58 protein-coding genes and 1 pseudogene (1 of these 59 only partly in view) are annotated in these 54,987 nt (G+C 58.0%); 37 read left to right on the top strand and 22 right to left on the bottom strand.

Translation table 11 applies throughout. The annotated features are described in order from the left end of the window. Positions 1 to 220, bottom strand: the 5' portion of a protein-coding gene (locus FKV68_RS23695; protein WP_180942046.1) for an iron-sulfur cluster assembly accessory protein. 101 nt of this gene lie to the left of the window's left edge; only the first 220 of its 321 coding nucleotides appear in the window; its start codon is at positions 218 to 220; its stop codon lies off the left edge, out of view. Between the two features lie 701 nt (positions 221 to 921). Beyond that, entirely contained in the window at positions 922 to 1,467 is a 546-nt protein-coding gene (locus FKV68_RS23690) for a hypothetical protein (RefSeq protein WP_180942045.1), read from the bottom strand. Positions 1,468 to 1,901: 434 nt separating this feature from the next. Here FKV68_RS23690 and FKV68_RS23685 point away from each other — a divergent pair, with 434 nt between their 5' ends. Then, positions 1,902 to 2,597, top strand: a complete 696-nt coding sequence (locus tag FKV68_RS23685; protein ID WP_180942044.1) for a nitrogen fixation protein NifQ — start codon at positions 1,902 to 1,904, stop codon at positions 2,595 to 2,597. 45 nt (positions 2,598 to 2,642) lie between these two features. Here the strand turns inward: FKV68_RS23685 and rpoN are convergent, their stop codons facing one another. Together rpoN and FKV68_RS23675 are read right to left on the bottom strand one after the other, a co-directional pair. Then, a complete protein-coding gene (gene rpoN / locus FKV68_RS23680; protein ID WP_180942043.1) occupies positions 2,643 to 4,082 on the bottom strand; it encodes an RNA polymerase factor sigma-54 in 1,440 nt (479 codons plus the stop codon). Between the two features lie 74 nt (positions 4,083 to 4,156). Continuing rightward, on the bottom strand, positions 4,157 to 4,696 hold the full coding sequence (locus FKV68_RS23675; protein ID WP_180942042.1) for a peroxiredoxin: 540 nt from the start codon (positions 4,694 to 4,696) through the stop codon (positions 4,157 to 4,159). Positions 4,697 to 5,348: 652 nt separating this feature from the next. Between FKV68_RS23675 and FKV68_RS23670 the strand changes: the two genes are divergently transcribed. The 3 genes from FKV68_RS23670 (at position 5,349) to asnB (ending at position 8,539) form a co-directional block, all read left to right on the top strand. Next, positions 5,349 to 5,495 (top strand): hypothetical protein, encoded by a 147-nt coding sequence (locus FKV68_RS23670; RefSeq protein WP_180942041.1) that lies wholly within the window; start codon positions 5,349 to 5,351, stop codon positions 5,493 to 5,495. Between the two features lie 192 nt (positions 5,496 to 5,687). Continuing rightward, positions 5,688 to 6,614: a class I SAM-dependent methyltransferase gene (locus tag FKV68_RS23665; protein WP_180942040.1), complete on the top strand. Its 927-nt coding sequence runs from the start codon at positions 5,688 to 5,690 to the stop codon at positions 6,612 to 6,614. 2 nt (positions 6,615 to 6,616) lie between these two features. Next, positions 6,617 to 8,539: an asparagine synthase (glutamine-hydrolyzing) gene (gene asnB / locus FKV68_RS23660; RefSeq protein WP_342454817.1), complete on the top strand. Its 1,923-nt coding sequence runs from the start codon at positions 6,617 to 6,619 to the stop codon at positions 8,537 to 8,539. 39 nt (positions 8,540 to 8,578) lie between these two features. Here the strand turns inward: asnB and FKV68_RS23655 are convergent, their stop codons facing one another. Beyond that, a complete protein-coding gene (locus FKV68_RS23655) occupies positions 8,579 to 8,773 on the bottom strand; it encodes a hypothetical protein (RefSeq protein WP_180942039.1) in 195 nt (64 codons plus the stop codon). A gap of 653 nt (positions 8,774 to 9,426) precedes the next feature. Between FKV68_RS23655 and FKV68_RS23650 the strand changes: the two genes are divergently transcribed. The 3 genes from FKV68_RS23650 (at position 9,427) to FKV68_RS23640 (ending at position 12,575) form a co-directional block, all read left to right on the top strand. Then, positions 9,427 to 10,038 carry a CDP-alcohol phosphatidyltransferase family protein gene (locus FKV68_RS23650; RefSeq protein ID WP_180942038.1) on the top strand — a complete coding sequence of 204 codons (612 nt, stop codon included), beginning with the start codon at positions 9,427 to 9,429 and terminating at the stop codon, positions 10,036 to 10,038. 21 nt (positions 10,039 to 10,059) lie between these two features. Beyond that, positions 10,060 to 10,968, top strand: a complete 909-nt coding sequence (locus tag FKV68_RS23645; protein WP_180942037.1) for a class I SAM-dependent methyltransferase — start codon at positions 10,060 to 10,062, stop codon at positions 10,966 to 10,968. 347 nt (positions 10,969 to 11,315) lie between these two features. Further along, a complete protein-coding gene (locus tag FKV68_RS23640) occupies positions 11,316 to 12,575 on the top strand; it encodes a sialidase family protein (RefSeq protein WP_180942036.1) in 1,260 nt (419 codons plus the stop codon). Between the two features lie 180 nt (positions 12,576 to 12,755). Here FKV68_RS23640 and FKV68_RS23635 read toward each other — a convergent pair whose 3' ends face one another. Together FKV68_RS23635 and FKV68_RS23630 are read right to left on the bottom strand one after the other, a co-directional pair. Beyond that, positions 12,756 to 13,547, bottom strand: coding sequence for a 3-deoxy-manno-octulosonate cytidylyltransferase (locus tag FKV68_RS23635; protein WP_209647282.1), 792 nt, complete (start codon positions 13,545 to 13,547; stop codon positions 12,756 to 12,758). Between the two features lie 100 nt (positions 13,548 to 13,647). Then, positions 13,648 to 13,905, bottom strand: a complete 258-nt coding sequence (locus tag FKV68_RS23630) for an acyl-CoA dehydrogenase family protein (RefSeq protein WP_246452693.1) — start codon at positions 13,903 to 13,905, stop codon at positions 13,648 to 13,650. A 452-nt stretch (positions 13,906 to 14,357) separates the two neighbouring features. Between FKV68_RS23630 and FKV68_RS23620 the strand changes: the two genes are divergently transcribed. The 17 genes from FKV68_RS23620 to FKV68_RS23540 all read left to right on the top strand — a co-directional run bounded on the left by FKV68_RS23620 (position 14,358) and on the right by FKV68_RS23540 (position 30,887). Further along, positions 14,358 to 14,690, top strand: a complete 333-nt coding sequence (locus tag FKV68_RS23620) for a hypothetical protein (protein ID WP_180942033.1) — start codon at positions 14,358 to 14,360, stop codon at positions 14,688 to 14,690. A 261-nt stretch (positions 14,691 to 14,951) separates the two neighbouring features. Then, positions 14,952 to 15,866, top strand: coding sequence for an ABC transporter permease (locus tag FKV68_RS23615; protein ID WP_180942032.1), 915 nt, complete (start codon positions 14,952 to 14,954; stop codon positions 15,864 to 15,866). Beyond that, positions 15,866 to 16,768 carry an ABC transporter permease gene (locus tag FKV68_RS23610; RefSeq protein WP_180942031.1) on the top strand — a complete coding sequence of 301 codons (903 nt, stop codon included), beginning with the start codon at positions 15,866 to 15,868 and terminating at the stop codon, positions 16,766 to 16,768. The genes FKV68_RS23615 and FKV68_RS23610 overlap by 1 nt, the downstream gene beginning before the upstream one ends. Before the next feature lie 62 nt (positions 16,769 to 16,830). Then, positions 16,831 to 18,342 (top strand): ABC transporter substrate-binding protein, encoded by a 1,512-nt coding sequence (locus FKV68_RS23605; protein ID WP_245181553.1) that lies wholly within the window; start codon positions 16,831 to 16,833, stop codon positions 18,340 to 18,342. A gap of 38 nt (positions 18,343 to 18,380) precedes the next feature. Beyond that, the gene (locus FKV68_RS23600; protein WP_180942314.1) at positions 18,381 to 19,394 is read left to right on the top strand and encodes an ABC transporter ATP-binding protein; all 1,014 of its coding nucleotides are present in this window, start codon (positions 18,381 to 18,383) and stop codon (positions 19,392 to 19,394) included. Then, positions 19,391 to 20,437 (top strand): ABC transporter ATP-binding protein, encoded by a 1,047-nt coding sequence (locus FKV68_RS23595; protein ID WP_180942030.1) that lies wholly within the window; start codon positions 19,391 to 19,393, stop codon positions 20,435 to 20,437. Before FKV68_RS23600 ends, FKV68_RS23595 begins: the two co-directional genes overlap by 4 nt. A 34-nt stretch (positions 20,438 to 20,471) precedes the next feature. Further along, positions 20,472 to 21,674, top strand: coding sequence for an alkaline phosphatase family protein (locus FKV68_RS23590; protein WP_245181583.1), 1,203 nt, complete (start codon positions 20,472 to 20,474; stop codon positions 21,672 to 21,674). Further along, positions 21,628 to 22,440, top strand: coding sequence for a phosphonate metabolism transcriptional regulator PhnF (phnF, locus tag FKV68_RS23585; RefSeq protein WP_180942028.1), 813 nt, complete (start codon positions 21,628 to 21,630; stop codon positions 22,438 to 22,440). The genes FKV68_RS23590 and phnF overlap by 47 nt, the downstream gene beginning before the upstream one ends. Positions 22,441 to 22,639: 199 nt before the next feature. After that, the gene (gene phnG, locus FKV68_RS23580; protein WP_269808459.1) at positions 22,640 to 23,101 is read left to right on the top strand and encodes a phosphonate C-P lyase system protein PhnG; all 462 of its coding nucleotides are present in this window, start codon (positions 22,640 to 22,642) and stop codon (positions 23,099 to 23,101) included. After that, entirely contained in the window at positions 23,098 to 23,703 is a 606-nt protein-coding gene (phnH, locus tag FKV68_RS23575) for a phosphonate C-P lyase system protein PhnH (protein ID WP_180942026.1), read from the top strand. Before phnG ends, phnH begins: the two co-directional genes overlap by 4 nt. Continuing rightward, the gene (locus tag FKV68_RS23570) at positions 23,704 to 24,810 is read left to right on the top strand and encodes a carbon-phosphorus lyase complex subunit (RefSeq protein ID WP_180942025.1); all 1,107 of its coding nucleotides are present in this window, start codon (positions 23,704 to 23,706) and stop codon (positions 24,808 to 24,810) included. Beyond that, positions 24,807 to 25,736, top strand: coding sequence for an alpha-D-ribose 1-methylphosphonate 5-phosphate C-P-lyase PhnJ (locus FKV68_RS23565; RefSeq protein ID WP_180942024.1), 930 nt, complete (start codon positions 24,807 to 24,809; stop codon positions 25,734 to 25,736). The genes FKV68_RS23570 and FKV68_RS23565 overlap by 4 nt, the downstream gene beginning before the upstream one ends. Before the next feature lie 14 nt (positions 25,737 to 25,750). Next, positions 25,751 to 26,548: a phosphonate C-P lyase system protein PhnK gene (phnK, locus tag FKV68_RS23560; protein ID WP_180942023.1), complete on the top strand. Its 798-nt coding sequence runs from the start codon at positions 25,751 to 25,753 to the stop codon at positions 26,546 to 26,548. Between the two features lie 48 nt (positions 26,549 to 26,596). Next, the gene (phnM, locus tag FKV68_RS23555; protein WP_427915998.1) at positions 26,597 to 27,754 is read left to right on the top strand and encodes a phosphonate metabolism protein PhnM; all 1,158 of its coding nucleotides are present in this window, start codon (positions 26,597 to 26,599) and stop codon (positions 27,752 to 27,754) included. Positions 27,755 to 27,808: 54 nt separating this feature from the next. Further along, positions 27,809 to 28,546 (top strand): phosphonate C-P lyase system protein PhnL, encoded by a 738-nt coding sequence (phnL, locus tag FKV68_RS23550; protein ID WP_180942021.1) that lies wholly within the window; start codon positions 27,809 to 27,811, stop codon positions 28,544 to 28,546. Beyond that, complete coding sequence (locus tag FKV68_RS23545) at positions 28,537 to 29,262, top strand: DUF1045 domain-containing protein (protein ID WP_245181549.1); 726 nt, start codon at positions 28,537 to 28,539, stop codon at positions 29,260 to 29,262. The genes phnL and FKV68_RS23545 overlap by 10 nt, the downstream gene beginning before the upstream one ends. A gap of 836 nt (positions 29,263 to 30,098) precedes the next feature. Continuing rightward, positions 30,099 to 30,887, top strand: coding sequence for a class I SAM-dependent methyltransferase (locus FKV68_RS23540; RefSeq protein WP_180942020.1), 789 nt, complete (start codon positions 30,099 to 30,101; stop codon positions 30,885 to 30,887). A gap of 449 nt (positions 30,888 to 31,336) precedes the next feature. Here the strand turns inward: FKV68_RS23540 and FKV68_RS23535 are convergent, their stop codons facing one another. Genes FKV68_RS23535 through aepX form a run of 3 tightly spaced genes read right to left on the bottom strand, consistent with a single transcriptional unit; the run spans position 31,337 to position 34,319 of the window. Continuing rightward, on the bottom strand, positions 31,337 to 32,113 hold the full coding sequence (locus FKV68_RS23535; protein ID WP_180942019.1) for a phosphocholine cytidylyltransferase family protein: 777 nt from the start codon (positions 32,111 to 32,113) through the stop codon (positions 31,337 to 31,339). A gap of 40 nt (positions 32,114 to 32,153) precedes the next feature. Further along, positions 32,154 to 33,344: an aminotransferase class I/II-fold pyridoxal phosphate-dependent enzyme gene (locus tag FKV68_RS23530; protein ID WP_180942018.1), complete on the bottom strand. Its 1,191-nt coding sequence runs from the start codon at positions 33,342 to 33,344 to the stop codon at positions 32,154 to 32,156. Positions 33,345 to 33,404: 60 nt separating this feature from the next. Then, complete coding sequence (aepX, locus tag FKV68_RS23525) at positions 33,405 to 34,319, bottom strand: phosphoenolpyruvate mutase (RefSeq protein ID WP_180942017.1); 915 nt, start codon at positions 34,317 to 34,319, stop codon at positions 33,405 to 33,407. A gap of 343 nt (positions 34,320 to 34,662) precedes the next feature. On the opposite strand from aepX, the gene FKV68_RS23520 reads away from it, so the two are divergent. After that, positions 34,663 to 35,382 carry a GntR family transcriptional regulator gene (locus FKV68_RS23520; protein WP_180942016.1) on the top strand — a complete coding sequence of 240 codons (720 nt, stop codon included), beginning with the start codon at positions 34,663 to 34,665 and terminating at the stop codon, positions 35,380 to 35,382. A 386-nt stretch (positions 35,383 to 35,768) separates the two neighbouring features. Here FKV68_RS23520 and FKV68_RS23515 read toward each other — a convergent pair whose 3' ends face one another. Further along, positions 35,769 to 36,521, bottom strand: a complete 753-nt coding sequence (locus FKV68_RS23515) for a sulfite exporter TauE/SafE family protein (protein WP_342454811.1) — start codon at positions 36,519 to 36,521, stop codon at positions 35,769 to 35,771. A 20-nt stretch (positions 36,522 to 36,541) separates the two neighbouring features. Further along, a pseudogene (locus tag FKV68_RS23510) lies at positions 36,542 to 36,789 on the bottom strand (aminotransferase class V-fold PLP-dependent enzyme); the annotation flags it as partial. 64 nt (positions 36,790 to 36,853) lie between these two features. Here FKV68_RS23510 and FKV68_RS23505 point away from each other — a divergent pair. Next, positions 36,854 to 37,033 (top strand): site-specific integrase, encoded by a 180-nt coding sequence (locus FKV68_RS23505; protein WP_245181607.1) that lies wholly within the window; start codon positions 36,854 to 36,856, stop codon positions 37,031 to 37,033. Positions 37,034 to 37,195: 162 nt separating this feature from the next. Here the strand turns inward: FKV68_RS23505 and FKV68_RS23500 are convergent, their stop codons facing one another. Next, positions 37,196 to 38,014 (bottom strand): calcium-binding protein, encoded by an 819-nt coding sequence (locus FKV68_RS23500; RefSeq protein WP_180942015.1) that lies wholly within the window; start codon positions 38,012 to 38,014, stop codon positions 37,196 to 37,198. Between the two features lie 778 nt (positions 38,015 to 38,792). Between FKV68_RS23500 and FKV68_RS23495 the strand changes: the two genes are divergently transcribed. The 8 genes from FKV68_RS23495 (at position 38,793) to groL (ending at position 47,660) form a co-directional block, all read left to right on the top strand. Continuing rightward, positions 38,793 to 39,971, top strand: coding sequence for a cytochrome P450 (locus FKV68_RS23495; RefSeq protein WP_180942311.1), 1,179 nt, complete (start codon positions 38,793 to 38,795; stop codon positions 39,969 to 39,971). Between the two features lie 35 nt (positions 39,972 to 40,006). Beyond that, positions 40,007 to 40,258: a ferredoxin gene (locus FKV68_RS23490; protein WP_180942014.1), complete on the top strand. Its 252-nt coding sequence runs from the start codon at positions 40,007 to 40,009 to the stop codon at positions 40,256 to 40,258. A gap of 220 nt (positions 40,259 to 40,478) precedes the next feature. Continuing rightward, the gene (locus FKV68_RS23485) at positions 40,479 to 41,024 is read left to right on the top strand and encodes a nuclear transport factor 2 family protein (RefSeq protein ID WP_180942013.1); all 546 of its coding nucleotides are present in this window, start codon (positions 40,479 to 40,481) and stop codon (positions 41,022 to 41,024) included. 130 nt (positions 41,025 to 41,154) lie between these two features. Next, positions 41,155 to 42,771, top strand: coding sequence for an SDR family oxidoreductase (locus FKV68_RS23480; protein WP_180942012.1), 1,617 nt, complete (start codon positions 41,155 to 41,157; stop codon positions 42,769 to 42,771). 173 nt (positions 42,772 to 42,944) lie between these two features. Next, positions 42,945 to 44,048 (top strand): LLM class flavin-dependent oxidoreductase, encoded by a 1,104-nt coding sequence (locus FKV68_RS23475; protein ID WP_180942011.1) that lies wholly within the window; start codon positions 42,945 to 42,947, stop codon positions 44,046 to 44,048. A gap of 243 nt (positions 44,049 to 44,291) precedes the next feature. Beyond that, on the top strand, positions 44,292 to 45,251 hold the full coding sequence (nodD2, locus tag FKV68_RS23470) for a transcriptional regulator NodD2 (protein WP_180942010.1): 960 nt from the start codon (positions 44,292 to 44,294) through the stop codon (positions 45,249 to 45,251). A gap of 426 nt (positions 45,252 to 45,677) precedes the next feature. Further along, positions 45,678 to 45,992 (top strand): co-chaperone GroES, encoded by a 315-nt coding sequence (gene groES, locus FKV68_RS23465; RefSeq protein ID WP_180942009.1) that lies wholly within the window; start codon positions 45,678 to 45,680, stop codon positions 45,990 to 45,992. Between the two features lie 39 nt (positions 45,993 to 46,031). Continuing rightward, positions 46,032 to 47,660, top strand: coding sequence for a chaperonin GroEL (gene groL, locus FKV68_RS23460; protein WP_180942008.1), 1,629 nt, complete (start codon positions 46,032 to 46,034; stop codon positions 47,658 to 47,660). Between the two features lie 1,119 nt (positions 47,661 to 48,779). On the opposite strand, the gene FKV68_RS23455 is transcribed toward groL, so the two are convergent. From FKV68_RS23455 to FKV68_RS23425, 7 genes are all read right to left on the bottom strand, one after another. After that, on the bottom strand, positions 48,780 to 49,238 hold the full coding sequence (locus FKV68_RS23455) for a type II toxin-antitoxin system HicB family antitoxin (RefSeq protein ID WP_245181545.1): 459 nt from the start codon (positions 49,236 to 49,238) through the stop codon (positions 48,780 to 48,782). Between the two features lies 1 nt (position 49,239). Continuing rightward, positions 49,240 to 49,428, bottom strand: coding sequence for a type II toxin-antitoxin system HicA family toxin (locus FKV68_RS23450; protein ID WP_180942007.1), 189 nt, complete (start codon positions 49,426 to 49,428; stop codon positions 49,240 to 49,242). Positions 49,429 to 49,890: 462 nt separating this feature from the next. Continuing rightward, positions 49,891 to 50,643 carry a carbonic anhydrase gene (locus tag FKV68_RS23445; RefSeq protein ID WP_180942006.1) on the bottom strand — a complete coding sequence of 251 codons (753 nt, stop codon included), beginning with the start codon at positions 50,641 to 50,643 and terminating at the stop codon, positions 49,891 to 49,893. Positions 50,644 to 51,237: 594 nt separating this feature from the next. Next, complete coding sequence (locus tag FKV68_RS23440; RefSeq protein WP_180942005.1) at positions 51,238 to 51,744, bottom strand: thermonuclease family protein; 507 nt, start codon at positions 51,742 to 51,744, stop codon at positions 51,238 to 51,240. After that, positions 51,741 to 52,454: an SOS response-associated peptidase gene (locus FKV68_RS23435; protein ID WP_180942004.1), complete on the bottom strand. Its 714-nt coding sequence runs from the start codon at positions 52,452 to 52,454 to the stop codon at positions 51,741 to 51,743. The genes FKV68_RS23440 and FKV68_RS23435 overlap by 4 nt, the downstream gene beginning before the upstream one ends. A gap of 45 nt (positions 52,455 to 52,499) precedes the next feature. Next, on the bottom strand, positions 52,500 to 52,670 hold the full coding sequence (locus FKV68_RS23430) for a hypothetical protein (protein ID WP_180942003.1): 171 nt from the start codon (positions 52,668 to 52,670) through the stop codon (positions 52,500 to 52,502). 30 nt (positions 52,671 to 52,700) lie between these two features. Further along, positions 52,701 to 53,150: a hypothetical protein gene (locus tag FKV68_RS23425; RefSeq protein WP_180942002.1), complete on the bottom strand. Its 450-nt coding sequence runs from the start codon at positions 53,148 to 53,150 to the stop codon at positions 52,701 to 52,703. A 225-nt stretch (positions 53,151 to 53,375) separates the two neighbouring features. Between FKV68_RS23425 and FKV68_RS33340 the strand changes: the two genes are divergently transcribed. Next, entirely contained in the window at positions 53,376 to 53,699 is a 324-nt protein-coding gene (locus FKV68_RS33340; protein ID WP_245181544.1) for a sunset domain-containing protein, read from the top strand. After that, a complete protein-coding gene (locus FKV68_RS23420) occupies positions 53,666 to 53,983 on the top strand; it encodes a hypothetical protein (RefSeq protein ID WP_180942001.1) in 318 nt (105 codons plus the stop codon). Before FKV68_RS33340 ends, FKV68_RS23420 begins: the two co-directional genes overlap by 34 nt. On the opposite strand, the gene FKV68_RS23415 is transcribed toward FKV68_RS23420, so the two are convergent. After that, positions 53,970 to 54,185, bottom strand: a complete 216-nt coding sequence (locus FKV68_RS23415) for a hypothetical protein (RefSeq protein WP_180942000.1) — start codon at positions 54,183 to 54,185, stop codon at positions 53,970 to 53,972. The two genes, FKV68_RS23420 and FKV68_RS23415, sit on opposite strands and share 14 nt — an antisense overlap. A 136-nt stretch (positions 54,186 to 54,321) precedes the next feature. Here FKV68_RS23415 and FKV68_RS23410 point away from each other — a divergent pair, with 136 nt between their 5' ends. Then, positions 54,322 to 54,675 (top strand): hypothetical protein, encoded by a 354-nt coding sequence (locus tag FKV68_RS23410; RefSeq protein WP_180941999.1) that lies wholly within the window; start codon positions 54,322 to 54,324, stop codon positions 54,673 to 54,675. Between the two features lie 46 nt (positions 54,676 to 54,721). On the opposite strand, the gene FKV68_RS23405 is transcribed toward FKV68_RS23410, so the two are convergent. After that, positions 54,722 to 54,928, bottom strand: a complete 207-nt coding sequence (locus FKV68_RS23405) for a hypothetical protein (protein WP_180941998.1) — start codon at positions 54,926 to 54,928, stop codon at positions 54,722 to 54,724. Positions 54,929 to 54,987 lie beyond the last annotated feature (59 nt).

Genomic DNA, 54,987 nt, shown 5'->3' with positions numbered 1-54,987 from the left:
CGGCTATTTGGGGTTGCGAACCTGCGTCCACGAACACCGTAACCCCATCTGTCTCGATGACCACGTCGCCCTCACGCGCCAAGCTTTCCATTCCCATCATGTATTTGAAGCCCGCGCAGCCGCCTGCCTGGACCATGATGCGAAAACCTTCCGCCGGCTCGGGGGCTCGCGAAAGCGCAGCTTTCATGCCTGCGACGGCATTCTCAGTGAGCGTGATCATGCGATGGTTTCTCCTCATTCCGAAGGGCTTTAGCGGGGTAGCCGAGCAACCACCGTGCCAAGGAGAAAAACATGTATAAACAACATCATGCTCTAACGCGCTTGTGTCCCGTGTCCGACATCGTCGAACATGGGACAATAGGGGGGTGCGGAGGCCGGCCAATTCGCTTTGAAGCCCGTACCGTCGTGTGGTTTGCCTAAACATCCTGGTCCTCGCCTCGCCCTGGCGTTGCGCAGCGCTGTCAGGTCATCATTGGTCGGACGCTGAAGGTTGCTGACCGACCTCGTGACAATGTTGTCACGCGAGCGCTTGCGACAGGCTGACGTGCGAATACCTTTGTCGATCCACCCGGCGTGAGATCATGATCGCCTTTCAGCGAGATCGCCTGAAATGCTGCTGTGCGTGCGCCGCGCTCGCTTGCATGCTCGGATATGGTTTTTGTTTCCCGCCTGCTGCTCTCCCAGCGCCGGCGGAACGGCGGCATGCAGGGGCAAGAGTCTGCTGTGGACATTTCCTTTGGCGCCAGCCAACATTTCATTGTCTTGTTGAGGCGGGCGGAAGAACGCCTCGGTCTACGGGTGCGGGTCACTCCCGTCCATGTCGGTGCGGACATGCGCGAAGGGGCCGTCAGGTGCGGCGGGTGTTTGACAATTAACGTAGACCTTGTGTGCCGTAAGGTTCGGCCTTGCGCGTCGACCTCCTCACTCGGCCGAGTCCAGCGTCTCGAAGTGAAACGGGCCGCGTACGCCGGTAGAAAAACGCTCAGCCGCATTGAGAGCTATCGCTAACCTTTCGCGAGGCGGAGAGTGGGAGCGGGCAAAAAGCGCGCCCAGTGCTATTTCTTGTCCGCATCCACAGGCGTCAAAGCCATCGACGGCTTCGCCAACCTGATAGTCCCAACCGATTTTGAAGAGCCGTCCGGCATAGCCGACGAGGAACGTGCCACCACGCTCGGCTTCGTAGTGCCGCTGTGCGTAGCCGCCATCTCGCAGGCATTGGCGGAGCCCGTTCACAAAGTCGGTCACCATAAAGGCGTAGACATCAGTATCGGCATGCCTTTTTGGCAGCTCGAAGGAATGCGCCAACAGCTGGCCCATCCTGAACGAGGTCGTAAAACCGAAGATGAAGTCCTGCTTGCGGAAGATCTTCCGATCGGCCCGGATGGTAATGGAATGGCCGGCCACACCAGCGCTGTCGCCGCCAATGTGAACTGACCCGTTGTCGATTAAACCGACAATGCACGTCATCCGCTGTGCTCCTCATATGGGCTATTCCAGCCTTCTAGACGTTGATTGTCGCGGCGATCAGCTCGACTGAAGCCACAGCGCTTGCGTCTGCCTTGAGTGTCAGTTGCAAGGAATATACCAAGCAGCGCCCAGGTTTCCGCGATCGAAAGCGCGCTCGGGAAGCCCCGTCCGTGTTCGGATGCCGACAGTCCTCTTCTAGACGTTCGTATTCGGTGCAAGAGGACGCGGCGCTGTCGACTTTTGTCGATTCCGAGACATCGTATTCGATCCATTTTCTGCTGCATGCTCATTTAAGTTGTTGAATACATCTCGGAAAATCAGTTCCGAGAGCTTTGCCGCGCAGCTGGCACGAGATTTGAAGGTCCCCTGTGACAAGGCGGCGGGAGCTGCCGACCGATATGACATCGGTCGATGGGAATGGAAGGACAAGCACCATGTCAGATCCGCGGCAGATCCGCATTTTATGGGGACCGGGCGTCACTCGTGGAGTACGCTTGTCCTATCTGCCCCGCCGCGCACGACACTCACAATCGCCCGGCGCCAGCCGATGGCCGCGGATGGATGTGGAGATGGATTTCGACGATTATGTACTTGCCTGTGTCCTTTCGCGTGCGCTCGAGGAAGTCGATGCCGGCGAGGCGACGGCGACGGAGGCAACCGGTCTTTCACGCGCCGAGCTACAGGATATCCTGACCCGTAATTTCCCCTCCAGTTTCATCCACTCATTCTCATTGGGAGACGTGAGCGATCCCGAGATTGGTATGGAGGAAGACCTTCTGCGCGGACTGCTGCTAACCCATGCCCGGCCGGGCGATTCCACGAGCGCCCGCTTCGCCAAGATCATCGCCCGGCGTGCCTTGCGCAATGATCATCTGTGGCAGGACCTCGGCCTCTTCGACCGATCCGAGCTCAGCCGCTTGCTTGCCACGCACTTCCCGAACCTGGCGGCCGGCAACACCGGAAACATGAAATGGAAGAAGTATCTCTACTACAAGCTTTGCGAGGCTGAGGGTTTTGCGCTTTGTGCGGCGCCCAGTTGCCGGGAATGCCACGAGTTCAGGAGTTGTTTTGGCCCGGAGGAAGGCGAAAGCCGTCTTGCACCGGTCAAGAACGGGACCGATTTGGACTAGAGCCGCGTTCGCCGGCGGTCGGAGGCCGCCAGGGCTTGATCGCCATTAGAGTCCCAGCCGCTTTTCCCGGCGGCGTTGCACGGAGGTGGGTATGTTCATCGCTTCTCGATATTTTGTGACGGTCCGGCGCGCGATGTCGATACCGGTTTTCCTGAGGCGGGCCGCGATCTCCTCGTCTGAAAATACATGATCGAGCGTTTCTGCGGTGATCATTGCCTTGATGCTATGGCGGACAGCTTCGGCGGAGTGTGCCTCGCCGCCTTGGGAGGAGGCGATTGCGACTGTGAAAAAATACTTTAGTTCGAAGACGCCGCGCGGAGTGAGCATGTACTTGTTCGATGTCACCCGACTTACAGTCGACTCGTGCATGTCAATCGCGTCAGCGACGGTCTTAAGATTGAGAGGCCGAAGATGGGCAATGCCATGTTCCAAAAACACATCCTGCTGGCGGACGATTTCAGTTGCTACCTTGAGAATGGTCTTGGCGCGCTGATCGAGGCTGCGAACCAGCCAGCTTGCGTTTTGGAAGCACTCGTTGAGGAATGCCTGATCTTCTGAATTGTGTGCCGTCAGCCGAGAGACTTCGGCAAAATAGGTCTGGTTGATCAGCACTTTGGGCAGCATGTCCGGATTAAGCTCGATTTGCCATCCACCTCCGGGCGACGGCAGGACCCAGACGTCGGGTATGATATAGTCCGGACCTCCGGATTGGTATCGGTTGCCAGGCTTGGGATCGAGGGTACGGATTTCATGCAACATGTCGAGAATGTCGTCCTCGTCGACACGACATTGCCGCTTCAGCGCCTGAAAATCGCGTTGAGCCAGCATCTCAAGATTGGCAACCAACGCCGCCATCGCGGGATCGAAACGGTCTCGCTGGCGCAGTTGTATCTCGAGGCATTCGCTGAGAGTTCGTGCGAATATTCCCGGTGGATCAAAGAGCTGCAAGGTTCCGAGAACCCGCTCTACATCAGCCTCTCCGACATTCAGCCTGCGGGCCAGCTCCAAAAGGTCTACATGAATATACCCAGTGTCTTCCAGATGATCGGTAAGCTGGCTAGCGATCATCCGCTCCTGCGGGGTGAATGCGGTAAGGGCCACCTGACGAGCGACATGGTCGTGCAATGTTTCCGTTGAGGCGGCAAACTCTTCGAGGGCAGGCCTATCCCCCGCGGCAACATTGGCTGTGTCGCGGATTGATTTCCATTGCCTGAGCAGTTCCGAGGTCTCCGCCCTCATCGGCCCATCACCATCGTTTTCGCGCGCGCCGATGTTCGGGTCTCCCCCCGAAACCGGCGATAGATCGCCAGACGTCGCACTGTCGTCTGACGCCAACTCGAGGAACGGGTTCTTCTCTATTTCCTGCTCGACGAACTGATGCAGTTCGGCATGCGCCAGTTGCAACAAACGTATCGACGCGATGAGTTGCGGCGTCATTACCAGCGATTGCTGCTGGCGTTGAAGAAGGCTTACAACGGACTCCATGTAGAGCGAAACTCCTGTCGAGCGACGCACTGCGCGGTGCGTAATGGTAGCTGCGATATGGTGGCTCCTTTAGGTCATGCGGCGGCCGGGGCCTTTAGCCTCTCAAGAATGTTCTGCGGAGAAGAGACGCCATAGGGATCGGTTTCGCAGTTGTCGGAGAAACCTTCCTCCTCGAACCACTGCTCGATGACGCCGTCATTGATTACGGCAGCGTAGCGCCAGGAGCGCATTCCGAATCCGAGATTGTCCTTGGCGACTAGCATGCCCATCTTGCGTGTGAATTCTCCCGAGCCGTCGGGAATGAGCTTTACCTTTTTCAGCCCCTGGGCCCTGCTCCAGGCGTTCATCACGAATGCATCGTTGACGGAGAGACAGTAGATTTCATCAATGCGCTCCTTCTGGAACTCGGTGTAAAGATCCTCGAAATCGGGCAGTTGATAAGTGGAGCAGGTCGGGGTGAAGGCGCCTGGCAGCGAGAACAGGATAACGCGCTTGCCCTTGAAATAGTCGTCGGATGTCTTGTCTTCCCACCGGTATGGGTTTGGCCCTGCGATAGAATCATCGCGAACACGCGTGCGAAAGGTGACGAAGGGAACCTTCTTTTTCACAGTCATCAATATTGCTCCTCTAGTAGAAAAACGGACGCATGGCTCTCCATTGCGCCTGATGCGTGCAGACCCTCGACCGACATGCATGTCCTGCAAGTGCCATGCCATTTTATTGAAAGCAGCAAGCACACTGCTCTTGTCCGGAGCAGCCTCGCGTTGACCTACGACTTCACGGAGTTCCCGGGAGACTGGTCAACGGCTCGTCATCGAGAAAAGCCTCCGTCGGAAGCCGAGCTGCTGCACCAACGAGCGTACCGCCGCCAAGCACTGCACCTGGGGGAAGTCTTTGTCCGCGCGGTGTTCGGGCGTGTGCAGTTACGGTGATCTGCGGAGACACTCTTCTCGCGGCACTGACGTTGCGCGCTTGTGTGGCTACACTTGAGCATATCTCGATTAGGATCGGTGCCACTACCCAGCGGTTCAGCAAGCCGCCTATCGGTCCATTCGCGGTGAGAACCGAATCCCGCTCGATTCGCGGTGTTTTGATGCTTGAGAACTCCCTGTGTGTGCTCTATCGGCAAACCTTTTTGTGCCTAAAGCTGGACAAGAATGTCGGAAACCCGACCAAGGGCGCCAGGTCCGCGCCGACGCTACGGACAGGTAGTGCAGCGCAAGCGGCGCGCAAATACGGCATGCAACTTGCTTCAATGAGTTAGTCATGGCGGACGGCAAGGGCAAATCTGCGAATGGTTCGCAGAGCGGTGCGCGATGGCACAGCGAAGAACGCTTCACCGCATTCCGCTTGGAGCGCGCGCGCGAGCAAGCACCCATCGGTGAAGATGTTCTAGCCAGCATCTTAGCCTGATCTGGAGCCTTCCAATCGGCGTTCTCATGTTTGGGTGAAGCGAACGGCGCTAATGATGTCTGGTTGTATCCTACTGGCTCGGCGCGTCACTTTCATTCAAGCGTTCTCCCTCGTCTGATACCGCGACAGCTTTGAATGAGAACAAATAGATGCGCTCAAAATGCAACCAGTACTAAACAGGAGGTAACGACCATGAATGCTTTCGAAGCCGCCACTCGCAAGGTCTTTGATGCACATCACCGGCTGCAGGATTGTGACGAGCACATCTTCCACCGACTAACGACATTGATCACCGAAGAATACTTTGGGCTTCCAGCAGGCGCGTTTCGGGATATGTCAATCCTCGACGCCGGCTGTGGTTCGAACGCGAACGCCTCGTATGCGTTTCTGTCGCACGGAGCAAAACGAGTCACGTCGCTTGAGCTTGGGGAGGAATGGCTTCCATGCGCGACAGCTAGATTGGTAAAGTTTGGAGATCGATCCAGACTAGTCGGCGGTAGCGTGCTGGACTTGCCCTTCGAGACAGGAACTTTTGACCTGGTACACTGTGCGGGCGTTCTCCACCATACCGAAGACCCGCGACGCGGGTTCGCCGAACTGGCTCGCGTCACTAAGCCCGGCGGGTGCTTATTCCTGACTATTATGGCGACCGGTAGCGGTGCGCTGTATCAATGCATAAACCGGCTGCGGGAAGTTTACGCACAGAATCAAGAGTTTCGCAGCATTATTGATGACATGTCCATCGAGTCGGTCGAAGCAGGGTTGGATTGGCTTTTCAGCGTCAAGAACGCCACAGAGGCGGAACTCATCCCAGGTGAAGAAAGTTTCATTCGAAGCCTCTTCGATAAAGACCTGCTTTTAACAATAAAGGATCGGCTACAGGCGCCAACTTACCACAGCTTTGACTTCACGGAGACACAAGTCCAGGAGTGGTTCCTGACCGAGGGGTTCGTCGAACCTCGCCGGATTTCGCGCTACACAAAGGGCTTCGAGAACCTGCGGCGGTTTTTTGCCCCGATGTATCTCCAGTATGAGCATCCTGTCGCGAGATTCTGGTTTGGTGACGGTTATGTGCAAATGATCGCGCGACGGAGCGTCGGAGCCCCGTCCCCACGCTAAGCATTCTTCAACGTACAAAGCCGCGGGAGACTACCATTTGTGGAATTTTTGGAATCGTCGGCGCAACCGGACAAGAGAACTACGATCAGCGCTCGGTCTTGGGGTGTATTCGCAGGCTCTCACATCGCGGTCCGGATGCGCTCAACGTGCAAATAGGTCGTGGCTTCGCATTTGCGCACGCTCGTCTTTCGATCATCGATCTCGGACCTCAATCCGATCAACCGTTCAGCGACGAGGCAACTGGTGTGACGGTTACCTACAACGGCGAGATCTTTAATTATCGGGAACTGCGCAAGCAACTATGTCAGCTGGGTCATCGGTTTCGGACCAAATCCGACACGGAGGTTTTGGTTAGGGCCTACATCGAGTGGGAGCTCAATGGTCTGAATCGTTTAGACGGGATGTTCGCCTTTGGTTTGTATGACCCGAGGAACCGGATGACGATTCTCGTTCGTGATCGCGTCGGCATTAAGCCACTTTATTTTGCGGATCTTTCAGACGGCGTCGCCTTTGCCTCTCAGCCATCCGCGCTGTTGCAATGGCCGAGTTGTCCGAGGCGCCCGGATCCTATTGGCGTGTCGAGCTTTCTTTCGTGCCGAGCAGCCCTCGGACAGAAGACGCTATTCAGCGGCATAAAGAAGCTCGAACCTGGATGCCTAGCCGTCATCAGTGGTGGCCGCGTGACCGTGCGACGATGGTGGACATGGGACCGCAACCCTGCGCCAGTTGACTCACGTGAGCTGACGTCACTTATTAGCTCGGCAGTTGAGCGGCAGCTAGTGGCCGACGCCCCAGTTGCGATGCTTCTATCGGGCGGGCTGGATTCGAGCATTCTAGCCTATGAGGTCGCGAAGCAGGCTTCCCCTGGCGTGGTCTGCTTCACGGGATCGGTGCGCGGCAGGGACTACGATGAGGCTCCATACGCCTCGCTGGTTGCCGAGACATTCCGTTTGCCGCATCGAATTGTCGCTATTCCTCCCGATCCCTCGGTCGATCTCGTCAAAAAAATTGTGATGCTGCGTTCGCATCCGATGGGAATGCACAACGAAGTCGCCATGTATCACCTGGCGCGATCGGTCGCCGAGGATCACAAGGTCGTTCTGACTGGCGAGGGAGCCGATGAACTCTTCGCTGGTTACGGAAAGATTTTCAGGCTCCCATTTGATCACCAGAGAAGCCAGATCATTCGCCATCTACCGCCTCGTCTCCAGCGTTTCATACGCGGTTCGCTGGGGCTGCCGCAACGTGGGGTCTCGGCGCTTGACCTGTTCCTCGAGCGATACTCCTATTTTCCGCTTCCGCTCAAAGAACAGCTGGCGACGGCCCAATGGTTGGGCGACTTGGATGGTGATGCAGCACTTAGGGAGCATTTCGGTTTACTGTGGCACGAGTGCGGCGGGACCGTTTTCGACCGAGTTTCGCATTTTTTTGTCCGATCGCACCTGCCGGCGCTGCTCGAAATGGTAGACAACACGACAATGGCGGTCGGGCTTGAGGCTCGAGTACCGTTTGTGGACCACGCGCTAACGTCCGTTGCTCTGAACATGCCGGCAAGAGCGAGATTGAAGTGGAATAGCACGGCAGCTTTTCTTTCCGCGGCAGTCCAGCCTATCTCTCTGTTCTCTGAACGAGCCGATACGTCGAAAGTCGCGCTTCGTGAAGCGTACGGACATGTTCTTCCGGCAGCTATTTTGAAACGCAGGAAGCTAGGGTTTCCAGTACCGTTGGGTCAATGGGCAGCCGGTACGGCCTCGGCTCCCTTTCGGCGCCTGCTGCTAGACAGCAATTCCGCCATTGTCTCGTATCTTGACGGGTCCCGGTTGAGATCATGGCTGGGCGCCAACCGGCCGATCTCGGATGATTTTGGGAAGCAGGTTTGGATGCTGTGCAACCTGGAAATATTCCTTAGGGAGCACTTCGCGTAGGTGCGTTCCGCCAAAGAAATTCTATTCGCGGGAATGCGTTCATTTGCGAGCCACATGGTACCCGCGCGGTTTAGGGTCCATTTTGCGCTGATCTATGATGAAGGCATTGGCCAGGACCAGGAGCTTCGGCAGAGTGGCAGCGATGGCGACTTTGGCATGTTTGCCGGCGCGGCGCAGGCTATCGTATTTATCCTGGAGTGGTGGGTTGAAGCGGATGGCGATGAAGGCGGACATGTAAAGTGCCTGCCCGAGCATCGGGCCTGACAAACGTCCGGCTATTGGCGAAAGCCGCGATCGGATCGTTGAAGGGTTGAAGGTCATCGCACCGAATCGAGAGAATCGGCATCCGCACGCTCGGACGGCAAATCCAAAGTCTGAGCGTCTGTCTGGATTAACATCACCCGGCTCGGGGGCTCCGACCTCTGCTTGACGATTTCAAGGAGTAACCGGCGGCACGGCTCTTCAGTCCCGACCCGCTCGTGCGAGTTGGTCGGGCCTAATTCTGCATCCGATATCGCGACAATGTCTCCCGAAACCCGGACCCCCGAACTCGACGGTCCTCAGCCCCAATGGAGATTGTCGGAAACCTGACAGAATTGCGTCGTCGCAAACCGACAGAATCGGAGGCGAAAAGCTAACCTACGGAACTGAAACCACTTTTAAGGTGGCATAGCTCTTGCGTTGTGAACTGTGACGTCCACCGAGGAGTTCCTTGCACACTGATCGGCAAACGCGACCTCCAGTAGCGGCCGCACGCTGCGACGATCTCTGACCATTCGAAATCGACGGTAAAAAAGACCGCGCGCGGCTGAGAGTGCTTTAGCGCCTTGACCGGCCACTGAATAATGGCGGCAGGCCTCTCGCGGCCGCTACTGGGGAGTAGGATGATGATCCGTTATCTCTTTGATGCTGCGAATGCCATTACCGCTCTCGGGCTGACCTTCGCCGTGACAGCCATCTATTTTGCTTTGGTCGGACGCTTCGAAGTTGGCATTTGTTTCGCGTTATGCGCTCTTTTGGCCGATCACGCTGATGGTATGGTCGCCAACAGTTCCGCCAATCGATCAGCATTCACGGCGCAGGTTGGGAGTTTATTCGACGGGCTAGCAGATCTGGTGAACTTGGCCGTCTTTCCAGCGGTTCTGATTTTATCTTTCAACGCGTTCTCGGTTGCCGCGTTGTCAGCCGCGATCTGCCTTGTCGTGTCTGGGGCTTTCCGTCTCAGCTACTTAAAAACGATCGGCCTCGACGCTGACGGATTCACCAGAGGTCTCCCGTTGAACACCGACCCCTTCGTATTGGCGCTTCTTTTTGCCACCAAACGGTACTTGCCGGCCCAGACCCTTGGCACGTTGTTGATTGGGGCGGCGTTTCTTCTGACGGTGCTGCATCTTTCAACCTTCAAATTTCCGGGCACCGGCAATGCGCTACGCCTGACCCACCTCGCACTCGCGGCGGTCGGTTTGATCGCTTTGTTGACGGACGAATTCGGGTCCTGACGGATCGAGGGAGAAGAACCTATGGACACGGCTTTCGAAAGTGAAACACGTGCAGTCTTCGATCGCTATCAACGAGAGCAGGAGAATAACGAACATATCTTCACCCGATTGGTCTCGCTAATCGATGAAGAATACTTCGGGTTCAATCCGGGAGGCTTCGCGGGACTCAATGTCCTGGACGCCGGCTGTGGTTCGAACGCGAATGCATCCTATGCTTTTCTCGAAAAAGGTGCCGCCAAGGTCACCTCGCTTGAGCTCGGGGAGGAGTGGATGGATTGTGCCGCTCGACGCCTTTCGAAATTCGGCAGGAAATCGGAATTGATCGGTGGGAGCGTTCTGAACTTGCCATTCGGAGATGGAAGTTTCGACTTCGTGCACTGCGCGGGTGTCCTGCCCCACACTGCGAATCCGCGCAAAGGGTTCGACGAACTGGCGAGGGTGACACGGCCGGGTGGGCATTTGTTTATCACCATCATCGGAACCGGAAACGGGATCTTCTATCGCTGCATCAACCATCTTCGTGAACTGTATGCTTCCGACGCTCAGTTCCGGCAGGCGATCGACAATCTGGATGGCCGAACGGCAAAAGAAGCGCTTGACTGGTTGTTGGCTGTTAAGAGTCAGAACGAACCTCCATTCCTTAAAGGAGAGGATGGTTTCTTTCGAAGCCTGTTTGATGATGACCTGTTCGTCACGCTTCGTGACCGCTTCCAGGCCCCCACCTATCACGAATTCGCTTTCACCGAGCAACAAATTCGCAATTGGTACGCCGAAAACGGATTTATCGATATTCGGCGAGTGTCACGATACACGAAAGGATTCGAGAACCTTCGACGTTTCCTTGCACCCCTGTACCTACACTACGACCATCCGCTCGCGCGATTTTGGTTCGGAGATGGCTGCATTCAGATGATTGGAGCCCGGAACTAGATTCCCGAGCGTTCTCTATCTCAGAAGACCGTTTCGGAAGCGATTTCTGTTTTTCAAGTCGAATGGCGGCCAGCGTCGCGACATATTATGAAGGCTCAGTGGAGGCTACTTGCGTTGCAACATCCGGCCGTTGAATGTGCAGAAACGGGCTCACCACAATTTCTAGGCAGGCCTCTCTCTTGATGGGGCTTACGGTTCTTCCGCCAGTACGACAGGATCAGGAAAGGCTTGTGGGCCTCGTATCCCGCAAGAATGTCGTGAGTGATGACAGCTCGTGGTGATCATCGTTCAAGGAACGATTTGCAAGCTTGCTCGGCCGGACTGTCGATCACAGGAGGATTTCGTTGATGCGTGCCTTAGCGGACGATTTCGAGCTCGTTTATCGCTCGGAGCGGCCACAAAATGTCCATTGCTACACACCGGGCATTGTCGTGACCGCTAGCCGCAGGCTGATAGCTACCTTCGATCTCGGCGGTGATGGGGTCAGAGATCTCCCCGGGCCGAAGGGATCTCGCGCACGCGGTATGCGCTTCGGAATGGGCAAGGTCTATGTCTCGGACGATGGTGGCTCTTCCTGGGCTGAGCGCTGTACTTTTCCATTCTGGCACGCTCGGCCGTTTATAGCTGCCGGACGACTCTATATTCTTGGTCATGCTGGCGATCTCATGATCATCGCTTCTGACGATAGAGGGGAGACATGGAGCGTGCCGGTCGCGCTAACCGCGAATATGAAATGGCACGGGTCTTCCTGTAATGTGCTTCACGCCGATCCTTACGTCTATCTCGCCCTGGACGAACGGCGAGATCTTGCCGTCAAGGGATGGAACGTAGCCGGTCTGGCACCGAGGCTGTTGCGCGCAAGAATTGACCAGGATCTCCTGGACCCCAATAGCTGGACTATTTCGGAGTCGTTTTCATTCAACGAGATAGTCTCGCCAAGCGATCTCGATCTATTTGGCGTCCCGTTCTATAGCACGCTAGTACGAGCTCCGGCCGAACTCGGATCGGGACGCCTATGTGCACCGATGGGCTGGCTCGAACCGAATATTGTTCAATTCCACGATCCCGCGCATCTGTGGCACGATCCGGCTGGACGCACAGTACACCTCTTTTTGCGCACTAACACAGGCGGAACGGGCTATGCTGCATTGGTCAAGGTTGTTGAGCAGGATGACGGCCGTCTGTTCACCTCATTGCAATCCACGCCATCTGGGAAAAAGGCTCTCTTTATTCCATTTCCGGGAGGTCATCTGAAATTCTTCTTGCATTATGATGACGGAACGCAGCTCTACTGGCTGTTGAGCTCACAAGCAACCGACTCAATGGTGCGGCTTACGCACATGCCGCGGGCGCGCTACAACTTGCCTAACAATGAACGCCATAGGCTACAGCTGCACTTCTCCAGAAACTGCATCGATTGGTGCTTTGCCGGACTTGTCGCAGCGGGTCAGACAGAGCGTCACGCACGGAACTACGCGAGCATGGCCGTCGATGGCGATGATCTTCTCGTGTTGTGCCGGTCAGGGGACGAGGAGGGCAGAGATCCTCAATATACAAACCTGATCACGCTCCATCGCGTCAAGGAGTTCCGCAAACTCGTCTATTGATATTTGCTATATGAGAGAAGGGGAAACATGCCTAGCACACAGTCACTATCATCATTCCGGCCCGATACGGCTCGACCGTTATTCCATCTAAACGCATGGTCAACGGGTGGGGAGGCCACGCACCAACAAAAAACGCGATCAGCTCGGAAGATAGGTCGACTTTACAAAGCCGAAGCTTGGCTACGCGGTGGGCTTTGGGAGAGTTCTTTCGAGGTGGGAAACGTCTTCTGGGTTATTGAGTTCCCAAAACTCGGTCCCGTCATCGTGCTCTTGAAGCACGTACATGCAGAGCCCGTTCTCCAAAAAGCGCAACTGTTCAAGTTTCTCGGCTTGCTCGAGCGGTCCAATGGGCAACTCGCCGAAGCCTTTTAGGCAGCTTACCCGATATCCGTAGAGTCCGACGTGGTGGTATACGGGCAGTTCTGCAAGCGTCTCTGCAGAAGTGCCGCTAGGGACGAGCGCTTTCGAAAAGTAAAGCGCCCTCCCTCGTGCGTCGAAGACACTCGTTGTCGCACCGACGCGGTTGTTGCGAATATCCGCGGCGATACGCAGATAGTTTGAGCGGTCACATCTTAGCACTGGCGTAACTGCATCGGCCTCTGGACGGCCGTTGAGGAACTCCAAGACGTGTTCAATGAATGACGGCGGCGTTAGCGGGGCATCGCCCTGAAGGTTTACCACAAGATCTCCCCCGTCAAGCCCGAGAGTACCAGCTGCCTCTGCCACTCGCTCGGTGCCATTGCGGCACGAAGCACTGGTGAAAATTGCCGCGCAACCGTAGCTTTCTACGTCGTTCGCGATCCGAACGTCATCAGTTGCGACGTAAATCGCGTCGATGCCGCGGACCTTTCTCGCGACGTCAATGGTGTGTCGAATGGCGGTTTTGCCGTTCAGCTCAACAAGCGGTTTGCCAGGAAATCTTGTCGAGGCGAAACGCGCTGGAACAATTATGATGCGTTTTGAGTGTGACAAGTTGTTCTCCCCCAGTTTTCGCGCATACGCCACACCCTCAGAAGAGGGTTCCGGCTTCCATTTCCTTTTTGGTCTGTCTGGCGATGATCATGTGTAGAGTCTAGCTGGTCCCGTCCCACTTCTGGTGGATTTTGGCGTCGCGGTAGAAGCGCTCGATGGGTATTCCTTGGAGTAGCTCCGAATGTTTGCGGGCGTTCCAAACGTTCCTCGCGCACAAGTCGCCGGCGAAGGGCTTAGCGTGCGATGATTCCTTGGTGAAAGGCAAGCCTGCATCGCAACGCCAGGCGGCATTCCAGATCAGCAATCGGGCTGCGGACATGTCGGCCAGCATGAACTGCATGGCTTGATCAAGGATCACCAAGCTGGCTCCGCTCGCGCGCGCCGTTGGTAGCGCTTTCCGGCCTGGGCGAGGCCCGCCGCCTGCGCCGCCGCACTAAGTCGGCCCGGCCTTCGCTGCCGCCGGGATGGTTCGACCCCGGAGTGCGGTAATCATCGAGAACGACCAGAGTGGGTGTGGGTTGGTTTCCGCGGCAAGGGCAAAGGAGTTCGCGAACGCCGTCATCGTGATGTGTCTTTTCTAATAAGTTGAATCGTTGAAGGGCGCTACCAATCGGTTGGTGCCGACCGTCTGGTCGGTTCCAGTGTGATAGGGGTGGTGATTGCAATGGCGCGAGTTTCAGCCTCTTCGTCGCAAAGTGCCCAGCCTCTGCGGCGCGTCACCTCCAGCTTCTCGATGAGCTCTTCCAGACTGGTGATGGATCCCCCATCGCAAAGCCCCCGGCCCGGTGGTTGGGGGAGAAGCTCGATCCTATGGGGATCGTGGATTTGGCTGTCGCCGTCGGCGACGGGCTGGGCGGACAGCGCCTATCGCTCGAAATCCAACGAGGAGTTGCTGGAAAGACAGCGTGTGAAGTCCGCCATCAAACACGTCTTCGCTCGTCAAAGGACAAGATGAAGCTCTTCATTCGGACCATCGGCATCATCAGGGCCAAGGTGAAGATCGGTGGCGAACATCGCTCTTTGCTACCTCGTCCACGAGGGCCGCGCCGCAGCATGAAAGGCATTGCCCCGAAAGGAAAGGAAGCATTCCGCCTCACCTCGTCGAACCGATCAACGAGCCGTCCGGCACGCGGAAAATCGTAACCCAATCGGATCAGGTGCAGCGGCAATTCGACGTAAGCGATTGGGTCCGGAAAATCATCTGTGCGCCCGCCTTGCGCTCTCGCTGCCTGTGTTCGGTGTGAATTCGTCGCAAACATTACAAACGTTGAGAGATTATCCGACACTTTTGTCGCGAATGTCATCAAAGCGTAACATGCACGCCTTACTTCGAGAGATACCTAGACATCTAGATCGCATGCGTAGGAGCTGTTTCGACTTCTTGCTTTGGGTGGAGGAGAGTTAATGTTTTTCATCTCGCGAGGCTTGCGTAGCGTGTTCACGCTTTGGGCGATCCTCACCATCGTGTTTTTTGCGACACGAATGACTGGAGATCCCACGTCCTTCCTCATTCCGCCTGACCTGCCCGAGGAACAACGCGTTGAGCTGAGGGCAAGGCTCGGACTGGATGAAGATGTGGCGACGCAATATGTGCGGTACGGCGCCGCACTCCTGCGCGGCGATTTCGGGCAGAGCTTCTTTTCGAACCGGTCCGTGGTCGAACTCTTCGTGGAACGCATTCCCAATACGCTCCTCCTGACCATTCCAGCTTTCGTGTTGTCGATGATCATCGGCATGGCTGCCGGCCTCTGGGCCGCACTACATCACAACACGGTCTTTGATCGCTCCCTCACGACCGCAACAATCGCGGGGCAAGCCATTCCGAACTTCGTTGTCGGCATTGCCGCCATTCTGATCTTCAGCTTCTCCCTGAAACTACTGCCGAGCGGCGGCATGGGCACGTGGAAACATCTGGTCCTGCCTGCAATTACCCTTGCTCTTGCGACCTGCGCCAACATTGCAAGGCTCGTTCGCAGCAGCATGCTGGAGGTCCTGTCTCAGGACTACATACGCTATGCGTGCAGCAAAGGCTTGAGTCCGTTCCGTGTTGTGGTGAAGCACGGGCTGAGAAATGCAATCCTCCCGGTGTTGACCATTCTGGGCCTGCAACTTGGCGGACTGATCGCCGGCGCGGTGGTGACGGAATCTGTGTTTGCCTGGCCTGGAGCAGGACGCCTCGTGATCGATGCGGTCATGCAACGCGATTTCGCGATGCTGCAATTCGGAATTCTCGTATTTTCGGCAGCAATAATCTTGACCAATCTTCTCGTTGACGTGGGTTACGGCTTGCTCGATCCGCGGGTGCGCGGGAGGTCGTGATGAGCATCGAGACCAGCGCGCCGGGAGTGAGCGCTTCCCAAACCGAAGAGGGCCTCTTCGCCACCAATACCGGAAGGCGTCGGCCGCCGACAGTGGCGATCGCCTCGTGCCTCATTCTTATGTTGGCAGCGTTGTTGGCCGCTGCCGCGCCGGTGATCGCACCGCATGATCTCGCCGGTCAGAGCCTTTTACACCGGCTTCGGCCGCCGGCGTTCGCGGGGGGTACGACCGAATACCTCCTTGGAACGGATCATCTCGGCCGAGATCTTTTTTCTCGGCTTCTGTTCGCAACCCAGACCACCTTGCTTATCGCCGGTGCCGGAGTTCTCGTAGGCGTCATCACTGGCACGCTCAGTGGGCTAGTCTCGGGAAGCATGGGAGGATGGATCGACCATTGCTTCATGGCTGTGGTCGATGCGCAGGCTTCGGTGCCGGTCACATTGGTGGCGTTGACTGCGGTCGCCCTCATCGGCCCGAGTCCGCTTGTCTTGGTGCTGATCGTCGGGTTCGCGGATTACTATAAATATGCTCGGGTTGTCCGGGGCCAAGTGCAAGCTCTGCGCGGACGCAGTTTCGTAGAGGCGGCTCGATCCTCCGGCGCTTCCCCTTACCATATCGCGATGCGTCATGTGCTTCCCAACACGTTGTCGCCCGTCATCGTATTGGCCAGCCTGAGCTTCGCCGAGATTGTCGTTCTGGAGTCGTCGCTCACGTTCCTTGGAGTCGGTATCCAGCCGCCAAATGTTTCTCTCGGCTCGTTGCTTGGCGAGTCAAGGAACTACCTGATCACCACACCCTGGCTGGCGGTATTTCCCTGTCTCGTCATCGTCGCAATAACGCTGGCGGCATCGATGATCGGCGATTGGCTGCGCGACACGTTCGATCCCCGGAGCCGCAGCTAAATCGCGCCCCTCTCAAACGCTTCCTGCAGGAAAACTCAACAACTCCAACCTTAGGAGACACTATGCGAAACCTACTCGTAGCGGTCGCTATGCTACTGCCGACCTTCGCGGTCGCGCAGGAAGACACAAGACCCCCCCTCACTGTCGGCGTCAACGCGGTCCGCGCAAACTTCGATCCCGCATTGGCACTTGGCAATGTCGACTTCCCAATGACATACAATATGTTCGACACGCTCGTTGCGCGGGACTTTTCCAAAAGCAAGGATCGGACAGCTTATGAGCTTGTTCCCGGCCTAGCACAAAGCTGGAAGCGGATCGACGATCGTACCATGGAATTCTCGCTGCGGCCGGATGTGCGGTTTCACAACGGTCAGCCCTTTACCAGTGCTGATGTCAAATTCACCTTTGATCGAATCTTGAATCCGGAGTCGGACTACGTCTTTGCCAAGAATCTCCTCAAGGTGATCGAACGCGTCGACATCGTCGATGATCTGACTGTCCGGATTACCACGACAGCTCCGAGCCCGATACTGCTACACCTGCTTGCCTATCATTCGAGCGATATCGTGCCGAAAGCCTATTTCGAGTCGGTGGGAGAGAGCGGCTTCGGCCAAAAGCCGGTCGGGACGGGTCCGTTCGCTTTCGTCAAGCTCCAGCCTGACGAGAGCATGGAACTGAAGGCCAACGACTCCTACTTTCGCGGTCGGCCGACAATCTCGAGCTTGACCTTCAAGGCCATCCCGGAGGTTTCTGCGAGGATCACTGCGCTCGCGAACGGTGAGGTCGATGTCATCAACAGCCTGCCGCCGGATCAATTGGAAGCGGTAAAGAACCTGGGTTGTTGCGACCTCCGCAGCGCGTTGATGAACCATCACTTCCTTATCTACAACACCTTCAACCCGGTGATGGCCGACAAGAAACTGCGGCAGGCACTCAATCTGTCGGTCGATCGCCAGCTGCTTGTCGACACCCTGTGGGATGGCAAGGCTACGCTGCCGCACTCCGCCCAATACGAGGCCTGGGGACCGGAACTCTATAATCCCGATCGGCCAACTCCGGCCTTCGATCCCGACCGCGCGCGCCAGTTGCTCTCGCAATCGAGCTACAAGGGGGAGCCGATCCAATTCGTAACTCACCCGGTCTACTACACGAATGGCGTTGCAGTCGCGGAAGCTGTCGTTCAGATGTGGAAAGCGATCGGCGTCAATGCCAGCGTTCGTGTCGACGAAGGCTGGACGAAGCTCAAAAAGGAGGACCCGGCCCTCACCGTGAGGAACGCGTCTGACTGGGTCGTGCCGACCGACCCCGCGGTCACGCTTTACATGACCTGGGCGAAGCGTTTTTGGAAAGACCAGGAGCGCTTCGTCGAACTCGCCAAAGAAGGCGAGACCACGCTCGATACCAAACGTCGCTACGACATCTATCAAAAGATGATCGATATCTTCGAGGACGAAGCGCCCGGTACGTACCTCTATCGTGCGCCGGAATTCTACGGGGTTCGGACCACCATCCAGTGGCTGCCGAACACCGACTACACGATGGATTTCCGGCCGGACAACATTCACTTCAAGTGAAGGTCACTGTTCCGCTCAGCTACCAGGACGGTTTTATGATGAACGATGCCGAACTCCTGCGCGTCGAGAATTTGCGCACCCATTTTCATGCCCACGATCGAACTGTCAAAGCAGTTGAAGGGGTCTCGTTCTCGGTTCGGCAAGGAAGTACGGTCTGCCTTGTCGGAGAATCCGGCTCAGGCAAATCGGCAACCGCGTTTTCCATCCTGAACCTCATTCCGAAGTCACTGGGCCGGATTGTTGCGGGGAAGGTCCTCTATCAAGGGGAGGACCTTCTCCAAATTCCGGCGCGACGTCTGCGCGGCATTCTTGGCAACGACATCGCTATGATCTTTCAGGAGCCCGCGTCAGCGCTCAATCCGGTCTACACGATTGGCAACCAATTGACCGAGGTTCTGCGGGCCCATCAACGATGCACTCCTCGCGAAGCTCGACGCCAAGCCAGAGAACTGCTCGATCGGGTCGGTATCGCCGATGCCGAGCGGCGCCTCGATGATTATCCGCATCAACTTTCCGGCGGTATGCGCCAGCGGGCAATGATCGCGATCGCGCTGTCATGTCGTCCGAAATTGCTGATCGCCGACGAGCCGACGACGGCCCTCGATGCCACGGTCCAATCGCAAATCCTTGCCCTTCTACACGAACTACAGCAGGAGACCGGCATGGCCATGCTGTTCATCACGCATGACCTCAGTGTCGTTGCCGAAATCGCCGATCGGGTCGTGGTGATGTATGCCGGCCGGATTGTCGAGGAGGGCAATGTCATGCAGATCTTCGACACGCCATGGATGCCCTACACGCGCGGTCTCCTGAAAGCGCGGCCGCAATTGCAGCCTGGCCGCGCATTTCCGCGGCGGCTTTCCGCCATCCCCGGCAGCCCTCCGGAACTTGCTCATCTGGCGACCGGCTGTTCCTTCCGCCCGCGCTGCAGCCACGCAGTGGCGGACTGCGCTCGCAAGATGCCGGAACTCGACATGGCTGACGGCCACAGCGTTCGTTGTTCGCGTTGGCGTGAAATCGCCGCGGCTGCGGAGCCGGAGGTTGCAGCATGAATCCCTCCTTTGCCCATTTCGGCACACCCAGTGGGGGTGCGATCCCGCCGTTCAGTAGCCCATCTCTGATTGAAGTTGAGGACGTTCGCGTGCACCTGCCACTCCGCAGCATATCGCCGTTCCGTTCCAAGAGATTCATTAAAGCCGTCGACGGAGCATCGTTTTCAATATTTCCAGGCGAGATCGTCGCTCTGGTCGGCGAATCCGGTTCAGGCAAGACGACATTGGGGCGCAGCTTGCTGCGGTTGACCGGTCCTAGTTCCGGTCGGGTTCGCTTCAAAGGGGTCGATCTGACGACCTTGACGCCAAGGGAAACGCGTTCTTTTCGTCGGCATATGCAGATGGTGTTCCAGGATCCCTACAGCAGCCTCAACCCACGCATGACCGTCGGTGAAATCGTCGGTGAACCGCTGTCGATCCATCATGCCCATCTGACCCCGCGAGCACGGCTCGAGCGCGTGGCAGAGCTCCTTTCACGGGTCGGAATTTCCCCGACGCATGCCGTGCGCTACCCGCACAGCTTCAGCGGCGGTCAACGCCAGCGGATCGCCATCGCCAGAGCACTGTCGACCGAGCCGGAGTTCATCGTCGCCGATGAGCCCGTTTCGGCTCTCGATGTTTCGGTTCAGGCGCAGATCATCAACTTGCTCCTGGATCTGAAGGACAAGCTGTCACTGACGATGCTTTTTATCTCGCATGATCTGCGCGTGGTCAGCCACGTCGCCGATCGGGTGATCGTCATGTATCTCGGTCGGATCATGGAGATCGCCCCTTCGGCAATGTTCTGGGATGGGCCTGCGCATCCCTACACCGAAGCGCTGCTGGCCGCTCTGCCGGTCGAGCATCCAAAGTTTCGACGAAACCGGGTGGTTCTGAAAGGCGAAGTTCCGAGTGCCGTGTCACCGCCGTCCGGCTGCGTCTTTCGAACCAGGTGCCCGATTGCAAGCCCGGAATGTGCAGCGGCTTCACCGGCACTGCGCCAGGTTGCGCCAGGGCACTGGACGGCCTGCATCAAACAAAAATCTTTCGATTTGAAGGGGTGAGATTGAAATGAAGCGTCGTAAACTCCTGTTGATCATGATCGACGGCGTGAACTCGGACTATCTTGAGAACCATCGGGAGAGGCTCCCGAATTTATCTGCTCTGGCCGACAGCGGATATCGCGTTCGCCGGATGCGTTCCGCCGTACCGGCGACCTCCATGCCGGGTCGGGCTTCCATCCTCACAGGTGTCGATGCAGACAGGCACGGGGTTTTTGGTAATCGCGTTCTGATCGACGGAGCATTCATCGCGGCCGAGGTGGAGCATCTTCTTGTGCCGACAATTGCAACCTTTGCTTCACGCGCGGGCCTGGACGTGGCCTGCGTCGGGCATGCTCTCATCGACCCGGAAGATACCTCCGTCTATGTTCCGCCCAGTTGGATGCGCGGCCCCGGCTTCACCAAGGTTCCGAGCGACGGCACTGCCCCCTACCTCCTGAGAGTCAAGGATCCGCGCGGTCGCTTGGCAGGGGTTCCCCTACCGTCTTTCGTTCAGGAGTCCGCAAGGCCGGATATGGTCTCTCGGGTCACCGCGACGCTCATCGACGACCAACTGACCGTCTCCGCTGCCGCAAGGCTCATCGGTTCAAAAGAGCCCCCTGATCTGGTCGTGACCGAAATCAATGTCCCAGACATGTTCCAGCATGAGTTCGGTTACGAGAGCGAAGAGGCCCATTTCTCTATTGCGTTTGCCGACTCTCTCGTCGGTCTTTGCTTGGACGCCTTGCGCCGATCCGGCCGGCTCGATGACTACGTGATTGCAGTTACCAGCGATCACGGTCACGGTAACATCACCACCTCGATCCTGCCCGAGCTGGTGATTCCCGGAAAAACGTTTTGCACTGAGGGTGCGACGCTGCACGTCCTGGTCGACAACGATGCCGATCGTGCGGAAGTTACGCGAAGGCTCGCCGCCGTGGGGGCGGAACCCTGGAACGATGCACATTTGCCGGTCGGGCTGCGCGAGCGCATTGCCACTTTCGTGGCTCCGCCGCAGCATGATTTCGAAGCAGTGCCAGCCGGGCATCCGGCAGACCAACCGTTCGGTCGACCGAAATACAAAGCCACCCATGGATTTCGACCAGGTATGAGTGCGGACGATCGTATCTGCATTATGTCCGGGGCCGGTCTGCCAAGTGCGGTGGCGGAAGGAGCTGAAGCCACACGCCTTGCGCCGACGCTCGCATCCATCCTTGGGCTACCCACAGAGATGTTTCCCGATCGGCCGCTTTTCGGGTAAACAGGGTTTCCTGCACCCATTTTGGGGGATGCAATGGTCGTATCGGCAGTTGAAGTGGTGCTTAATGAAACGTTGGGAAGTGGTTCGCTCCGGAATACTCGGTGATATCCGTGCAGGAGCCTTCGAGAACGGTCGCCTGCCTGGCGACCTGGTCTTGGCAGAACGATTTGGCGTCAATCGCCACACCGTGCGAAACGCCATCAAGGTCTTGGAGTCTGAAGGAGCTCTGCGGGTGCAACACGGTGTCGGTACCTTCGTTGCCGACGATTTCATTTCGCACACCTTGGACAGCGATCCGAAATTCACGTTCAAACTTCTTGGCCAGAACAAGTCGGTCAAGCGGGAGATATTGTCGATCAACGAGATCTCTGTCGAGCCGGATATTGCGACGCATTTGAAGATCGCGCCCTCGGCGCTCGTTACCGCCGTCAGGACGACTTCGTTCATCAACGACTGGCCGCTGGCGACCGGTACGGCCTATTTTCCGGTCGAGCGAGTTCCTGGTCTCGCCACAGCGTTCGAAGGGCTGAACTCTCCAACTGCGGCCCTGAAGCGCTGTGGCATTCCGGAATACAAGCGAAAATGGACGCGGATTACCGCCCGAAGGCCCACCCAGCAAGAGGCCCGTCTGTTGCGAATATCATCGTCCAGCCCGGTGCTCTTCGAGACAAATGTCGATGTGGCTCCGGATGGACTACCGATCAAATACGCCTTCGGCGTCATACGAGCCGACAGATATGAATACCTGATAGAAGGCGATGACTAAACGAGATTGCTGGCGAACGGGAAGGGAGCTTCATTCGCGGGTTCAGCCTACCAGCGCCGGCCATTTCCTTCTGTTGCTCCGACTAACACTTTTCTGCTGAACCAGGCTCTTGTCATCAAAGTGTTGCAAAAAGCAGATACCTAGACATCTAGGTATCATCTTAGGCCCGGCCCACCGAGGCCTGCAATCGAAGCGGCGAATGCAAGTGCGCAATCAAATTGAAAACAGACGGCGATGGATGGCGGTTCTGGCGCGAACCAAGTGTGATGACCTTGAGCGTGCGTGGAACGATCTGCCCATCGCTCCTCAATATGAATGGCTGCGTCGACCCGAAACCGGCCTCGTGCTGGTGCGTGGACGCGCAGGCGGTACCGGCGGTGCGTTCAACCTCGGTGAGGTCACGATGACCCGATGTGCCCTGAGGCTAACCGAGGGCACGACGGGGTTCGCCTTCGTGCTCGGACGCGACCAGCGCCATGCGGAACTGGCGGCAGTCTTCGATGCGCTCCTGCAGCGGGCGGACGAGGTCGCGGCCGAGAGTCGCGAATTGGTCGCTCAATTTGAAGCGATGCAAGCGAGACGGCGTGAGCTGAAGAGCCGCAAGGCGGCTTCCACAAAGGTCGACTTTTTTGCAATGGCGCGAGGCACGAGCCCGGAATGAACAGCGGTATGGACACTGCCGGGATCAAGCCCGGATTCACAAATCCCGTTTTCGACAGCCAAGACACGTTCCGCCGTATTCTGGATGCCTATGCTTATGTGGGCCGCCCGCAAACGCTTGGCTCTGTAGCTACGGCAGTTGGGCCGCTCGCGCCGGCGACCGTCTCCGCTTGCCTCACATTGGCAGACTTCGAAACGCCGGTCTGGCTCGATTCCCGATCTAATCGTGGCGACGTCCGTAATTACCTTGGGTTTCACTGCGGGACGCCGTTCGCCAATGGCGCGGACGAAGCAGCATTTGCCATCGTGGCCGATTCGACGACGATGCCACGCCTAGCAGGGTTTCGCCTCGGAACTGAGTTGGAGCCCCAGACTTCGACGACCATTGTTGTCCAGGTGCCCTCCTTTACGGATGGTCCCTCGGTTCGATGGCAAGGGCCAGGGATCCAGCACGAGGTTTCGGCCACCATCGAAGGGCTTCCGTCGTGGTTTTGGGAAGAGTGGCAGCTCAATCAGGAGCTTTATCCGATCGGGGTCGATGTCCTCTTTACCTCCGGAAAAGCAATCATTGCTCTTCCCCGCAGCATATCGGTGGAGATCTAAATGGCCTATGTGGCTGTAAAAGGCGGCGAGCAGGCTATCCTCAACTCGCACCGTTTGATCGCAGAGGATAGACGCGGCGATCCTGAAGTTCCCGAACTTACCGTTTCTCAGATCGCCGAGCAACTCGGTCTCGCCGTCGACCGCGTGATGTGCGAGGGCTCTGTCTACGATAGAGAGCTTGCGGCCTTGGCATTAAAGCAGGCCCAGGGCGACGCAGTCGAGGCGATCTTCCTCCTCCGGGCGTTTCGTACGACCTTACCGCGCTTCGCAGTGTCGAATGCGATCGAGACGGATCGGATGGCCATCCAGCGACGGATCTCCGCAACCTTCAAGGACGTTCCTGGGGGACAGGTCCTCGGTTCGACCTACGAATACACGCATAGACTGCTTGATTTCGACCTCCTCGACAACGCTGATGCCGAGGTGACAAGGGCGGAACTGGCTGCGACCCCGCTCGATGCCAATTGTCCACGTGCTTTCGATAGCATCTCCGATGAAGGTCTGATCGAGGCAGAAGTGCCTGCGCCTGGCAAAGCGTCGGTTTTCGATCTGACGCGAGAGCCCCTGGCATTGCCGGCCGGTCGCGATCAGCGTTTGCAAAATCTTGCCCGTGGCGATGAGGGATTTGTCGTGGGGTTGGCTTATTCCGCTCTGCGTGGCTATGGCGCAGCCCATCCCTATGTCGGCGAAACCCGGGTCGGAGACGTCGCGATCGAAGTGGTTCCCGAGGAACTGGGCTTTCCAGTTTCGATTGGAGACATCACCGTCACCGAATGCCAGATGCTTGACTTGTTTGCAGGCTCGGACGACGAGCCGGCACGCTTCACGCGGGGCTACGGGCTCTCCTTTGGAAAGAGTGAGCGGAAGGCGATGGGAATGGCGATCGTCGATCGCTCATTGCGGTCCCGTGAATATGGCGAGGATGTGAAATACCCCGCACAGGACGAAGAGTTCGTTCTTTCTCATACCGACAATCTCGAGGCGGCTGGGTTCGTTTCACATCTGACCTTGCCTCACTACGTTGATTTTCAGGGTGACCTGCAGTTCATACGACAGCTGCGCGAGGAGCAGGTCGGCAGCCCGTCAACGAAGGAGGCGGCGGAATGATCGACGCGCATGAAAATGCGGCCAAGCGTGGCCGCCAAGCCTACAACTTTGCCTATCTCGACGAGCAGTCCAAACGGATGATCCGCCGATGCATCTTGAAAGCGATGGCCGTTCCCGGCCTGCAGGTTCCGTTTGGCAGCCGCGAAATGCCGCTCGCCTACGGATGGGGCACCGGCGGTATACAAGTGACGGCCAGTGTCATCGGACCCAACGACACGCTCAAGGTGATCGACCAGGGTGCGGACGACGCCACGAACGCGGTCTCGATCCGCCGATTTTTCAAGCGCGTGGCTGGAATCGAGACGACCGAAAAAACCGATGCGGCCACAATCATTCAGACCCGTCATCGCGTCCCCGAAACCCCTCTCAGAGCGGGTCAAGTCATCGTATACCAGGTCCCGTCGCCGGAACCATTGCGCAGTCTGGAGCCGAGGGAATCTGAGACGCGGAAGATGCATGCCTATGCAGAATATGGGTTAATGAGCGTCCAGCTTTACGAAGACATTGCACGCTTCGGCCATATTGCCACGGCTCACAGCTATCCGGTGATGACCCACGGGCGCTATCTGATGTCGCCGTCGCCTATTCCCAAATTCGACAATCCAAAGATCGCGAACAGTCCGGCGATCCAGCTTTACGGCGCGGGCCGCGAAAAGCGGATCTATGCCGTCCCGCCCTACACGCGAGTGCAGAACCTCGACTTTGAAGACCATCCGTTCCGGGTGCAGAAATGGAGGCACTGTTGCTCGCTTTGTGGGGCAAGTGACAGTTACCTCGACGAGATCGTCGTGAATGACAGCGGGCAACGAATGTTCGTTTGCTCTGACACCGACTACTGCGCAACGCGTCGAGACCAAGGTCACGTTGGACCGGAGGGTGAAGGTCGGGCTCCCTTTGGTTCGCTCCCGAACTCGAAAACCGAATAGGGATCGGAACCACGATGAGAACTGCAATCCAGGTCCAACCCAGTCGCCGGCAACCACTGCTTTCCGTGCAAAATCTTACGAAGGGCTATGGAAAGACGATCGGCTGCCAGAACATTTCCTTCGACCTCTTTCCAGGGGAGATCATCGCCATCGTTGGCGAATCCGGATCCGGTAAGTCGACGATGCTCAACTGCCTTTCGGGAGGGTTGATGCCGGACACAGGCTCGGTGGTTTACGACCTCAATGACAAGGGGCCCACGGATATTCTGACCTTGTCAGAGCCAGAACGACGCAAGCTGATGCGTACCGACTGGGGACTTGTGCACCAGAACCCGCGCGATGGCCTTAGAATGGAAGTCAGCGCGGGAGGCAACATAGGCGAGCGACCGATGGCCATCGGTGCCCGGCACTATGGCCGCATACGCGAAGAGGCTCAGAATTGGCTGGCCCGGGTCGAGATTGACCTGCGGCGCATCGATCACCACCCGAGAACCTTTTCCGGCGGCATGCAGCAACGTCTGCAGATCGCCAGAATTCTCGTCACCAAACCGCGCCTCGTCTTCATGGATGAGCCGACCGGCGGCCTCGATGTCTCGGTCCAGGCCCGGCTGTTGGATCTGCTGCGACAGTTGGTCCAAGATTTTGCGATTTCCGCGGTGATCGTCACCCATGATCTTTCCGTTGCCCGGCTATTGGCGGACCGCATCATCGTCATGTGGCGGGGCAACATTGTGGAGACCGGTCTGGCAGACCAGGTCCTGGATGATCCGCATCACGCCTACACCCAACTTCTCGTATCATCGGTGCTTTAGATGTTCGGAACTGACACTTCATCGTGCGGTGTGGCGGTCAAACGCTCCATCAACAACGAGCTGACCTTGAGCGGCGCAAGGCTCGTGCTTCTGGACGAGGTTTACGAAGGAACCGTCCATGTCGTTGACGGCTGCATCAATGACATCGCTCCGGGGAGGAGCAAGGTGCCGGGTGCGATCGATCTCGACGGAGGCTATCTGATCCCGGGCCTCATCGATCTTCATACCGACAATCTGGAGAAGCATGCTCTGCCGCGGGCCGGCGTGGTTTGGAATCCGCTATCCGCTGTCGTAACGCATGATGCCGTGATGACCGCAGCCGGCGTTACGACGGTTTTCGATTCCCTTTGTATCGGGTCAATGACCCGCGATCACAGAAAGCAAGACGATCGCGCTCGCATTCTGCCCATCCTCGTCGATGGTATCCATAAAGCCCAAGACCATGGCGTGCTTCGAGCAGACCATCTTCTGCATCTGCGCTGTGAGGTGACGGACGAGGACGTTCTGGCCCGATTCACGCCGTTGGTGGACGATCCGCTTGTGAAGCTCGTCTCGGTGATGGATCACGCCCCCGGTCATCGCCAGTCGCGGCAACTCGACCGTTTCCGCCAGATGCAGATCACGCAGTACGGCTGGTCGGAAGAGGATGCCGATCGCCGTATCGAAGCATGGATGGACGCGTCCCGAACGATCGGACCTCAAAATCAGGCCCGGATCGTCGCGCTTGCCCGTGCTCGACGACTACCGATCGCCAGCCACGATGATGAAACAGCCGAGCATGTTCGAGAGGCGAAATCTGCCGGTGTGCTGATCTCCGAGTTTCCGACGACGCGGCCTGCGGCGGAAACGGCGCATTCGCTCGGCGTTCGTGTCCTGATGGGCGCACCCAACGTCGTTCGCGGCAACTCGCATTCGGGAAACGTAAGCGCCCGGGATTTGGCGACAACAGGACATCTCGATATCCTCGCCTCGGATTACGTTCCGGCAAGCCTCCTGCATGCGGCTTTTCAGCTGACGAGAGATCCGGTCGGCATGAGCTTGCCACAGGCGATCTCTACCGTCAGTTCAGTCCCAGCCTCGGCCGCCGGCCTTGCCGACAGAGGTGCGATCAAAATCGGCAGCCGAGCCGATCTCTGCCACATCACCGGGATCAACGACATGCCGCTTGTCCGAAGAGTCTGGAAAGAAGGCCGGCAGGTCTTTTGACAGAACGCAGGCCACAAGACGGTGTCTTCGACCAGACACCGGGAGAACCGTTCCATGAAATCCGTGCTAACGAACACCGCGCTTCACGCCATTGGCCTTTCCAAAAGCTTCACGCTCCACACGCAGGGCGGCATCGTCCTGCCCGTCTTCGACAACATCGAGCTCACGGTGAGATCCGGCGAATGCGTCTGCCTGCACGGACCATCCGGCGCTGGCAAGTCGACCCTGCTGCGCTCGCTCTACGCCAACTATAAGCCGGATGAAGGCCAGATCCTTCTCGAGCATGGCGGCGAGACCATCGACCTGCTCGCCGCCGAGCCCTGGGAGGTGGTGGAAATTCGTCGCCGGACGATCGGCTATGTTAGCCAATTCCTGCGCGTCATCCCGCGCGTCGGTGCCCTCGATGTCGTCGCGGGGCCGGCGATCGCCAACGGTATGCCGGCCGACAACGCCAAGGTGCTCGCCAAAACCCTGCTGACACGGCTTCGAATCCCTGAGCGTCTCTGGTCGCTGGCGCCGGCCACCTTCTCCGGTGGCGAGCAGCAGCGCGTCAACATCGCCAGGGGCTTCATCGTCGATTACCCCGTCCTGCTGCTCGACGAACCGACCGCCTCGCTTGACGCGGCCAATCGCACGACCGTCGTCGAGTTGATCAACGAGGCGAAAGCCCGTGGCGCCGCCATCGTCGGCATCTTTCACGACGAGGAAGTGCGCGAAGCCGTTACGGACACGCTGTTCGAGGTCGGCAATCGATCGGCCGCGATGGTTGCTCTGGCGGAGGCATGCGCCTGATGCCCGCACCATCCACTCCTCGCTACGCCATTTACTATGCACCGGCTCGGGAACACCCACTGAGCGTAGCGGCGAGTGGGTGGCTTGGCCGCGATGCGTTCGGCAAGTTTGATGCAGCCGGTGACGTCCGACCGGAAGCGGACGGCCTGCTAACGTCCGAACCGCGACGGTATGGTTTCCACGCCACGCTCAAGGCACCGTTCCGGTTGAGAGAAGGCACTTCGGTCGACGACCTCGAACAGGCGATCAGGAGATTCGCCGCGTCGCGGTCTTCTTGTCCGATAGGTCCTCTCAGGCTCGATCTTCTCGGTGGCTTCTTCGCGCTCGTCCCCGCCAGCCCCATCCCCGCCTTGCGTAATTTTGCTGCGCAGATCGTAGAAGAGTTCGATCGTTTCCGGGCGCCGATGATTGCATCGGAACTCCAGCGGCGGCTGCAAACTCCGCTCGATGAGATCGAGACCGTTCATCTCGTACGGTGGGGCTATCCTTACGTGCTCGATCGTTTCCGGTTTCATATGACGCTGACCGGCCGCGTTGCCGAAGAGGATCGCGTACAAACAAGAGCGCGTCTGGAAAAGGTCTTCCGGCCGTACCTGCCCGAGGATTACCGCATCGACACCCTGTCCCTGTTCGTCCAGGAGAACGACGGTGGCAATTTTATTGCTCGTTCCCAGTTCGCCTTGAAAGGCGAAGCGCTGCTCAAGGCGGCGATCTGAGGCCAATGAGGTCGCCCCGTGGAGCACACTTATCCTTGTTGTCGGGCTAAGCGGTGCGGGCAAAGACACGTTGATCGACTATGTGCGAAGCCGCCACAAAGATGATCCTCGCGTTCGCTTCATGCGCCGGGTTATCAGCTGACCGGTCGCGGTCGGAGAGGACCGTGAGCCGGTTGACTATGACTAGTTCCTGCGGCGGCTTCTCCAGGTGACTACATCCGTGGCGGGATCGAGAAGATCTTCGGCACCAAGAAGCGAAGCTAAAGCCTTTGACGCATGCGATGCCGAGACGGCTTGCCATGGCCTCATCAGATCCACCTCACCGCCATCGCTGTAACATGAAACGTGGCTCGAAGATCATTGCCGCAGCCGGATAGGCGGTAAATATGCCGAAGCCCGCAACGGCACATTGCCTCGATCCAGAGAAAAATGCAGCAAATTCAACTCTCAGTAGAGCAGAAAGCGGCGATCGCTTCCCCAGATACTCCCCGCCAGCCAATTACAGAAAGGACACCAATTGCGCCTCTCCGGCAAGATCAACGTTAAGCGATAGGAAGTAACGCTATCCTACACCTTCTGTCGTGTCTGTCCGGGTTTCGACACAGGTGTGTTTAGGTCATCTTGATTTGCCTGTGACTAAATAGCTGGAAGCAATCGCAAAGTTTTCTTTCGGCCTGGATCAGCAAATTGGCACGACTTTTGTTGGTATTATCGAAGCAAAAAAGAGACCTGTTTTCGCGAGCGCAAAGGCAGTGCAGGTCCGGTAGATGCAACTCTCATGGGCAAGTCCGGGAGGGGTCGTCTCGACGTATTTTGTCAGCAAGTGAGGAAACTTCATGAACGACCCTGTGAAAGAAAGAGATGCTTATACCGCCTATGGCGAAATATGGAGTGATGTATACGACGAATATGTAGAAGCGCTCGACAGGTCGATCGAGATCGAGCGGGCAGTCAGTTTTCTTGCGGCCCTTGCAAAGAACGGAAGCGCACTCGAGTTGGGCGTCGGAAACGGCCACTTCGCCTTGCCCCTTTCGGAGACAGGAGTTTCGGTTCACGGTCTCGATAACTCGGAAAGTATGCTTGCCTCGCTTCGCGCAAAGAAAGGTGGGCAGTCTGTCACAGCACACGTAGGTGACATGGCGGAGTTCGACCTGGGTACTCAATATGATCTCGTGTACTGTGTTGGTAACACCTTCTCGCATATGGTGACCGTCGAGCAACAGATCAGTTGCTTGAAATCAACTGCAAAGGCTCTCAAGCCGAACGGATGCTTTGTTGTTGATTTGAGCTATCCATATACCGCTGACTTCGTCGGAGAAGGCATCTGCCGTGACCAGCGAACGACAGTCATGCATGTCGATGAGCAGCGTGCGATGGTTCGCTTTGCCAGACACGACCGCAATCAGCAGCATTTTATTTCTCTGGACTTCTGGATTACACCGGCAGGAAGTCGGACGATGCCGCTTAAGATGCGATATGTCTATCCAACCGAACTCGACTTGCTCGCAAGGATCAGCGGACTTGAGCTTCTTGAGCGTCACGGAAACTGGCTGAGGCACCCGTTTGACAATAAATCTTCGCGATACATGTCGGTGTTCCGCAAAGCACCATGCGAGTGCCCTTAGGACTCCGGACCTTTAGTCGAGTTGGAACAATATCCTACGGGGAGTGGATAGGGGGGGTCCCCCGCATCGTGGCAGAGTGGGTTCGCCAATATCTGGAGGCTCGTCATGCTTATGTCAGCAGATCAACCTGATGCCCATGCTTTCGGGCGAAATGAAAACTAACCCCTAACGAACTGAAGAACTGATCCCCTCTTTTCAAACGAGGAGATGCATGACGAGCGATTTTTCGGCACATCCTGTATTGTCGCGAGCGATGCAGGGCGGGGAGATGCTTCAGGCTGATGAGGTGGTCGGCGAGGACCGCCCACGACCGGCGGCAACAGGGAGACCAAGGCGCCTGTCCAACGCTAAACAAAGCGCAATAGACGAGCGTAACAGGCCGAACATCGTGATCGCATTGGCGGGATTCACGAGATAGCGAAGCATCACCTTTCTCCTCGACCGAGCCGCTAACACGCGATATTGCGGGCAGTCAGGAACAGCGCTTCCGCGATGCGCAGATCATCCTCGTTATCGATCTCATACCACCTTACGTCGTCACATCTGGCCGCGGCGATCCGCAAGTCCTTTTTCTGCACCAGGTCGGAGAGCAACTCTTCGGTATAAGACTTTACGGCGCCACAGCAGATGAGATTGTCGAGATGCGGGACGATCGTCTCGCGGAGATCAGTGCCGGAAAAGCGGATCAGATTCATCGTTTTAAAGAGCCGCGGCGACCCGTCAATCAGGTTGGCGGCTGCCTGCTTCATCCGAACTTCGGCGATGTAGCCGTTTTCTGTCAGGACAACAGCAGAGCCTTCCATCGACGGGTCGAAGGGTGCGACCGCGGCGACATTTTCTGCCTCCCGCATTTCAAGATGGCGAAGTGCATCCAGCTCGAAAAAGACGTCCCCCTCCAGGAGGTAGATGTCGCCGCACAGCAGGGCATGGCGCGCCAACCAGAGGGAGTATGCGCTGCCTGTCTTGTAGAAGACCGGAGACTCGACATAGTTGATTTCGAGATTACCGAAGTGGTGGCCGCAGGAATACTGGATAGCATCCTTGCGGTAGCCAACGACGATGGTGACGTCCTTGATGCCGACAGCTTCAAGGTTGCGTAGCGCGTTGTGGAGGATGGGGGTACCGTTGACTTCGACGAGCGGCTTCGGCCGCAGGTCGGTCAATGGCCGCAGGCGAGATCCGCAACCTGCGGCGAGTATGACGGCCGTCTTGGGAGCATTCGTCATCTGTACTTCTCTCTTCCGCCTGCGCCGTAGCATGATCTTGTCATTCCCAGGCGTTCAGGACCTCGACGAGCCGGGTAAGGCCGATGGCCAGTTTTTCGGGCGGTACTCCGTAGGAGAGGCGAAGGCCAGCCGGGTCACCGAATGTCGTGCCCGAAACCGCGGCCACCCCCGCTCTCGTCAATAGAACGTGCACGATATCGTCGGCCGTCATGGGCTCATCATTGCCGAATCTCAGGCGCAGCAGACCGGAAACGTCGAGGTAGAAATAGAAGCCTCCAGTCGCCTTCGGCACGGGAATCCGCGTCAGGGTCGAAAGCGCGCTGAGACCCGTCTGCCGGGCTCCCGCGAGGTGCGACCGCAGGTGCCTCTCATAGCTGCCATCGCTGTTTAGAAGGTGTGCGAGCGCTGCGTGCTGCGCGATCAGGTTCGGGTTCGAGGTTGTATGTGATTGCAGGGCCTTCACCGCGCTGATCACCTCTTTTGGTCCGGCGAGATAACCGATCCTCCAGCCCGTCAGTGCCAGCGACTTGCTAAAGGAGTTGACAATCAGGGTGCGCGAGCGAGCTTCCGGAAGGATCGAGACGATCGGACAATGGGCATCGTCAACGTGAATGAAATCGCCATAGCATTCATCGAAAATGATCCATAGGTCGCGTTCGATCGCAAGCTTCCCGATGCCAACCAACGTTTCGGTACCATACACGGCGCCGGTCGGATTATTCGGGGTGTTGACAACCATGGCGCGGGTTCGGTCGGTGATTGCGGCCGCGATATCCTCGACCCTCGGTACATAGCCATTGGCGCGCGTCTCCACATGGACGGGATTTGCGCCAGCGATCAGTACCTGGGCCGGAAAAGTCGTCCAGTACGGCGCAGGAATGATGACCTCGTCACCAGGATTGAGCAGCACCATGGCAGCGTTGAACAGCGCCTGTTTGGCGCCACACGTTACGGCGACCTCATCGGCGTGCCAGACTTGGCCGGTATGGCCGGAGACCTTTTGGGCGAGCGCCTCGCGAAGCTCTATCATTCCGATGGTGTCGGTGTAACGGTTGATGCCCCTGCGGATCGCATCGATCGCACCGACCCGGATCGTCGGGGCAAGATCGCTCCAGATCTCGCCGGCAGTCAAATCGATAATCTCTTTCCCCGACTCGGCTGCCGCCTTAGCCGCAGCGCGCGCCGCAGCCGTCCCTGACGATTTGAACAAGGCTGTCCGCTCCGCAAGCATGAGCGCTTCCTCGAATTGATATCGGAGTCGCCGCGGGTCTCTCAGCGGCGTGCTCCGTGATTAGTGCTTCGGCAGATAGCGATCTTCGGCCGCTGCCAATTCATCGTAACCCAAGAGGCGGAAGACCTCGTCGAGCGTGGCTACTTCCGGCTCAACTCCGGCAATGCTCTCCTCGGCGGCTATGCGAGCGCACACCGCGCGCATCCCGGCGACTGCAGCCCGCATCGCGTGGTTGGCCCAGATCACCGTCGAGATGCCGGCATCTCGATAAGCCGAGACCGGCGTGCGGTAGTATTTCGTCGGCACAATCACGATCGGAAGCGTCTGCCACTCTTTCGCGAAAGCCAGAATCTCGTCCGCATCGCTCTTACGTGAATGGATCAGGATCGCGTCGGCGCCAGCGTCAGCGTAGGCGTCTGCGCGGCGTAGCGCCTCGTCCAGACTGTAACCGGCGATCAACGCTTCGATGCGAGCGACCAGCAAGAGGTCGTCCCCCGTCGTGTCCTTGATTGCTTTGAGGCGCCCGGAAAACTCATCGATATCGACCAGCGGGTGGTGGTCTCCCACGAAACTGTTTCTCTTCGGAAAGGCCTTGTCTTCCAGGCAGACGCCGGCGCCGCCATGCTGCAAGAGCTTCATCGCCAGTAGCCGGGCGTTGTTGAAATTGCCAAACCCAGACTCGCCATCGACGAGGATCGGTAGTCCGCTAGCGTCGGCCATGCGCTCCACCACGTCCACGACTTCAGTCCAACTCGCCTCGTTTGCGTCTCGATAGCCGAGCGCTGAGGAGATCGAAAGTCCGGAGGCCCAAAGCCCCTTGAAGCCGGCCTGCGTGGCTATCGCTGCCGAAAGCCCGTCATGGGCCTCCATGAGGAAAGACAGATCGCTAGAGAAAATAAGCGCACGAAGGATCGTCGTCGGGTCCTCAACAGCGCCGATCGGCCCGGGTATAAAAACTGCCCGATTCATTGTCATCCCTCCTTCATAAAAGCCAAGGCTGAATGCATTTTTTGTCAAAAGCAATAGTCTAATCAGGTATATTTCGGAGAATATCCTCGCGCTGAATTCCACCCCGGTGAATTTGCAGCTAGGATCGTCGCAAGATACGTAATAATATCACATCAATATATTTAAAAATATATCGCATTGACAATGCATTATTTGTGACAATTATTGTTGCAATATGACGATGTCATAAACAGAATCACAAAACATCTATTAATTGTTGTCGCCAAATATATGGGGCGTGTGACAGAACGAACTTTCTGGCATGCCGTTTGGATATCGTTCAAAAACGTCGACAAAGGAGAGCGCAGAGATGTGGTTCTGTGAAAAGGCCGCCCAGTGTCATGGAATAGACCTATCAAAATTTCCCACCGAACCGGCGGCGCGTGGAAAGGCCGACGCAGCCTACGATGCAGTAGTTCAATTGCTCTGCAGCCACGCCTTGGTGCCGGGACAGCATCTCAGCGACAGGGACCTGGCGTTGAAACTCAAGATTGGCCGAACTCCCCTCCGCGAAGCACTTATCCGACTTGCAGCTGAAGGAAAGATCATATCCCTTCCCCAAAAGGGCTACTTCACGAGGCCCCTTATCGAGTGGGCTCTGTTGGACTCATATGCCGTGGCACGCGAAATTCTTACCTTCGCTTTAGCGCGCGTACGGCCTCAGGCTACCTGCCATTGCGCCCCGCCTAATGAATCGACGCCGGCCAAACTCGCACTTGGAGCGGAAGCGATTTTCACCGAAATCGCCCAGACAGCATCGAATTGCGAGATGTGCAAAATCATCGACAAGTTCTGTTTTTGCACTCACTCCGTACGCATGGAAATAGCCGCATCTGAGCTTTCACCTTCTTTCGGGAGAAGCATCGCAACACTAACGGACGCGATGCTCCAACTCGGCAGCGCACCGGGCGTGGTGGAATCCGCATTAATGAGCCACCTCGACTTAGAACGAGGTGCTCTGCCGCGTGTCGTGCAGGATATGAACACACGCTGGCTCACAAGCTTCCCCCTTGTAGCGAGAAGCTTGTGAGTTAATCCCTCGTTCCAAGGAGGGAAAGCAGGTCCAGGCCTACACCAGGAGGAACTCATCCCTTCCAATTAAGTTCACCGGGCACATAGCTGCAACATCCAAGGTATGCCCAATCGTCCACTGGGGATTCGGTAGGAGCGCATCCTTATGCGTTCCGCTTCAGGATCTCCGTCAATCGGGCGAGCTCCGCTGTCCGATTGGAGCAAGTTGGGGCTCCTGCTGAATACATGCCCTCCTTCCCGCTCCGCCCGTGGCGGAGCGGGTTAGTCCAACACCCATTGTGTCGTAAGCCTTTGCCGCTCGGCCGAGTTCAGTCGCTGTAATGCTAGCTTTTTTGATGCGGCATTCGGCATAATCCAGCTGGCTTTGCGCAGGCTCACGCCTCGCTACCAAAGCAGCTTGAGGCCCGACATCAGCAAAAGAGCAGCGAGGATCGCGCGCAACCAACGATCTGCCAGATATCGGCTTCCAACGAATGCGCCGATCGATCCGCCCACCGCTACGGAAAATAACCAAAATGGCAACGATGTTGGCAGGGCATTCCAATAGGCATAGGCGCCTATCAAGGCGGCGGCAGAGTTGATCAGATTATAAGCTGCTGTTGTAGCCGCTGTTTGATGCGCGCTTCCCCAATTCATAACCAGCATTAATGGGGCAAGGAACACGCCGCCGCCCGTACCGGTTGTCCCCGCGAAGAAACCGATAATAGCTCCTGTCGCTAAAGCAGGCCAGAAGGGCGGCACGCTTGGTGAGGCGACAGTTGCACCTTTGCGAAGTGCAGACCGGACCATTTGGGCCGCAGAGAGCACGAGGATCACACCCACAATCGGATAGTAAAGTTCTTTCTGAAGATGAACGGCTCCGCCGACCAGGGAGAAAGGGAATCCCAAAATGACAAAAGGATAGATATTCCGCCACGATAAGCGTCCAGACTTCATGAAATGGAACGTGCCGATCGCGGCGACCAAGAGGTTCAGGGCAAGGGCTGTAGTCTTCATGGCCGCCGGGGCGAAACCGACAAGTGCCATTGCGGCGATATAGCCCGACGCTCCAGCCTGCCCGACTGCCGCATATACCAATGCGATGACAAGGAAGGCTGCCGCGAGCCCGATCACTTCAGTATCCAACGGCTTGCCCACTTTCTCGGGTCACTTCCTTGATGCGTGCAGCGCGTGACCACTGCCGGATGCTCGACCGCGGAAAGCACAATCCTCTGTGCGTTCAGACATCACCTCAACTGCCGAAAGTATTACTGCTTCATGACTTTCAGTCCCGCCCGAGGTGAAGGCGATATCATAGTTGAACTCCATGCCTATCAGCGCTTGCATCTGCCGGCGCGTCTTTCTCCACCGCGGCCCTAACCGAGGAGCAAAAAACGTGCCTCGACGAAGGATTTCCGAATTGATCGACTGCGGTTTGGGAGAGCCCGGCGGTTACGGCGGCGATGGTATTTTGGGGTGAACCTTGGCGCTTGGAACGCCTCAAGGACTGGCAAGTTCCCGGACGGGGCGATAAGCTAATCGATGTGCAGATAATCCATGCCGCCTGCCGTTCGGCGACCGAGGCGACCGCATTGACCAAGCGGATCAGCGTGCACACGCTGCGGCATCTGCTCGCCAGATGGTGGAGTTATGATTTTCTCCGAATGTGATCATAGGCTCGATTAGGGTTGGGTCTGCAGCCGACGCAATGTGCAGAGCTTGATCAACTGAACAACAGTGCGCCTGCTCCTGGATGGCCCACGGTCAAGGGAGCGGAAAGGGAAAGCGCTGCGCTTGGGGGGCGCGGCGCAATTCCGCATGGGTTTTCTGGATCAACAGAACATGAAATCCGACGCGGTCAGGCCCAGGCCGGCCAGGTGGAGCAAACTTTGCACGTTGCCCAGGTGCGCGAAGTCCTCCACGTGGTTTTCGGAGGTAACATAACCCAGATCCGCCGTCATGGTCCTATTATCGAAATAGGCAATGATATCGCCTGCAGCCTCGCCGGAGATATCCCTGGCTGCGGCCGAGCCGTCGGCGAAACTGTGATCAGTGATCACTACGACGTGCTCGCCGTTCGCGCCATTGGCGGGGCCGCTGTAGAAGGTATCCACCTGATTGCCAGGCCCGGCGTGATTAACGAAATTAGCTTCAAGACCATCGCTGCCAAGGCCTACCGCATCGAAGGCGAAAGTATCTTGCGCTGGGTCAAAATCCACAATGGTGGTGTGGTCCTCCGCGTTCGGCCCGTAGTTTTGATCAAACCCGGGAAGCGGGTTGTGGAACTGGAACACAAAGGTGTCGTGGCCGGCACCTCCGGTCAAAGAGTCCCTGCCGTCGCCCGCGAAGAGGGCGTCGTCGCCGGGGCCGCCGTAGAGCTTGTCGTTGTCCGCGCCGAGGATGGCCGGAGCAGGGATGCGCGGGTTGCCGCGGCCAAGGTCGCCGTAGAGGTAGTCGTTGCCCTCGTCGCCAAAGACGTGGTCATTGCCCACGCCACCGAAGACTCGGTCATTGCCCTCGCCGGCCGAGATGGAGTCGCTGCCGGCGCGACCGTCGATCCAGTCATTTCCCGTGGGATCGACTATCACATCATCACCATTGCTGCCAAAGAGACTGTTGCTGCCCTGGCCGCCCTGAATTGTCTTTTCCATCGCGAGTCCTCTTTATGAAACAGCCCCACGACGCCACTGGACTCATTCATATGCCGTATCGGGCAATTGGAGTAATTGATTGTTTGGATAGCACACATCGACATAGCGGATGCATCCACGTGCGCTTCGCCGCAAATTGGAACCTACATGACCAGTGATCTGAACTTGATCTGAAGCCTCCCGCGTGGAGGTAGTCATCCAGATAGTGCTCAAGTGTTTGATGGCAGGGCATTTCATCCGGCTTACACCGGCTCACGTTTAGGCGAGTGTTTGAGTTTGGATTGGATCGCGGCGTTTGCATGCGTTCCCCGGCGCGTGTCGATCCGCCAGCCTCCGTGTGTCCGAAGCAGAACAAGTATGTCGCAAACCGGACCAAAACAGTTGCCGAAGAGACATAGGCGCCGGTGTGGACAAGTGGTTCCGGGTCAACGGCACGCAACTTGCTTCGATAATTTTGCAGGGCGGATGTCTGCAGTGCCTCAAGGAGCTAACGGGTGATTGATCAGCATCTGACTTTCAACGCGCGTAAGCTGATGGCGGTCCTTCATGGACCAGGGGCCCGACCAGGATACTGTGCTGCTCAAATTAGCGACGATCTCATCCGCGCTGGTGCGTGGGTCGGCGCATCGTGCAGCGGAATCTCGAGGCGCCTGTGACGGGCCGCACCAGTAATTAACATCGAGGATCGCCGGGTGATTTCAATCGAGCGCATAAGTGCATGACCTTGAGGGGAAACCAAGTCGTGAGCAAGCCGATTCCAGATCATGTCCCGCCGGAAATGGTAAGGGATTTCAGTTTGTTCACGTCGCCCGGCATGGGGCCCACGCCAGACGGGGATCCTCACGCAGCTGTCGCCTGCGCCCATGACGCGCCGTCCATCTTTTATTCTCCCAACAACACTCGCGACGGCCGGGGTACCTGGGTCATTACGCGTGCCAAGGACCAGCGCAGGGTACTGCACGACACCGCAACATTTTCCAGCCATCGCAGCATCTTCGCCTCCGCGCTCGGCGAAAACTGGCCGATGATACCGCTGGAACTCGACCCACCAGCCCATGGTATCTTTCGTTCGCTGCTCAATCCGCTGTTGTCGCCCAAGCGGGTGATGGTTCTGGAACCGGCCATCCGTGAGCGCGCGATCGTGTTGATCGACGGGATCTCCGCGGCGAGCACAAGCTGCGACGTTATGACGGATTTCGCTTTTCCCTTTGCGGTCAATATTTTCCTTCGCTTTCTTGGCCTACCGGATGAACGGCTCGACACATTCGTCGGCTGGGGGAAGGATCTGCTCCACGGCGAGGGCGTCAAGCGAACGGCAGCCGCCCGGACGATTGTGGCGTTCATCGATGACCTTGCGGCCGTGCGCCGCAAGGAACCGACCGACGATTTCATGACCTTCATCGTGGAGGCTAAGGTCGATGGTCGATCGCTGACCGATGAGGAAGTCCGTGGCATTGGCGTACTTGTGTTCGTCGCCGGCCTCGACACGGTCGCAACGGCAATAGGATTTGACTTGGCCTACCTCGCTCGTAATCCGAAAGACCAGCAATTGCTGCGGAGAGAACCGGATCGAATTGGGCTCGCGGCCGAAGAATTGCTGCGCGCCTATTCCACCGTGCAAATGATCCGCGTGGCAAAGAAAGACATCGACTTCGAAGGCGCGCCGATCCGCAAGGGGGACTACATTTCCTGTGCCACGATGATCGCCAATCGCGATCCGGCAGAATTCGAGAACCCGAACACGATCGATTTGGCACGGGAAGACAACCGCCACACCGCCTTCGCCTATGGTCCCCATCGTTGTCTTGGCTCGCACCTCGCCCGGCGGGAGATCGTCATCGGTCTGGAGGAGTGGCTGTCCCGCATCCCTGACTTCCGTATCAAGGAAGACACGGCCCCCATCACCTATGGCGGCCATGTGTTCGGAATCGAAAATCTGATTCTGGACTGGTCCTGAATATAGGCGAGGGAGCAAAGACATGGAGGTACCGCATGCGCATCATCGTCCACAATGACAAATGCCAAGGGCATGCTCGCTGCTGGGCGCATGCGCCGGACGTCTTCAAATTGGATGACGAGGGCTACATCCTACCCGGTGACATCGAGGTCGCGGAGCGGGACGAACTACTCGCGACACGAGGCGCTCGATCCTGCCCCGAACGTGCGCTTGAAATCGATCGTGCATTCGATGCGTTGCTTGATCGGTTTTTGTTCAATCAAGCCTGTGGAGGGTTTAACACCTAAATAGAGTTTCGCCGGCGCAGGACGGCACATGGCCTCTATCCAGACACCGCGTGCGTGAAACCACCCAACAGTGTCAACGCCTTCGGCACTGAGGTGTTTCACATCGGTGCGCAGCGGCAGGCCGTTTTTGGCTGCAGTGCGGCTGCCTTAGTCCGAAATCGTTGCTGCGTATACGGATACGCAAAAGCGCCACTTCAATCTCAGAACCTGCTACCAAGCCATGGACCACAAAAAAATCGTCGAATTACTTGACCGGGAGGCGATCCGCGACTGCCTCTATCGATACTGCCGGGGGATAGACCGCGCGGATGAGGCGGCGCTGCGCAGCTCCTACTGGCCGGATGCCTATGACAACCACGGGGCCTATGCCGGCTCGGCCGAAGGCTTCATTGAGTTCGCGCTCGGTGTCTTTAAAACCGAACCGCGCAACATCCATCAGATCACGAACGTTCTGATCGAGTTCATCGGCCCGGGAGAGGCCGCCGTCGAGAGCTACTTCACCGCGCTCCAACGCGGACCGGACGGCGGCAGGACGATCCGGCAGGTTCTGCTTTGCGGTCGATACTGTGACCTGTTTCAAAAGAGGGAAGGGGAGTGGCGAATTGCCGAACGCACGGTCGTCTACGATTGGCTCGAGGAGCAGAGCCCGCAGACGGCCTCGGAGATAGAGCGGTTCGGTCTCCGCCGGCCGATCGGAGTATCGCATCCGGACGATCCGGTCTACGCGCTTAGGAAACACCGCACCCCTCCAAGAGCGAGAAAGTGAGGCAATCGCTGCTGGGCTGGAACGCGCTGCGTCGAACCGGGGCGGAGCTGGTCGTCACCACCACGGGCTGCTGTACCGCGACGCGGTCCTTACCCTGAAATCGCCAACGCTGGTCAGGAGAACGTATCTCATGAAGCAAGCAGAGCGCGTCGTCATCATTACAGGCGCTGCAGGTGGAATCGGCCGTGCCCTGGTCAATGCTTTTGCCGCGGACGGAGGCACTGTCGTCGCCGTAGACCTCCCGGGCAGCGGCATCCTTGAATTTGCCCGCGGTCTCGGCCTCCCGCATCTCGGACTTGAGTTCGATGTCTCGCGAGAGGAGGATATTGTTGCGCTTTATAACCGGGTCGAAACACAGTTCGCGCGCATCGACGTGGTCGTCAATAACGCGGCTGTCGGGCCTAGCATGGATGCGACCGTCGACACCAATGTCGACGCTTTCCGACGCGTCTTGGCAGTAAACCTGATCGGGCCTTACGTCATGGCGCGGGAAGCGGCACGGCGGTTGGAGCCTGGCGCTGTCATCGTCAACGTGGCCTCGCTGGCGGGCGTGGTAGGCAATCCCAAACGCAACGCCTACGCCGCCTCCAAAGCGGGCCTGATCTCGATCACGAAATCTTTGGCGTGCGAGTTGGCGCCGCGCGGCATCCGCGTGGCGGCGGTAGCGCCGGGCTATGTGCACACGCCGATGGTCGAGCAACTGGAACGCGCCGGCGCGGCGGATCTCGCCGCTGTTCGCCGACGCGTGCCGATGGGGCGGATGGCGCATGCCGACGAGATCGCCCGGACGGTGCGGTTTCTGGCTAGCCGGGACGCGGATTACATCAACGGTTCGGTGCTGACCGTTGACGGTGGTTGGACGTCCTTCAACCAGCCGGGTAATGCGAACCTGTCGGCGGATGGGACGCCAAGAGCCGAACTCTTCGGCCCGGCCGGACACGTCGGTGCGCGAGTCGTGCTTGTGACAGGCGGGGCGAACGGTATAGGCGCGGCCGTCGCTCGCCGTTTTGCCGCAAACGGCGATACTGTCGTCATTGTTGATAAAGATGGTGCCGCAGCGGCAAAGCTCGCCGGCTCTCTCGGTGGCAAGCATATGGCGAAATCCGTGGACGTTGCCGTCGAGAGTGACGTGGTGGCGCTGTTCGAGGAGCTGCGAGTGCGCTTCGCCAGGCTAGACGTCCTCGTCAACGCTACTGTTGTGGTCGACAGTTTTGTCCCAGGCCTCCAACAAACAACAGATGAGATCAAACGCGTCCTGGATGTCAATCTCACCGGCGCCTTCATCTGCGCGCGTGAAGCGATCAAGACGATGCGCGCCGGCGGCGTGATCCTGAATGTCGGCACGACCCACACCTTTCTGCCCTTCGCGCCGCGCCACGCCTATGAAGCATCCCAAGCGGGGATCGAAATCCTGACGAGGTGCATGGCGGCCGAACTCGGGCCCGTTGGCATTCGAACAGCCGCCGTCATGTCGGGCCACACCAGCACGCCGGCCGTCGCCCAGTCCGCAAACGTCGGCAGCATCGCGCCGAAAGGGTTTCGGCCGAGTATTCCAGTGGCCGGGATAGGAAAGCCGGAAGAAATGGCTGACGCAACATTCTTCCTGGCTTCGCCTGACGCCTCATACGTCAACGGTTCGACCCTTTGCGTGAACGGCGGCACTTGTCTTGGCGACGCCGGATTTGCGGGCGACCGTGATCAGGAACAGCCAACGAAGGCCGCCCAGTGGTTGCCGATTATGCCCTAGGCGGCTGCGGCGGCCCGTCGAAACAATCCCAGGCATAGGGAACTCGCGACCGCGAATGGCAGGCGAATTGCCGAAAAACCGTTGGCCGCAAACATCGCCCATTGCGGCCACGACATTCGCGAACCTCTCGAGCAGCCCGATGGACAACCTCTCCGCAACCCGAAGGAATTGCCATGGAATTCGCGACATTTATCCTTGCCGCCCAGCGCGGCTATCATCAATCGTCCGACACAGTCATCCGCAACTCAATCGAACAGGCGGTGCTTTCCGAGCAGGCTGGCTTCAACACCGCGTGGTTCGCCGAGCACCATTTCAACAACTACAGTCTGGTGCCGTCGCCCTTGATGATGGTTGCGCATTGTGCCGGCCTGACGACTACAATTCGCCTGGGCACCGCCGTCTGCGTACTGCCGCTCTATCAACCGCAGCGCCTGCTTTCCGAGGTCGGCTTCACCGATATCGTCTCAAATGGTCGCCTTGAGCTCGGCGTCGGCTCTGGATACCAGAAGTTCGAGTTCGAGCGCTTCGGCGTCGATGTCGACGAGGCGCCGGCCGTCTTTTCGGAATACCTCGACATCCTCCTCAAGGGGCTCAACCAGGAGATCTTCGAGCATGACGGCCAGTATGAGACAATACCTCCCACCGCGATTTCAGTGCGCACCATCCAAAAGCCGACCCCGCCGATCTGGATCGCGGCCGGGTCGGAGCGCAGGATGAGAAGGGCTTATCGCGAGGGCCACAATTTGTTCGTCACAGCATTTCACGACGGCTTGGATGCTTTAGGTGCGCTGCGCAAAAGCATCGAGAACGCAGCGGCTTCCGAGAGCAAGAATGTCACGAATGCCAAGATATCGCTGCTACGCTGCTGCTTTGCCAGCGACCACGAGGCGGAGATCAACAGCTATCTCGACAACGCCCGCTTCCAGCGACGGCTGTCTGAAGCGTTGCATCAGCGCCGCCAGCAGAGCCGGGACGGCTATCTGCTTGAGGAAACCCCGACGCAACAGGACCTGTCGTTCGAGAGTATGCGCGATAACCTGCCGATCGGCAGTGTGAATCGGGTGATCGACCGGCTGCTGGAAGAAATTAGTGTGTTGAAACCGTCTCAGATCGCCATTCAGACCCAGTTGGGCGATTTCGACCAGAAGACGATGCTCCGGCAAATCGAGCTTTGGGGAGACAAGATCATCCCCGCGGTCAACTCGGTCACGCGCAACGGCCCGGCCGAGGCTCTATCCGGCCATGCTCGACGTGAGGTAGCGATACGGCCGGCGTAGGCGCAGGTTCAAGCAACGTCTCTCAGACCGTGCTGTGTGCCCTTTGGACATGGGCGGCTTGTCGGGATCCGCTGCAAGGCTGGACCGGAAGCGAACCGCGATACAAAACAGTCATCCGACCGCGTCGGCTGACCCCTACGAAAGTCTGCCGGCGTCCGCCTTGATTTCGAACCAATTGTATTACTAATTAAGAATACTGGTGGTTTGGAATGGCATACATCCACGCTATGGATAGATGAAGATATGCGATTCAAGGGTCTTGATCTAAATCTGCTCGTCGCGCTCGACGCTCTGATGGCCGAGCGGAACCTCACGGCGGCGGCACGCAGCATCAACCTGAGCCAGCCAGCGATGAGCGCGGCCGTCGCCCGGTTACGCACCTATTTCCGCGATGAGCTATTTACAATGGCTGGCCGCGAATTTATTCCAACACCGCGTGCTGAAGGACTCGCCTCCGCGGTGCGCGAGGCTCTGCTGCACATCCAGCTCTCCATTGTTTCCCGGCAACCGTTTAACCCGGCCCAGTCGGATCGTTGCTTCAGGATCATCCTTTCCGATTACGTCACCCTCGTGTTCTTTGAAAAGATCGTGGAGCGTGCGGCGCAAGAAGCTCCCGGAGTCAGCTTTGATTGTCTGCCACTCGCCGACGACTTCGAGGAGCTTCTCCGGCGCGGCGACATCGATTTTCTGATTATGCCGGACGTGTTCATGTCGACGCATCCTCACACAGCACTGTTTGAGGATAAATTCGTGTGCGTCGGCTGCCGGACGAACGAGCAACTGTCAGAGCCACTTACATTCGAGAGATACATGTCGATGGGGCATGTTGCAGTCAAATTCGGGAATATGCGGAGACCCACCATCGAAGGGTGGTATTTGCGCGAGCACGGTCTCAAGAGACGTGTCGAGGTTGTCGTACAGGGTTTCAGCATGATTCCGCCCATGCTGGTGGGGACCGAGCGTATAGGGACCGTGCCCTTGCGGCTGGCGCAGCATTTCGCAAAGACAATGCCGCTGCGGATCGTCGAACTTCCGCTGCCACTTCCCCCGCTCACCGAGGCCGTTCAGTGGCCGGCCCTTCACGATAGCGATCCGGCAAGCCAGTGGATGCGCGAGATGCTATTCCAGGAGGCGTCCCGCATGGGTTTGCCGCGTGCCCCGGAACTCCTGGAGGCTCCTGGACTTGATCTCGTCGTTCAATAGCTCTCGCGCGGATGAGGCGCTGCTCGCAAAAAGTGCGCTTCGTCATCGGCGCCCTTCCATGAAGATGGTATTGCTCTCCCCTTTTTGAAATCCCTCGACATTGCATCCTCGGCGCAGGCCGGAGGATACTCTTGCGGAAGCGTGCGGCCAGCGCGCTTCGGTTAAGCTGTTGTCGCGATAGAATCAGACGCGGGTCCAACGTGCGGGCCTGTCGTCGTCCGCGTGCGCCATCCCTCACTCGGCGCTTGCGGAATGCACTTTTTAGCACTCTCCACCGAAGAGTGCTAAAAAGTTGGTCGCCTCCTCTTGAATTCGATTTTCGACACAACCAGATCAACTACTGCCAGTTGCCGGGACGGGCTGCCCGTACGGAGTCCATTGGTCCGGCATAGGGCATTCATCGATCCGTTTATCCAGGAGGAAGGCATGAAGTTCCAACCGCTCCACGATCGCATTCTTATCCGCCGCGTCACGTCCGAAGAGAAAACCAAAGCCGGCATCATCATCCCGGATACGGCCAAGGAAAAACCGCAGGAAGGCGAAGTGATCGCCGTCGGTCCGGGCGCTCGCAACGAGCAGGGTCAACTCGTGGTGCTCGACGTCAAGGTAGGAGATCGCGTGCTCTTCGGAAAATGGTCAGGCACGGAGATCAAGGTCGATGGCGAGGACCTGCTCATCCTGAAGGAAGCCGACGTGCTCGGGGTCATCGAAGATTTGGGCGCCGATAAGAAAGTCGCTTGAGAGCGTGCGACCGACCAAAGTTCAGCGAAGGAGTGAACCATGCCTGTCAAAGAAGTAAAATTCCATTCCGATGCCCGTGAACGCATGCTGCGCGGTGTCGACACCCTTGCCAACGCCGTCAAGGTGACACTTGGCCCTAAGGGCCGCAATGTCGTCATTGACAAGTCCTTCGGCGCGCCACGCATCACCAAGGACGGCGTTACCGTGGCGAAGGAGATCGAGCTCGAAGACAAGTTCGAGAACATGGGCGCGCAGATGCTGCGCGAAGTTGCGTCGAAAACGAGCGACATTGCCGGCGACGGCACCACGACCGCAACGGTGCTCGCCCAGGCGATCGTCAGGGAAGGCGCCAAGGCCGTTGCCTCCGGCATGAACCCGATGGATTTGAAACGAGGCATCGACCTCGCCGTCGATACGCTCGTCGCCGAGCTGAAAGCCAACGCGCGCGACGTTTCCAAGAACGAGGAGATTGCCCAGGTCGGCACTATCTCGGCCAATGGTGACGCGGAGATCGGCCGTTACCTCGCAGAGGCGATGGAGAAGGTCGGCAATGACGGCGTGATCACGGTCGAGGAAGCCAAGACCGCGGAGACGGAACTCGAGGTGGTCGAGGGAATGCAGTTCGACCGGGGTTACATCTCGCCTTACTTCATAACGAACCAGGACAAGATGCGGGCGGAGTTCGAGGATCCCTACATCTTGATCCATGAAAAGAAGCTCTCCAACCTGCAGGCGATGCTGCCGGTTCTGGAAACCGTCGTGCAATCGGGTAAGCCGCTTCTCATCATCGCCGAGGACGTCGAAGGAGAAGCGCTGGCCGCACTCGTCGTCAACAAGCTGCGCGGCGGACTGAAGGTCGCGGCCGTGAAGGCCCCTGGGTTCGGCGACCGGCGTAAGGCCATGCTCGAGGATGTAGCAATTCTGACGGCAGGCACCGTGATCTCCGAGGACCTCGGCATCAAGCTGGAAAACGTCACGCTCGACATGCTCGGCCGTGCAAAGAAGGTCTCGATCGAGAAGGAGAACACCACGATCATCGACGGCGCCGGCGCGAAAGCCGACATTGATGGGCGCATCGCGCAGATCAAGGCGCAGATCGAAGAGACGACATCCGACTATGATCGCGAGAAGCTGCAGGAGCGGCTTGCCAAGCTCGCCGGCGGCGTCGCAGTCATCCGCGTCGGCGGCTTGACTGAAGTCGAAGTGAAGGAACGGAAGGACCGCGTCGACGATGCGCTTCATGCAACGCGTGCGGCAGTCGAGGAAGGTATCCTGCCGGGTGGCGGCGTAGCACTGCTGCGTGCAGTCAAGGCCCTAGATGGCGTGCAGACCGCCAACGACGATCAGCGGGTCGGTGTCGACATCGTCCGCCGCGCCATTGAGGCTCCGGTACGGCAGATCGCCGAGAACGCCGGTGCGGAAGGCTCGATCATCGTGGGCAAGCTGCGCGAGAAGCCGGAACTCTCCTATGGCTGGAACGCCCAGACCGGTGAATTCGGCGACCTCTTCTCGATGGGCGTGATCGACCCGGCCAAGGTCGTCCGTACCGCGCTTCAGGATGCGGCCTCGATTGCCGGCCTGCTGGTTACCACCGAAGCGATGATCGCCGAGAAGCCCAAGAAGGACGCACCGCCGGCAATCCCTCCGGGCGGTGGGATGGACTTCTAGGAAAGCCTGAAGCGGCATTCTGCCTCGACTAGCCGGGAGCTTTCAATAAGATACACGTTCGGTCCTGTCCGGGAATACTGAGGTTGTTGACGCTTCAGCGATTCTCGGGGGGACCGATGAGCCTCACCCGTTTGCACGATAAGTGATGGCGAAGCTGCCAGACCTGCTGATTTCGGGTTACTATGCGGAGCGCCGCCGACTCTTGAGACAAGCGAGCAGCCCGGAATGCCTCGGGCAGTGGCGTTGATCGTCCCGAACCCGAGGGGTCAGGGTGTGAGCGGTCCGGCCAACGTGAGTGCCGTCGGCGCCTCGAACTTCCATCGGATGCACACCCTGATTTCGTCGGTCGGCGCGGCTCTGGGCCTGGCTGATGAACAGATCGACGCCATGTGGAGCGCCGCGACAAACCTGGAGCTCTCTTGTGCCGCTTGTGACCTAGCCAGGCCATGGCGGTTTGCCGTCGATCCAGAGCCGGCGGGTCTTCGCATCCGCCTCGCGCATGAGCTCTTTGAGATTTTCCTTATCCAATGCTCGCGTCGATCCGCATGCGTCGCATTTGAAAGTCTCGGCGTACTTTAACTGGAAAATGCTGCGTTTAGCTCTGAGGCCGCATTTCGAGCACGCGATTTCGAAGTCAGCGTCTGCGTCTTCCAAGAATTTCCCCCGTTGTGGGACCGCCAGTTCGCATTCATTTGTCTGTGACAGAAGCAAAGATGCCTGAGAGGGTCGAGACCCGTTGGCGTGACATGCCTAATCCGGCGCGGCGGCGAACGAAACCCAGCGTTCAAGTGACCGGCCAACGATTTCTAGAGCGAAACGGCCCCTAAGACGGCAACTACGGCCATCGTCATCAGGATCAATCCAACGATCCTCAGCATTCTTGTTCGGCGTGTTCGCACGCCAGTCCAATCGTAGCTCATCATGCGCTCCGAAGTTTCTTGGTCCGGGACGCCGACCATGAGCAATTTTGGTTAACAAATGGCTGCCTCCCGGCGTGGCGGTCCTGCTGGTTATCCGTCGTAGACCTTCAACTGAACAAGGCTCGCAGTATCTACTGAAAAGCGAAAAGCCCGGAGTTTCGCCCCGGGCTTTTGAAATCGTCGATACCTTCAGCAGCCGCTACGCCGCTGCTGGAAAATCAAAGTCGACCTTGACGTCGAGCGGCACGTCGAGGGCTTTATAAGCAGCTTCGATCTGATCCATCTGAGATTTGTGATCAAGGCGGAAAAGGCGATCCACCTGTTCACGATGCCAACCGAGACGACGCGCCAATTCGGCGCGCGAAACGTCCTTGGCTTTGCAGATCACGTAGAGCCCGCACTTAAGAAATGTGAGGACAGGTACTTCCACATATCGGCCGACACCCTTGGTTTCCGACAAGGGCAGTGGGATTTCTTCTCCGTCCACAATGCGCGCAGCGATAGCCTCTTCGATCGCTTTGAGCCCCTCCAGGCAAGCGTTCGGTTGTGTATCGCCAAAAGTGGTGACTTCAGGAAACGCCGGAGCGGTTACCATCCACGAGATGGTGCCATCCTCAGCCTCGTCCATTGAGAGTGTGAGTTCGTAAAAACGGGACATGTTACTTAATTCCTAGGTCTTTCAGAATCTTCGCCACGAGACCTTTTCCCAGTTCCTTGCTACTCCCATGAACGGGGAAAACTGTCTTACGGTTCCCGCGACGAACAGTCTGATGGCCGCTACCCCCACGATGGGTTTCAAACTTGCAGCCGTGTTTGGTGAGAAGTTTTTTGAGCTCGGCCGCATTCATAAGATAGGCTCTTTAACAGTTCTGTGGAAGTCTACAGTTCTGTAGAGGAAATCTAAACTCTCTGTCAACCAGTGAGTGTGGGCGGGCGGAAAACAGCTCCTTTATCTCACAGAATTCCGTCCTAGACAAACCAGGTGAACCATGGACAAAACCGGGCACTCTCTGCAGCGGCGCTTGATCACGCTAGGATACTACGGGCAGATGGGGATCCCGGCGGCGAGACGATCACCGCCCGTGAATTCGGCGCTGAATGAGTTGGAGCGCTGAAGGGGAGGAGGACAAGAATAGTGCGTGGGCGTCCGGAATCCATGAAGATACAAGAACGTTCGAAATCATTCCTCCTGCGTAGCTGGCGACTTTGCGAGTTCGTTGGCATGACGCCCCGCTCGCGACAGGCGGTCACATCACAGCGCATGCCATCGTTGTGGCGCCTCAATTTACTGACTCGCCCTCAGGGGCCAGTTAGCCGGAGCGAAGAATGTAGCGCCGATTCCTTGGAACTGCTGTCCGCGCATTTGTCGAGTAAAGCGCGGTGAACTTCTTTATATCCGCCGCATCGACCTCAACCGGATCCATCGCGATCATCCAATCGACAATCTCACTGCACGGCGGCGTAGTCAGGGACCCTTCGTAGGACCAGTATTTGAGCGAAGGGGGCAGCAAGCCGGATGGATCGACACCGCCAACCGGGTTTTTTTGTCCCGCTTGCTTGGGGAATGCCGCAGCCAACGCGGTGAACGCCGGATTAGCGGCGCCAGGAACCAGGAACACGCCCAGCACACCGAGCGCCTCCGATTCGCGATGTCGGTGTACAAAGTGCACCTCCATGGCGAAATTTCTGCCATTGACCAAGTGTTCGCTCGGCGCGTGGAAATGATACTGCAGCAATTCGTAGGCCCTGTCGCCACGGCGCAGCAGGCCGCCAGGCGCGGTGTTGACTTGGATCGTGTGGCCGTTGTTGACGATCGAACCACCCGTTTTCCAGTCGATTGCCAGAGCCGGAAGTTCGGCCTCGATGCTGCCTGTGATGTCGAGCGGCGATTGCTGTGAACCCATCGCGCAGGCGCTGTTCTCCTTGCTCAAGGAACCCCAGCGAGCAGGCCCCGCGTCGCCTTCATAGCCCCAGTGGGTGCCCTCGGCGGCAAAGGCCGGCTTCACGCAGAGCGGGCATGCCGCAAGCAGCGCCATGCCTTTGAGAAAATTACGTCTTTCCATTGTCATCCTGTCTCATTCTGACGGCAGTCGATTGAAGATGGAGCGTCGTCAAAGCGGTGACGGACTGGGAGAATAGTAACCCCGATTACCCCGTGCGTCGCTACTATCATGGTACCGAGAGGTTGCAAAGTCATGCACGGCAGATTGGAGGCATCTTCCGCCGCTTGCGGGGATTGGGAAGCTTTTCTTATGTTCTCGGCGGGCTAGAGGCCCGCGAAAGCAGCCGCCATGCCCAGGCGACCCAGCGTTCACCCACTCGTCTCGCAAGGCCCGCTGGACGCCGGCCAACTTTCTCTCCGCCGTCGCAATTTTTCCTACACCCAATTCGATCGTCGGTCGGTCCTTCGTGAGGGAAGCACACACCGATGATCCCATCGGGCTGATCTGCATCGCCTGACAGATCCGGACCGGGATTGCCGCGGAGACACGGTTTTTGCCATTCTCGTACTCCTGGATCTGCCGGAACACACGTCGTTCGCCAGCAACTACTGAGTCATGCCCAGCACCTCGCGTGCTGCACGTATTTGGCGCCGATTTCCTGATCTACGGTCTTGTCGTCTATAAGGGTTTCGTCGGCGGGCATCGCTTCCTCGGTCAGCAAGAGGGCTCATGATTGGCACGCTCCGCACGCGCCTGGCAAGGCAACTGGAACTTGCCGCGCCAGATGCCGGCGCCTCGTGACCGCGCGACCTCTTGGGCGCCGGTGTACGCGCCTTTGCTGTATCTCTCCCAATCCACAGCATTGCCGCTCTCGACAAGCCAGCGATTGACCTCGCGACCGTCGTTGCGAAAGCACACGCCCACGAACCGCTGATATCGATCACGCTCGACAAACTCGCATCGGGTAGGGGGGGAGCTGGTGAGGTAGCGATCGAGTGCGAACGCCGCCTCCTTGCCGCAGCGATAGATGCCGCCGTCTCCATCCTCGCATTTCTGCCAGCTCTCCGGCGCGTCGACGCCGCTCAGGCGAATACGCTCGCCTCTGATTTCGATCGTATCTCCATCAATGACAGTGGCGCGGCCCGTTATTGGACCGGCAGAACGGGCGGGCAGGGCGGCGCCGAGCGCGATCGCGACGAGTAACAAATGTGAAAGCTTCATTGGGCGGGTTCTGTGGGATCGAGGATATCTGCAGTGTCGTTCCTCGGAGAGCCGACCTTCTTGTCAATCGGCCACATCGTCATCAGGTCGGCCGGGAATGGCTTCATCAGGTCGAACGGATCCGGCTCGATCGACAGCCAGCGTTCGTAATCCTCCGGATGCAGGACGACTGGCATGCGGTCGTGGATTGCTGCCATCATATCGTTCGGTGGGCAGGTGATAACACAGAAGGTGCGGATATCCTCGTCGGTCTCAGGATTCCGCCAGGTCTCCCAGATGCCGGCGAGCGCGAATGGCCCGCCTGACTGCATGGCGATGGCATAGGGCTGCTTGTTCTTGCCCGTGCCGTAGATGTCCTTCCATTCGAAGAAGCCGTCGATCGGCACCAAGCAACGCCGGCTGGCGTAGGCCTTCTTGAACATGCCGTTGTTCGCGATGCCCTCGCACCGCGCGTTTACTGGCGGCGGCCGGCCGGGCTTCTGCTCCTTGATCCAGCTCGGAATCAACCCCCATCGCGCGCTGACGAAGGTGGGGCCGAAAACGTCTGGCTCTCGGACCATGTCGCGGATGATGATCGGGTAATAGAGCGACGGAGCGCCGTTGTAACGCGGAAACTGGTTCGCAAGCCCTTCGACGCGCTCAGTCGCGGCGAAAGAGAAATTGCGCAGCAGGTCTCCAAGCGTGCTCTTGATGTAGATGCGTCCGCACATCAGCTTTCCTCCATCGCGGCAAAGGTATCGGGGCCGCTGCCGGCGTCAACATCCTTTCCACTCTGGCCGATGCTCGAAGCAGAACCATCGCGGCTCGTCCTTGCCGGCAGCGAACCCGAAGCCGCCCCATTTCGCGCAGCCGGGATACTCGCAATAATGAACGTAGAGCGCCGTATCCTGGCGTGGCTTGGTCGCAGCGCTTGCCTCATCGCTCATGTTCATTGCTCCCTGGCTGAAAAGCCGGCTTCAACCTTCAGCCGCCTTCCGGCCGCTACCGAACTGCTCTTCGAAGGCTCCGTCCCAATCGGTGCTCGACGGCGCCACGCCGCATTTCAGTTGTTCGAAGCGATACCGCTGCAACAATGCAGACGAGATCATCTGTGCCATGCTGACGCGCGCCCGATCTGCCTTCACCCGGTCCCGGTCGCATGCCGCGCGTCGCAGTTCGATCGGGATCGCATACAGCGTCTGTGTGATGAAAGGGGCAATCGCAGGGTAGCGCAGCACCTGCTCGCCATCGAAGACGGCAAAGGAGCAGAAGGATTCAGCGATTTTGGCGGCAACGTCCTGCACGCCGTGGATCTCGACGGTGCGGCGATATTGATCGAGGCCGGCGATGGCGCGTCTTCGATCGGGTGACAGGACGGTCAGATCGACCGCAATCATGTTTCGGACCTCGTCTTCGAACGTTCGCATGGCGCACCTTCTCTGCCCGCAGGCAGCGGTTGTTGGTCCCCTTCAGGTTTCGGATTGGCGCGCCGCAGCGCCGATGAATGTTCCTATTATGTTCTCCTTATGAGGGGGAGTCAATGCCGCATGGCTGCCGCAGGATCACATTGGCGGCGACTAACCCATTTGTGCAGCTTTTGCTAATTTGTGCCCTGAATTACCATCTGCGCGCGAAGTTGCCGGAGTTGGGGCATGAGTTATCGCCAAAGAGGTCGGAAGCCACAGCAGCCCTCGGTGTTCCGAACGGCGCCTGGGCTAGTAATCGCGGCCGTCGCGGTAGGTGCTGCCGGCGGCATCACCGCACCTGACTTCATTGCCAAGTGGGACAGTCTGGGCAGCATTGGAACCCCCTGCGACATCAAAGGCAATATCAGCATCGATTCAGGCGAGCGTATTTTTCATGTGCCTGGACAGAAGTACTACTCCGAGACCCGAATAAGACCGGAATACGGGGAGCGCTGGTTCTGCTCTGAGGAAGAGGCGTGGGCCGCGGGCTGGCGGAAGGCGTACAGATGATCAGCCCTGGGGATTTCCTCAATTATGAAACGGTTCTCGCCCTGTTGGTTGGAAGTTTTGTTGGACTGCTGGCTTACTTTGCCCTGTCTAGGCTCATTGGCCCCGTTCGGCGGTCCAAGAAAAAATCAGCAGCCGAGCGGCAATTCAGGAACGTTTACTCCATCATGGATGAAGCGCGCCGGCAGTCCATGATCCGCTACTACATGGAGAAATACGAATGTGGCCGCGAGGACGCAATGCGCCGGGCGGTCGAGGAGCGTCAGCGCGACGCTAGCAGGTGGTAGGTGCCTCTGCCAGTTTCTCGGCAATGATCTCCCGATTGTCACCCGCCCAGCCGCGCTCATAGATTTCCTTCAGGATCTCAATCCAGTAGGGCGGCATGGAGTCGTCCAGCATCTCGTCCGTCACGCAATGGGCTACTGCCAACATGCAGGTCGCCCGGAGCTCCTCGTCCGTCATTCCCTTGATCTCTGCGATATAGTCCATACCAGATCTCCCTTCCACGGCGAGGGTAGGCGGGGAGAAAAAGTATGGCTACTCGCAAAAGTGCGAGTATCGGCCGCCGGGCGATCATCCCAATAGCCGATGCGACGGTTTTCTCGATCCGTGCGTTAATGGCCGCATGAAGCGAAACCTGAGTTCCGCGACAATCAAGACGCCTCTGCTGGAGATCGACGGCGAGCTGCGGGGCATGCTGCTGTCAGATCGTGCGCGCGCCACGGCGGCGGTGGCTATTCATCTTTGCCTGCGCATCGGACACGATTACGTTTTCTGGCGAGGTTCGGACAAGGCGACCTTGGACGCGGTGACCCGCGAGATCGCTGACGCTATCTGGCGCGTCCCGCTGAGCACAATCACCCAATTCGTCAAGGCCGAAGATAAGGCGGGCGCAACGGACGCCATCGCGCAGGAAGTCCTGGCGGGGCTGACGGCCGCATTCGAGGTCCAGTACGTCCGTGAGCCTTACGGCGGCTAGTACGGCAGTGGGCGCTGGCAGGCGTTCTCTCGCTCTGGTGTCTCGTTCACGCTGCTTTCAAACGGTCGCTCAGCTCCGCTGCGTCCCTCACGCCCCCTTGGTAGAGCGTGAAGAGCCTCTTTGCGAGCGCTTCGGCTTCCGGACTGTTGCACTTGATCTCGTTCGCTTCCAACGCGGCATTGAAAATGCACTGAAGCAATTCGATTTCCCTGGGCCGGAAAAAATCGGAGTGAAATTCGCGGGAAGGATACATTGCGCGACCTCCTTGGTTGGGGCGAAAGCGCGAGTATCTCTCAGCCGGCGGCGCCCTTG

The organism is Sinorhizobium mexicanum, from assembly GCF_013488225.1.
In the GTDB taxonomy this organism is placed as follows: domain Bacteria; phylum Pseudomonadota; class Alphaproteobacteria; order Rhizobiales; family Rhizobiaceae; genus Sinorhizobium; species Sinorhizobium mexicanum.
Note: the sequence above shows the minus strand (reverse complement) of the source record. Positions and strands in the feature narration are given on the sequence as shown.

What these genes read in the sequence shown, in the direction of transcription:
- FKV68_RS23570 (WP_180942025.1), top strand. Translation starts at nt 23,704, where the DNA reads ATGGCCTATGTGGCTGTAAAAGGCGGCGAGCAGGCTATCCTCAACTCG.
- FKV68_RS23500 (WP_180942015.1), bottom strand. Translation starts at nt 38,014, where the DNA reads ATGGAAAAGACAATTCAGGGCGGCCAGGGCAGCAACAGTCTCTTTGGC.
- FKV68_RS23530 (WP_180942018.1), bottom strand. Translation starts at nt 33,344, where the DNA reads ATGCTTGCGGAGCGGACAGCCTTGTTCAAATCGTCAGGGACGGCTGCG.
- FKV68_RS23475 (WP_180942011.1), top strand. Translation starts at nt 42,945, where the DNA reads ATGGAATTCGCGACATTTATCCTTGCCGCCCAGCGCGGCTATCATCAA.
- phnG (WP_269808459.1), top strand. Translation starts at nt 22,640, where the DNA reads ATGCAAGTGCGCAATCAAATTGAAAACAGACGGCGATGGATGGCGGTT.
- FKV68_RS23620 (WP_180942033.1), top strand. Translation starts at nt 14,358, where the DNA reads ATGGGGATCGTGGATTTGGCTGTCGCCGTCGGCGACGGGCTGGGCGGA.
- groL (WP_180942008.1), top strand. Translation starts at nt 46,032, where the DNA reads ATGCCTGTCAAAGAAGTAAAATTCCATTCCGATGCCCGTGAACGCATG.
- FKV68_RS23545 (WP_245181549.1), top strand. Translation starts at nt 28,537, where the DNA reads ATGCGCCTGATGCCCGCACCATCCACTCCTCGCTACGCCATTTACTAT.
- FKV68_RS23690 (WP_180942045.1), bottom strand. Translation starts at nt 1,467, where the DNA reads ATGACGTGCATTGTCGGTTTAATCGACAACGGGTCAGTTCACATTGGC.
- FKV68_RS23430 (WP_180942003.1), bottom strand. Translation starts at nt 52,670, where the DNA reads ATGAGCGATGAGGCAAGCGCTGCGACCAAGCCACGCCAGGATACGGCG.
- FKV68_RS23485 (WP_180942013.1), top strand. Translation starts at nt 40,479, where the DNA reads ATGGACCACAAAAAAATCGTCGAATTACTTGACCGGGAGGCGATCCGC.
- FKV68_RS23670 (WP_180942041.1), top strand. Translation starts at nt 5,349, where the DNA reads ATGGCGGACGGCAAGGGCAAATCTGCGAATGGTTCGCAGAGCGGTGCG.
- FKV68_RS23415 (WP_180942000.1), bottom strand. Translation starts at nt 54,185, where the DNA reads ATGGACTATATCGCAGAGATCAAGGGAATGACGGACGAGGAGCTCCGG.
- aepX (WP_180942017.1), bottom strand. Translation starts at nt 34,319, where the DNA reads ATGACAATGAATCGGGCAGTTTTTATACCCGGGCCGATCGGCGCTGTT.
- FKV68_RS23655 (WP_180942039.1), bottom strand. Translation starts at nt 8,773, where the DNA reads ATGTCCGCCTTCATCGCCATCCGCTTCAACCCACCACTCCAGGATAAA.
- FKV68_RS23490 (WP_180942014.1), top strand. Translation starts at nt 40,007, where the DNA reads ATGCGCATCATCGTCCACAATGACAAATGCCAAGGGCATGCTCGCTGC.
- FKV68_RS23595 (WP_180942030.1), top strand. Translation starts at nt 19,391, where the DNA reads ATGAATCCCTCCTTTGCCCATTTCGGCACACCCAGTGGGGGTGCGATC.
- rpoN (WP_180942043.1), bottom strand. Translation starts at nt 4,082, where the DNA reads ATGGAGTCCGTTGTAAGCCTTCTTCAACGCCAGCAGCAATCGCTGGTA.
- FKV68_RS23565 (WP_180942024.1), top strand. Translation starts at nt 24,807, where the DNA reads ATGATCGACGCGCATGAAAATGCGGCCAAGCGTGGCCGCCAAGCCTAC.
- FKV68_RS23535 (WP_180942019.1), bottom strand. Translation starts at nt 32,113, where the DNA reads ATGACGAATGCTCCCAAGACGGCCGTCATACTCGCCGCAGGTTGCGGA.
- FKV68_RS33340 (WP_245181544.1), top strand. Translation starts at nt 53,376, where the DNA reads ATGAGTTATCGCCAAAGAGGTCGGAAGCCACAGCAGCCCTCGGTGTTC.
- FKV68_RS23640 (WP_180942036.1), top strand. Translation starts at nt 11,316, where the DNA reads ATGCGTGCCTTAGCGGACGATTTCGAGCTCGTTTATCGCTCGGAGCGG.
- FKV68_RS23455 (WP_245181545.1), bottom strand. Translation starts at nt 49,238, where the DNA reads ATGTCCCGTTTTTACGAACTCACACTCTCAATGGACGAGGCTGAGGAT.
- FKV68_RS23685 (WP_180942044.1), top strand. Translation starts at nt 1,902, where the DNA reads ATGTCAGATCCGCGGCAGATCCGCATTTTATGGGGACCGGGCGTCACT.
- FKV68_RS23405 (WP_180941998.1), bottom strand. Translation starts at nt 54,928, where the DNA reads ATGTATCCTTCCCGCGAATTTCACTCCGATTTTTTCCGGCCCAGGGAA.
- FKV68_RS23615 (WP_180942032.1), top strand. Translation starts at nt 14,952, where the DNA reads ATGTTTTTCATCTCGCGAGGCTTGCGTAGCGTGTTCACGCTTTGGGCG.
- FKV68_RS23645 (WP_180942037.1), top strand. Translation starts at nt 10,060, where the DNA reads ATGGACACGGCTTTCGAAAGTGAAACACGTGCAGTCTTCGATCGCTAT.
- FKV68_RS23605 (WP_245181553.1), top strand. Translation starts at nt 16,831, where the DNA reads ATGCGAAACCTACTCGTAGCGGTCGCTATGCTACTGCCGACCTTCGCG.
- FKV68_RS23440 (WP_180942005.1), bottom strand. Translation starts at nt 51,744, where the DNA reads ATGAAGCTTTCACATTTGTTACTCGTCGCGATCGCGCTCGGCGCCGCC.
- FKV68_RS23540 (WP_180942020.1), top strand. Translation starts at nt 30,099, where the DNA reads ATGAACGACCCTGTGAAAGAAAGAGATGCTTATACCGCCTATGGCGAA.
- FKV68_RS23650 (WP_180942038.1), top strand. Translation starts at nt 9,427, where the DNA reads ATGATCCGTTATCTCTTTGATGCTGCGAATGCCATTACCGCTCTCGGG.
- FKV68_RS23665 (WP_180942040.1), top strand. Translation starts at nt 5,688, where the DNA reads ATGAATGCTTTCGAAGCCGCCACTCGCAAGGTCTTTGATGCACATCAC.
- FKV68_RS23590 (WP_245181583.1), top strand. Translation starts at nt 20,472, where the DNA reads ATGATCGACGGCGTGAACTCGGACTATCTTGAGAACCATCGGGAGAGG.
- phnK (WP_180942023.1), top strand. Translation starts at nt 25,751, where the DNA reads ATGAGAACTGCAATCCAGGTCCAACCCAGTCGCCGGCAACCACTGCTT.
- phnH (WP_180942026.1), top strand. Translation starts at nt 23,098, where the DNA reads ATGAACAGCGGTATGGACACTGCCGGGATCAAGCCCGGATTCACAAAT.
- groES (WP_180942009.1), top strand. Translation starts at nt 45,678, where the DNA reads ATGAAGTTCCAACCGCTCCACGATCGCATTCTTATCCGCCGCGTCACG.
- FKV68_RS23435 (WP_180942004.1), bottom strand. Translation starts at nt 52,454, where the DNA reads ATGTGCGGACGCATCTACATCAAGAGCACGCTTGGAGACCTGCTGCGC.
- FKV68_RS23480 (WP_180942012.1), top strand. Translation starts at nt 41,155, where the DNA reads ATGAAGCAAGCAGAGCGCGTCGTCATCATTACAGGCGCTGCAGGTGGA.
- FKV68_RS23495 (WP_180942311.1), top strand. Translation starts at nt 38,793, where the DNA reads ATGGTAAGGGATTTCAGTTTGTTCACGTCGCCCGGCATGGGGCCCACG.
- FKV68_RS23445 (WP_180942006.1), bottom strand. Translation starts at nt 50,643, where the DNA reads ATGGAAAGACGTAATTTTCTCAAAGGCATGGCGCTGCTTGCGGCATGC.
- phnL (WP_180942021.1), top strand. Translation starts at nt 27,809, where the DNA reads ATGAAATCCGTGCTAACGAACACCGCGCTTCACGCCATTGGCCTTTCC.
- FKV68_RS23610 (WP_180942031.1), top strand. Translation starts at nt 15,866, where the DNA reads ATGAGCATCGAGACCAGCGCGCCGGGAGTGAGCGCTTCCCAAACCGAA.
- FKV68_RS23450 (WP_180942007.1), bottom strand. Translation starts at nt 49,428, where the DNA reads ATGAATGCGGCCGAGCTCAAAAAACTTCTCACCAAACACGGCTGCAAG.
- FKV68_RS23675 (WP_180942042.1), bottom strand. Translation starts at nt 4,696, where the DNA reads ATGACTGTGAAAAAGAAGGTTCCCTTCGTCACCTTTCGCACGCGTGTT.
- nodD2 (WP_180942010.1), top strand. Translation starts at nt 44,292, where the DNA reads ATGCGATTCAAGGGTCTTGATCTAAATCTGCTCGTCGCGCTCGACGCT.
- FKV68_RS23410 (WP_180941999.1), top strand. Translation starts at nt 54,322, where the DNA reads ATGAAGCGAAACCTGAGTTCCGCGACAATCAAGACGCCTCTGCTGGAG.
- FKV68_RS23425 (WP_180942002.1), bottom strand. Translation starts at nt 53,150, where the DNA reads ATGCGAACGTTCGAAGACGAGGTCCGAAACATGATTGCGGTCGATCTG.
- FKV68_RS23600 (WP_180942314.1), top strand. Translation starts at nt 18,381, where the DNA reads ATGAACGATGCCGAACTCCTGCGCGTCGAGAATTTGCGCACCCATTTT.
- FKV68_RS23520 (WP_180942016.1), top strand. Translation starts at nt 34,663, where the DNA reads ATGTGGTTCTGTGAAAAGGCCGCCCAGTGTCATGGAATAGACCTATCA.